This is a genomic window from Arthrobacter sp. Soil763 (genome assembly GCF_001428365.1).
Classification (GTDB): domain Bacteria; phylum Actinomycetota; class Actinomycetes; order Actinomycetales; family Micrococcaceae; genus Arthrobacter.
In genome coordinates, this window is the sequence record NZ_LMSH01000004.1 from 344,839 (window position 1) to 399,950 (window position 55,112).

At 68.4% G+C, this 55,112-nt stretch carries 59 protein-coding genes and 3 pseudogenes (2 of these 62 only partly in view); 49 read left to right on the forward strand and 13 right to left on the reverse strand.

Features of this window, described 5'->3' with window-relative positions; all coding sequences use genetic code 11:
• The 4 genes from infB to ASG71_RS14590 all read left to right on the forward strand — a co-directional run.
• Positions 1–1,292 carry the end of a translation initiation factor IF-2 gene (gene infB, locus ASG71_RS14575; RefSeq protein ID WP_056740552.1) on the forward strand. Its footprint begins 1,549 nt before the window's first position, so 1,292 of the gene's 2,841 nt are visible here — the last part of the coding sequence; its start codon lies beyond the left edge, outside the window; its stop codon occupies positions 1,290–1,292.
• A 244-nt stretch (positions 1,293–1,536) separates the two neighbouring features.
• Complete coding sequence (rbfA, locus tag ASG71_RS14580; RefSeq protein ID WP_056740554.1) at positions 1,537–2,061, forward strand: 30S ribosome-binding factor RbfA; 525 nt, start codon at positions 1,537–1,539, stop codon at positions 2,059–2,061.
• A 167-nt stretch (positions 2,062–2,228) separates the two neighbouring features.
• Positions 2,229–2,678 (forward strand): thioredoxin, encoded by a 450-nt coding sequence (gene trxA, locus ASG71_RS14585; protein WP_056740556.1) that lies wholly within the window; start codon positions 2,229–2,231, stop codon positions 2,676–2,678.
• Positions 2,675–3,022 (forward strand): CU044_2847 family protein, encoded by a 348-nt coding sequence (locus ASG71_RS14590; RefSeq protein WP_056740563.1) that lies wholly within the window; start codon positions 2,675–2,677, stop codon positions 3,020–3,022. Before trxA ends, ASG71_RS14590 begins: the two co-directional genes overlap by 4 nt.
• 6 nt (positions 3,023–3,028) lie before the next feature.
• Here ASG71_RS14590 and ASG71_RS14595 read toward each other — a convergent pair whose 3' ends face one another.
• Together ASG71_RS14595 and ASG71_RS14600 are read right to left on the reverse strand one after the other, a co-directional pair.
• Complete coding sequence (locus ASG71_RS14595) at positions 3,029–3,220, reverse strand: hypothetical protein (protein WP_056740564.1); 192 nt, start codon at positions 3,218–3,220, stop codon at positions 3,029–3,031.
• 78 nt (positions 3,221–3,298) lie between these two features.
• Positions 3,299–4,492: a pyridoxal phosphate-dependent aminotransferase gene (locus ASG71_RS14600; RefSeq protein WP_200948004.1), complete on the reverse strand. Its 1,194-nt coding sequence runs from the start codon at positions 4,490–4,492 to the stop codon at positions 3,299–3,301.
• A gap of 79 nt (positions 4,493–4,571) precedes the next feature.
• On the opposite strand from ASG71_RS14600, the gene truB reads away from it, so the two are divergent.
• From truB to ASG71_RS16470, 4 genes are all read left to right on the forward strand, one after another.
• Entirely contained in the window at positions 4,572–5,516 is a 945-nt protein-coding gene (truB, locus tag ASG71_RS14605; protein WP_200948005.1) for a tRNA pseudouridine(55) synthase TruB, read from the forward strand.
• Between the two features lies 1 nt (position 5,517).
• The gene (locus ASG71_RS14610; protein ID WP_056740567.1) at positions 5,518–5,871 is read left to right on the forward strand and encodes a hypothetical protein; all 354 of its coding nucleotides are present in this window, start codon (positions 5,518–5,520) and stop codon (positions 5,869–5,871) included.
• Between the two features lie 22 nt (positions 5,872–5,893).
• Complete coding sequence (locus ASG71_RS14615) at positions 5,894–6,364, forward strand: hypothetical protein (RefSeq protein WP_056740798.1); 471 nt, start codon at positions 5,894–5,896, stop codon at positions 6,362–6,364.
• Between the two features lie 251 nt (positions 6,365–6,615).
• Positions 6,616–7,065, forward strand: a complete 450-nt coding sequence (locus tag ASG71_RS16470; protein WP_162254055.1) for a MarR family winged helix-turn-helix transcriptional regulator — start codon at positions 6,616–6,618, stop codon at positions 7,063–7,065.
• Between the two features lie 172 nt (positions 7,066–7,237).
• On the opposite strand, the gene ASG71_RS14625 is transcribed toward ASG71_RS16470, so the two are convergent.
• On the reverse strand, positions 7,238–7,777 hold the full coding sequence (locus tag ASG71_RS14625) for an NUDIX domain-containing protein (RefSeq protein ID WP_082575204.1): 540 nt from the start codon (positions 7,775–7,777) through the stop codon (positions 7,238–7,240).
• Between the two features lie 101 nt (positions 7,778–7,878).
• On the opposite strand from ASG71_RS14625, the pseudogene ASG71_RS17015 reads away from it, so the two are divergent.
• The 5 genes and pseudogenes from ASG71_RS17015 to ASG71_RS17030 all read left to right on the forward strand — a co-directional run.
• Positions 7,879–8,127: pseudogene (locus ASG71_RS17015) on the forward strand (HNH endonuclease); the annotation flags it as partial.
• A 181-nt stretch (positions 8,128–8,308) separates the two neighbouring features.
• Positions 8,309–8,671: pseudogene (locus ASG71_RS17020) on the forward strand (DUF222 domain-containing protein); the annotation flags it as partial.
• Between the two features lie 251 nt (positions 8,672–8,922).
• Positions 8,923–9,372 carry a DUF222 domain-containing protein gene (locus ASG71_RS17025; RefSeq protein WP_235564136.1) on the forward strand — a complete coding sequence of 150 codons (450 nt, stop codon included), beginning with the start codon at positions 8,923–8,925 and terminating at the stop codon, positions 9,370–9,372.
• 140 nt (positions 9,373–9,512) lie between these two features.
• Positions 9,513–10,730 (forward strand): hypothetical protein, encoded by a 1,218-nt coding sequence (locus ASG71_RS14640; protein WP_056740573.1) that lies wholly within the window; start codon positions 9,513–9,515, stop codon positions 10,728–10,730.
• An 816-nt stretch (positions 10,731–11,546) separates the two neighbouring features.
• Positions 11,547–11,903: a hypothetical protein gene (locus ASG71_RS17030; protein ID WP_235564122.1), complete on the forward strand. Its 357-nt coding sequence runs from the start codon at positions 11,547–11,549 to the stop codon at positions 11,901–11,903.
• A 164-nt stretch (positions 11,904–12,067) separates the two neighbouring features.
• Here the strand turns inward: ASG71_RS17030 and ASG71_RS14650 are convergent, their stop codons facing one another.
• On the reverse strand, positions 12,068–13,477 hold the full coding sequence (locus ASG71_RS14650; RefSeq protein ID WP_082575209.1) for a recombinase family protein: 1,410 nt from the start codon (positions 13,475–13,477) through the stop codon (positions 12,068–12,070).
• 22 nt (positions 13,478–13,499) lie between these two features.
• Between ASG71_RS14650 and ASG71_RS17215 the strand changes: the two are divergent.
• A pseudogene (locus ASG71_RS17215) lies at positions 13,500–13,652 on the forward strand (HNH endonuclease); the annotation flags it as partial.
• Between the two features lie 120 nt (positions 13,653–13,772).
• Positions 13,773–14,549, forward strand: coding sequence for a class I SAM-dependent methyltransferase (locus tag ASG71_RS14655; RefSeq protein WP_056740577.1), 777 nt, complete (start codon positions 13,773–13,775; stop codon positions 14,547–14,549).
• On the opposite strand, the gene ASG71_RS14660 is transcribed toward ASG71_RS14655, so the two are convergent.
• Entirely contained in the window at positions 14,536–14,946 is a 411-nt protein-coding gene (locus ASG71_RS14660) for a hypothetical protein (RefSeq protein ID WP_056740579.1), read from the reverse strand. The genes ASG71_RS14655 and ASG71_RS14660 overlap by 14 nt on opposite strands.
• Positions 14,947–15,042: 96 nt before the next feature.
• Positions 15,043–15,468 carry a GNAT family N-acetyltransferase gene (locus tag ASG71_RS14665; RefSeq protein WP_056740580.1) on the reverse strand — a complete coding sequence of 142 codons (426 nt, stop codon included), beginning with the start codon at positions 15,466–15,468 and terminating at the stop codon, positions 15,043–15,045.
• 262 nt (positions 15,469–15,730) lie between these two features.
• Here ASG71_RS14665 and ASG71_RS16840 point away from each other — a divergent pair, with 262 nt between their 5' ends.
• Positions 15,731–16,063, forward strand: coding sequence for a hypothetical protein (locus ASG71_RS16840; protein WP_200948006.1), 333 nt, complete (start codon positions 15,731–15,733; stop codon positions 16,061–16,063).
• Positions 16,064–16,138: 75 nt separating this feature from the next.
• Here the strand turns inward: ASG71_RS16840 and ASG71_RS14675 are convergent, their stop codons facing one another.
• Complete coding sequence (locus ASG71_RS14675; RefSeq protein WP_056740582.1) at positions 16,139–16,942, reverse strand: DUF937 domain-containing protein; 804 nt, start codon at positions 16,940–16,942, stop codon at positions 16,139–16,141.
• A 236-nt stretch (positions 16,943–17,178) separates the two neighbouring features.
• Here ASG71_RS14675 and ASG71_RS14680 point away from each other — a divergent pair, with 236 nt between their 5' ends.
• The 6 genes from ASG71_RS14680 (at position 17,179) to ASG71_RS14705 (ending at position 24,773) form a co-directional block, all read left to right on the forward strand.
• Complete coding sequence (locus tag ASG71_RS14680; RefSeq protein WP_056740584.1) at positions 17,179–18,195, forward strand: bifunctional riboflavin kinase/FAD synthetase; 1,017 nt, start codon at positions 17,179–17,181, stop codon at positions 18,193–18,195.
• Positions 18,196–18,236: 41 nt separating this feature from the next.
• Positions 18,237–19,091 carry a tryptophan 2,3-dioxygenase gene (gene kynA, locus ASG71_RS14685; protein WP_056740586.1) on the forward strand — a complete coding sequence of 285 codons (855 nt, stop codon included), beginning with the start codon at positions 18,237–18,239 and terminating at the stop codon, positions 19,089–19,091.
• An 8-nt stretch (positions 19,092–19,099) separates the two neighbouring features.
• Positions 19,100–20,353: a kynureninase gene (gene kynU / locus ASG71_RS14690; RefSeq protein ID WP_056740804.1), complete on the forward strand. Its 1,254-nt coding sequence runs from the start codon at positions 19,100–19,102 to the stop codon at positions 20,351–20,353.
• A gap of 196 nt (positions 20,354–20,549) precedes the next feature.
• On the forward strand, positions 20,550–20,819 hold the full coding sequence (rpsO, locus tag ASG71_RS14695) for a 30S ribosomal protein S15 (protein WP_056740588.1): 270 nt from the start codon (positions 20,550–20,552) through the stop codon (positions 20,817–20,819).
• 245 nt (positions 20,820–21,064) lie between these two features.
• Positions 21,065–23,308, forward strand: a complete 2,244-nt coding sequence (locus tag ASG71_RS14700) for a polyribonucleotide nucleotidyltransferase (RefSeq protein ID WP_056740590.1) — start codon at positions 21,065–21,067, stop codon at positions 23,306–23,308.
• A gap of 121 nt (positions 23,309–23,429) precedes the next feature.
• Entirely contained in the window at positions 23,430–24,773 is a 1,344-nt protein-coding gene (locus ASG71_RS14705) for a M16 family metallopeptidase (protein WP_056740592.1), read from the forward strand.
• A gap of 47 nt (positions 24,774–24,820) precedes the next feature.
• On the opposite strand, the gene ASG71_RS14710 is transcribed toward ASG71_RS14705, so the two are convergent.
• Positions 24,821–25,306, reverse strand: a complete 486-nt coding sequence (locus ASG71_RS14710; RefSeq protein ID WP_056740593.1) for a hypothetical protein — start codon at positions 25,304–25,306, stop codon at positions 24,821–24,823.
• A gap of 291 nt (positions 25,307–25,597) precedes the next feature.
• On the opposite strand from ASG71_RS14710, the gene ASG71_RS14715 reads away from it, so the two are divergent.
• The 8 genes from ASG71_RS14715 to ASG71_RS14750 are packed head-to-tail and all read left to right on the forward strand — an operon-like array spanning position 25,598 to position 33,691.
• Positions 25,598–26,797, forward strand: coding sequence for a substrate-binding domain-containing protein (locus ASG71_RS14715; RefSeq protein WP_056740594.1), 1,200 nt, complete (start codon positions 25,598–25,600; stop codon positions 26,795–26,797).
• A gap of 60 nt (positions 26,798–26,857) precedes the next feature.
• On the forward strand, positions 26,858–27,622 hold the full coding sequence (locus tag ASG71_RS14720; RefSeq protein ID WP_056740595.1) for an ABC transporter ATP-binding protein: 765 nt from the start codon (positions 26,858–26,860) through the stop codon (positions 27,620–27,622).
• On the forward strand, positions 27,619–28,404 hold the full coding sequence (locus ASG71_RS14725) for an ABC transporter ATP-binding protein (protein WP_056740596.1): 786 nt from the start codon (positions 27,619–27,621) through the stop codon (positions 28,402–28,404). The genes ASG71_RS14720 and ASG71_RS14725 overlap by 4 nt, the downstream gene beginning before the upstream one ends.
• A complete protein-coding gene (locus ASG71_RS14730) occupies positions 28,401–29,276 on the forward strand; it encodes a branched-chain amino acid ABC transporter permease (RefSeq protein ID WP_056740597.1) in 876 nt (291 codons plus the stop codon). The genes ASG71_RS14725 and ASG71_RS14730 overlap by 4 nt, the downstream gene beginning before the upstream one ends.
• Complete coding sequence (locus tag ASG71_RS14735) at positions 29,273–30,499, forward strand: branched-chain amino acid ABC transporter permease (RefSeq protein WP_082575211.1); 1,227 nt, start codon at positions 29,273–29,275, stop codon at positions 30,497–30,499. The genes ASG71_RS14730 and ASG71_RS14735 overlap by 4 nt, the downstream gene beginning before the upstream one ends.
• Entirely contained in the window at positions 30,496–32,115 is a 1,620-nt protein-coding gene (locus ASG71_RS14740; protein ID WP_082575223.1) for a class I adenylate-forming enzyme family protein, read from the forward strand. The genes ASG71_RS14735 and ASG71_RS14740 overlap by 4 nt, the downstream gene beginning before the upstream one ends.
• Positions 32,112–32,789: a TetR/AcrR family transcriptional regulator gene (locus tag ASG71_RS14745; RefSeq protein WP_056740599.1), complete on the forward strand. Its 678-nt coding sequence runs from the start codon at positions 32,112–32,114 to the stop codon at positions 32,787–32,789. The genes ASG71_RS14740 and ASG71_RS14745 overlap by 4 nt, the downstream gene beginning before the upstream one ends.
• Entirely contained in the window at positions 32,786–33,691 is a 906-nt protein-coding gene (locus ASG71_RS14750) for an alpha/beta hydrolase (RefSeq protein WP_056740601.1), read from the forward strand. Before ASG71_RS14745 ends, ASG71_RS14750 begins: the two co-directional genes overlap by 4 nt.
• Before the next feature lie 19 nt (positions 33,692–33,710).
• Here the strand turns inward: ASG71_RS14750 and ASG71_RS14755 are convergent, their stop codons facing one another.
• The 3 genes from ASG71_RS14755 to moaA all read right to left on the reverse strand — a co-directional run bounded on the left by ASG71_RS14755 (position 33,711) and on the right by moaA (position 35,699).
• Positions 33,711–34,160, reverse strand: a complete 450-nt coding sequence (locus ASG71_RS14755; protein ID WP_056740603.1) for a universal stress protein — start codon at positions 34,158–34,160, stop codon at positions 33,711–33,713.
• Between the two features lie 134 nt (positions 34,161–34,294).
• The gene (locus ASG71_RS14760; RefSeq protein ID WP_056740605.1) at positions 34,295–34,561 is read right to left on the reverse strand and encodes a MoaD/ThiS family protein; all 267 of its coding nucleotides are present in this window, start codon (positions 34,559–34,561) and stop codon (positions 34,295–34,297) included.
• Between the two features lie 7 nt (positions 34,562–34,568).
• Positions 34,569–35,699 carry a GTP 3',8-cyclase MoaA gene (moaA, locus tag ASG71_RS14765; RefSeq protein ID WP_200948007.1) on the reverse strand — a complete coding sequence of 377 codons (1,131 nt, stop codon included), beginning with the start codon at positions 35,697–35,699 and terminating at the stop codon, positions 34,569–34,571.
• 120 nt (positions 35,700–35,819) lie between these two features.
• Between moaA and glp the strand changes: the two genes are divergently transcribed.
• From glp to ASG71_RS14795, 6 genes are read left to right on the forward strand one after another with little or no spacing between them, the layout of a single operon-like run.
• The gene (glp, locus tag ASG71_RS14770) at positions 35,820–37,037 is read left to right on the forward strand and encodes a gephyrin-like molybdotransferase Glp (protein WP_056740609.1); all 1,218 of its coding nucleotides are present in this window, start codon (positions 35,820–35,822) and stop codon (positions 37,035–37,037) included.
• Complete coding sequence (moaC, locus tag ASG71_RS14775) at positions 37,025–37,549, forward strand: cyclic pyranopterin monophosphate synthase MoaC (RefSeq protein WP_056740611.1); 525 nt, start codon at positions 37,025–37,027, stop codon at positions 37,547–37,549. The genes glp and moaC overlap by 13 nt, the downstream gene beginning before the upstream one ends.
• Positions 37,550–37,554: 5 nt before the next feature.
• Positions 37,555–38,067, forward strand: coding sequence for a MogA/MoaB family molybdenum cofactor biosynthesis protein (locus ASG71_RS14780; RefSeq protein WP_056740809.1), 513 nt, complete (start codon positions 37,555–37,557; stop codon positions 38,065–38,067).
• Positions 38,057–38,536, forward strand: a complete 480-nt coding sequence (locus ASG71_RS14785; RefSeq protein WP_056740612.1) for a molybdenum cofactor biosynthesis protein MoaE — start codon at positions 38,057–38,059, stop codon at positions 38,534–38,536. Before ASG71_RS14780 ends, ASG71_RS14785 begins: the two co-directional genes overlap by 11 nt.
• Positions 38,537–38,588: 52 nt before the next feature.
• Positions 38,589–39,347 (forward strand): 4-hydroxy-tetrahydrodipicolinate reductase, encoded by a 759-nt coding sequence (gene dapB, locus ASG71_RS14790; RefSeq protein WP_056740613.1) that lies wholly within the window; start codon positions 38,589–38,591, stop codon positions 39,345–39,347.
• Positions 39,347–39,829: a hypothetical protein gene (locus tag ASG71_RS14795; RefSeq protein ID WP_056740617.1), complete on the forward strand. Its 483-nt coding sequence runs from the start codon at positions 39,347–39,349 to the stop codon at positions 39,827–39,829. Before dapB ends, ASG71_RS14795 begins: the two co-directional genes overlap by 1 nt.
• On the opposite strand, the gene ASG71_RS14800 is transcribed toward ASG71_RS14795, so the two are convergent.
• Positions 39,826–41,052: a heparan-alpha-glucosaminide N-acetyltransferase domain-containing protein gene (locus tag ASG71_RS14800; protein WP_056740811.1), complete on the reverse strand. Its 1,227-nt coding sequence runs from the start codon at positions 41,050–41,052 to the stop codon at positions 39,826–39,828. The two genes, ASG71_RS14795 and ASG71_RS14800, sit on opposite strands and share 4 nt — an antisense overlap.
• 95 nt (positions 41,053–41,147) lie before the next feature.
• Here ASG71_RS14800 and ASG71_RS14805 point away from each other — a divergent pair, with 95 nt between their 5' ends.
• From ASG71_RS14805 to ASG71_RS14835, 7 genes are all read left to right on the forward strand, one after another.
• Complete coding sequence (locus ASG71_RS14805) at positions 41,148–41,564, forward strand: hypothetical protein (protein ID WP_235564124.1); 417 nt, start codon at positions 41,148–41,150, stop codon at positions 41,562–41,564.
• Positions 41,565–41,628: 64 nt separating this feature from the next.
• Positions 41,629–42,537 (forward strand): 4-hydroxy-tetrahydrodipicolinate synthase, encoded by a 909-nt coding sequence (dapA, locus tag ASG71_RS14810; protein WP_056740619.1) that lies wholly within the window; start codon positions 41,629–41,631, stop codon positions 42,535–42,537.
• A 57-nt stretch (positions 42,538–42,594) separates the two neighbouring features.
• The gene (locus tag ASG71_RS14815) at positions 42,595–44,286 is read left to right on the forward strand and encodes a ribonuclease J (protein WP_056740620.1); all 1,692 of its coding nucleotides are present in this window, start codon (positions 42,595–42,597) and stop codon (positions 44,284–44,286) included.
• 151 nt (positions 44,287–44,437) lie between these two features.
• Positions 44,438–47,350, forward strand: a complete 2,913-nt coding sequence (locus tag ASG71_RS14820) for an FtsK/SpoIIIE family DNA translocase (RefSeq protein WP_056740622.1) — start codon at positions 44,438–44,440, stop codon at positions 47,348–47,350.
• Between the two features lie 9 nt (positions 47,351–47,359).
• Positions 47,360–47,998 (forward strand): CDP-diacylglycerol--glycerol-3-phosphate 3-phosphatidyltransferase, encoded by a 639-nt coding sequence (gene pgsA / locus ASG71_RS14825; protein WP_056740624.1) that lies wholly within the window; start codon positions 47,360–47,362, stop codon positions 47,996–47,998.
• Positions 47,995–48,525, forward strand: a complete 531-nt coding sequence (locus ASG71_RS14830; protein ID WP_082575224.1) for a CinA family protein — start codon at positions 47,995–47,997, stop codon at positions 48,523–48,525. The genes pgsA and ASG71_RS14830 overlap by 4 nt, the downstream gene beginning before the upstream one ends.
• Before the next feature lie 139 nt (positions 48,526–48,664).
• Positions 48,665–49,117, forward strand: a complete 453-nt coding sequence (locus tag ASG71_RS14835; RefSeq protein ID WP_056740626.1) for a helix-turn-helix domain-containing protein — start codon at positions 48,665–48,667, stop codon at positions 49,115–49,117.
• A 127-nt stretch (positions 49,118–49,244) separates the two neighbouring features.
• Here ASG71_RS14835 and ASG71_RS14840 read toward each other — a convergent pair whose 3' ends face one another.
• Positions 49,245–49,766 carry a MarR family winged helix-turn-helix transcriptional regulator gene (locus ASG71_RS14840; protein WP_056740628.1) on the reverse strand — a complete coding sequence of 174 codons (522 nt, stop codon included), beginning with the start codon at positions 49,764–49,766 and terminating at the stop codon, positions 49,245–49,247.
• Between the two features lie 41 nt (positions 49,767–49,807).
• On the opposite strand from ASG71_RS14840, the gene ASG71_RS14845 reads away from it, so the two are divergent.
• The 6 genes from ASG71_RS14845 to dapF form a co-directional block, all read left to right on the forward strand.
• On the forward strand, positions 49,808–50,026 hold the full coding sequence (locus ASG71_RS14845) for a DUF3046 domain-containing protein (RefSeq protein WP_056740635.1): 219 nt from the start codon (positions 49,808–49,810) through the stop codon (positions 50,024–50,026).
• Positions 50,027–50,264: 238 nt separating this feature from the next.
• Positions 50,265–51,314, forward strand: a complete 1,050-nt coding sequence (recA, locus tag ASG71_RS14850; RefSeq protein ID WP_056740637.1) for a recombinase RecA — start codon at positions 50,265–50,267, stop codon at positions 51,312–51,314.
• The gene (locus ASG71_RS14855) at positions 51,301–51,843 is read left to right on the forward strand and encodes a regulatory protein RecX (RefSeq protein WP_056740639.1); all 543 of its coding nucleotides are present in this window, start codon (positions 51,301–51,303) and stop codon (positions 51,841–51,843) included. Before recA ends, ASG71_RS14855 begins: the two co-directional genes overlap by 14 nt.
• A gap of 76 nt (positions 51,844–51,919) precedes the next feature.
• The gene (miaB, locus tag ASG71_RS14860) at positions 51,920–53,452 is read left to right on the forward strand and encodes a tRNA (N6-isopentenyl adenosine(37)-C2)-methylthiotransferase MiaB (RefSeq protein WP_082575225.1); all 1,533 of its coding nucleotides are present in this window, start codon (positions 51,920–51,922) and stop codon (positions 53,450–53,452) included.
• A 4-nt stretch (positions 53,453–53,456) separates the two neighbouring features.
• Positions 53,457–54,371: a tRNA (adenosine(37)-N6)-dimethylallyltransferase MiaA gene (gene miaA / locus ASG71_RS14865; RefSeq protein ID WP_056740642.1), complete on the forward strand. Its 915-nt coding sequence runs from the start codon at positions 53,457–53,459 to the stop codon at positions 54,369–54,371.
• A gap of 72 nt (positions 54,372–54,443) precedes the next feature.
• Positions 54,444–55,112: the 5' portion of a diaminopimelate epimerase gene (gene dapF / locus ASG71_RS14870; protein WP_056740644.1), read on the forward strand. Its footprint extends 288 nt past the window's final position; the window shows 669 of its 957 coding nt (coding positions 1–669); it begins with the start codon at positions 54,444–54,446; its stop codon lies beyond the right edge, outside the window.

The following is a 55,112-nucleotide window of genomic DNA, read 5'->3' on the forward strand; positions in this document are numbered from 1 at the left end:
ACATCGCCATCCTGGTGGTCGCAGCGGACGACGGCGTCATGCCGCAGACCGTTGAAGCGCTCAACCACGCCCAGGCGGCCGGTGTGCCGATCGTCGTGGCCGTGAACAAGATCGACAAGGAAGGCGCCAACCCGGACAAGGTCCGCGGCCAGCTGACCGAGTACGGCCTGGTTCCGGAAGAGTACGGTGGCGACACCATGTTCGTGGAGGTCTCTGCCCGCCAGAACCTCAACATCGACGAGCTGCTCGAAGCCGTCCTGCTCACCGCGGACGCCGCCCTCGACATGCGCGCCAACCCGAACAAGGACGCCCGAGGCATCGCGATCGAAGCCAACCTGGACAAGGGGCGCGGTGCTGTTGCCACCGTCCTGGTCCAGTCCGGTACCCTGCACGTCGGCGACACCATCGTGGCAGGCACGGCCCACGGCCGCGTCCGTGCGATGTTCGACGACGACGGCAGCGCCCTGACCGAGGCCGGCCCGTCCCGCCCCGTCCAGGTGCTGGGTCTGTCCAACGTCCCGCGCGCCGGTGACACCTTCTTCGTGACCGCTGACGAGCGCACCGCCCGCCAGATCGCCGAGAAGCGTGAAGCCGCCGACCGCAACGCCGCCCTGGCCAAGCGCCGCAAGCGCATCAGCCTGGAAGACTTCGACCAGGCCGTCGCCGAAGGCAAGATCGACACCCTCAACCTCATCCTCAAGGGTGACGTGTCCGGTGCCGTCGAAGCCCTCGAAGACGCGCTGCTCAAGATCGACGTCGGCGAAGGTGTCCAGCTCCGCGTTATCCACCGCGGTGTCGGTGCGATCACGCAGAACGACGTCAACCTGGCAACGGTCGACTCCGCCGTCATCATCGGCTTCAACGTCAAGCCCGCCGAGCGGGTTGCCGAACTGGCAGATCGCGAAGGCGTGGACATGCGCTTCTACTCCGTCATCTACGCAGCCATCGATGACATCGAGGCAGCCCTCAAGGGCATGCTCAAGCCGGAGTACGAAGAGGTTCAGCTGGGCACGGCCGAGGTCCGCGAGGTGTTCCGTTCTTCCAAGTTCGGCAACATCGCAGGCTCGATCGTCCGCTCCGGCATCATCCGGCGCAACGCGAAGGCCCGCATCAGCCGCGACGGCAAGATCATCGGCGACAACCTCACCGTTGAGACGCTCAAGCGCTTCAAGGACGACGCCACCGAGGTCCGCACGGACTTCGAGTGTGGTATCGGTCTGGGCTCGTACAACGACATCACCGAAGGTGACATCATCGAGACCTTCGAGATGCGCGAGAAGCCGCGCGTCTAAGGTGTCTTAGCGTTACTGGTGCGGGGCCGTTGGATTTTTTCCGGCGGCCCCGCCCCTTCGCCGGGCGGTTTACGATCTCCGATCGCAAACCGCCCGGCTTCGGCAGGCCCGATGCCACTCCCAGGCCGCCGGAAAGAATCCAACGGGAGTCCGTCGTAGGCTTGACCTAGGCGCGTGGCACCAAACCCCAGGTGTATGTGGACCGCTACCGCGTCGTCGTACATCCAAATTTTTAGGAGTGGAAATGGCTGATCCCGCACGGGCTGCCAAGTTGGCGCAGCGGATCAAGGTTGTGGTTGCTGAGGCTTTGGGCCGGAGGGTGAAGGATCCCCGGCTGGAGGGCGTGACCGTGACGGACGCGCGTGTGACCAATGACCTGCAGCACGCCACGGTGTATTACACCGTCTTCGGCGACGAGGTGGCCCAGGCCGATGCGGCCAAGGGGCTGGAGAAGGCCAAGGGCGTGCTCCGCCAGGAGGTGGGCCGCAACATCACCGTCCGGCTGACGCCGACGCTGGAATTCGTCGCCGACCAGATTCCCGTGGTGGCCTCCAACCTTGAGGAGCTGCTGCGCGAGGCCAAGAAGCGCGACGCCGAGGTGGCCGCCCTCGCGGCCGGCGCCAAACACGCCGGGGACGCCGATCCCTACAAGAGCGACATCCCCGACGATGTCGAACTCGACGAGGAAGACTTCGACGAGGACGACTTCGACGAGGAAAACAAGGACCTGCGTCCGGACTACGACGTCGACGAGGACCGCAACAAGTAGGCCGTCACACCTTTCGCAATGGCCGGACCCGGCAACGGGCCCGGCCATTGGCGCGCCAGGACCCGGGCCCGGCCCTGGCGCGGGGACTTTGGACCCTAGGCCCGTCCGCGCCGCGGAGCGTCCCATGGAGTCATGACTGCGGGCAAACACAACGACGGCGGCCGGCCGTGACCGCCGCCCTGGTCAAGTGCCCGCACTGCGGCGCCACCAACCGCACACCGGCCGCGGCCACCGGGCACCCGCGGTGCGGCAAATGCCGCCGTGACCTGCCCTGGATCGTCGAGGCCGGCGACGCCGACTTCGCCGCCGTAGCAGAACAATCCCCGGTGCCCGCCCTGGTCGATTTCTGGGCCGCGTGGTGCGGGCCATGCCGGATGGTCAGTCCCGTGCTGGACAAGCTGGCGCAGGAACGGGCGGGGAGGGTCAAGCTGGTCAAGGTCGACGTGGACCGGTCCCCGCAGTTGTCCCGGCGCTTCGACGTGCAGGCCATTCCCACCATGCTGGTCATCGCGGACGGCCGGGTCGTGGCCCGCCAGGCCGGGGCGCCGCCGGCGTCGGCGCTGCGCAACTGGCTCGACGGTGCGCTGGCCTCGCCGCGCGAAGGGAGCCCGCAATGACCGAGATTCTGCGCTACGAAGTTGGCTCCGGCACCGTGCTGGTCGAAGTCGACGAGGGCAGCTTCGGCGTCGAACGGCCCGCCCGCAATGAACTCGGCGTCCTCGACGCCGGGCGGCGGCTGGAGGACGCGCTGGCGGCCGTGCGGCCGGCCGCGAAGGCAGCCGCCGAGGTGATGCGGGAACTCGCCCCCGAACACCTGGAACTGCAGTTCGGAGTGAAGCTGGCCGGGGAGGCCGGGGCGATCATCGCCAGGAACTGCGCCGAAGGGCACTTCATCGTCCGGATGTCCTTCACCGCGGCTCCGGCACTGCCGCAGTCGCCGGAGGAGGAAATCAGGCTCTGAGCCCGGTCAGCGCCGCCGGCCCAGCATTCCGAGCAACGGGGACCCCATGCCGAGCAGGAAGCCAAAGTCGTACCAGTTCCCGGCCCGGGCCATGTTGTAGAAGGGGAATTCCTTCCACGCGCCGAACACGTGCGCGATCAGCACGATCCACGCCGTGATTCCGTTCCAGATGCCCCACAGCAGGTCCTGCCACCACACAGGATTCTCCTTCCCTACGCGGCCGGCTCCCCGCTGCCGGCCCGCTATCGGCCGGCACGGCCGCCGCCTTTGGTCAGGCTACTGCCCGGCGGATGCCGGCGGTAGGGGCTCTGCGCCCGGGGCGCGGGCAGGAAGCCGGCCCAGTCCTTCGACAAGTTCGGCCTGGCTGCCGCAGAGGGCAATCCGGATCCACCCTTCGCCGACCGACCCGAAGGCAGTGCCCGGCGCGAAGGAAACCCCGGCGTCGGCGAGGAAGCGGCGCACCCAGGCCCGCACGTCGCCGCCGCTGACGTGGGAGACGTCCGCCCACAGGTAGAACGCCCCCTGCGCGGTCAGGAAGGGAATGCCCTTGGCCTCCAGCACGGCAGACGCGGCGTCGCGGTTGGCGCGGTAGTGGGCACGGGCATGGCCGACGTAGTCCTGCGGGCCGGTCAGGGCCGCGAGCGCGGCGTACTGCGAGGGGGAGGCGACACAGGACACGATCGCTTCCATGACGTTGTTCATCTGCTGCTCGAGCCCGGGCGGGCAGATCAGCGCACCGATCCGCAGCCCGGTCAACCCGTAGGTCTTGGACAGGGTCAGCGACGTGAAGACCCGCGCCTCACCGGGGACGTCGCTGTCGAAGCGGGCCGGACTGACGTGCGGGACGTCGTAGGTGAACGCCTCATAGCACTCGTCCGAGATGATCCACAGGTCATGCCGCCGGGCCAGCTCGACCAGTCCGCGGGTCAGTTCCTCGCCCAGCACGGCCCCCAGCGGGTTGGACGGGGAGTTAAGCACCAACACCTTGGTCTTCGGCGTGATGAGCTCCTCGATGTCCTCGATCCGGGGCTGGAAGTCGTGCTCCGGGTAGAGCGGGTACCGGACAGGGACGGCGTGCAGCAGGCTGGAGGTCATCGCGAACGTCGGGTAGCCCGGGTTGGGAATGAGGATCTCGTCGCCGGGCGAGAGCAGCAGCGTCATGGCGAAGTGCAGCCCCTGCTGGGCGCCGTCGACGACGTACACCCGGTCCGCGCCCACCGGCGTCGCGTTGTGCTCCCGGAAGCGCGCAGCGAAGGCCTCGCGCAGCGCCGGAATGCCGGCGTTGGGGGTGTAGTTGGTTTCGTCCCGGTCAAGGCAGGCCATCCCGGCGTCAAGGATGTGGCGGGGGAGCGGGAAACCCGGCTCGCCGATGCTCAGCACGATGGCGCCCGGAGTGTGCCAGGCGGCCTCGGTGATCTGGCGGATCTGGTTGATGGGGACGTCGCGGACGTGGGCGGCAAGCTCGGGCATGTCTGCCATCCTAGCCGCCGTCGTTCCTGTGCCCGGGGGAGCGCCGGGTGGCCTGCGCGGCGCGCATATACTGGGAGGCGTGCTTTCTGGACTGGTGATAGTGGACAAGCCGCAAGGCTGGACCAGCCACGATGTGGTTGGGCGGATGCGGCGGATCGCCGGTACGCGGAAGGTGGGGCATGCCGGAACGCTGGACCCCATGGCAACCGGCGTGCTGGTCCTGGGCATCAATAAGGCGACCCGGCTGCTGACCTACATCGTGGGGACCTCCAAGACCTACACCGCCACGATCCGCCTCGGCGAGTCGACCGTCACCGACGACGCCGAGGGCGAGGTCACCGCCACCCGCAGCGCCGCCGCGGTCACCGAGGACAGCGTCCGCGCCGGGATCGCCGCGCTCACCGGGGAAATCCAGCAGGTGCCCAGCAGCGTCAGCGCCATCAAGGTCAACGGGGAACGTGCCTACGCCCGGGTCCGCTCGGGCGAAGACGTCAAACTGGCCGCCCGGCCGGTGACCATCCACCGCTTCGACCTCCATGACCTCCGCCGCAGCAACGACGGCGCGGCCCTGGACCTGGACGTGACGGTCGAGTGCTCCTCCGGCACCTACATCCGGGCACTGGCCCGCGACCTGGGCGAGGCCCTCGGTGTCGGCGGGCACCTCACCGCCCTGCGCCGGACGCAGGTGGGCCCGTACACCCTGGACCAGGCGCGCACCCTTGAGGAACTAGCCGAGGAACTCCAGATCCTCGAAATGTCGCAGGCGGCCCGCGCCCTGATGCCCAACCGCGAACTCACCGCCGAGGAAACGACGGAGCTGTCCTTCGGCCGCCGGATCACCGCCGGCCCCGGGGCCGGCACGCCGGACGCCGCGACGCCGGAAAAGCCCGCGGCCGCCTTCGCGCCCGACGGTTCCCTCGTGGCGCTGCTGGCCGATGCCGGCAGCTACGCCAAGCCCGTCCTGGTCTTCGCCCCCGACAACGAAAAACCTGCCGCCCCCGCGGCCGGGAAACCGGCGGGCTGACGTGGACGCGTATTTCTACATCATCCTGGTCGTCGGGCTCGTCTCCACTTTTCTGTGCGTGGGGGCCGGGATCCTGAAGAAGGCCCCGAATGACGCGACCATCCTGTCCGTCGCCGCCGTCGAACTGTCCCTTCTGGTGTACCTGGTCGGGTCGATCATCCGGGTCGCCTCGGGGGAGCAGATGGCGGGGGAGCCCTGGGAGTTCTGGGGCTACCTGGTCACCGCGCTGATGCTGCCGCTGGGTGCGGTGTACTGGGCCATCCTGGAACGCACCCGCTGGAGCAACTTCGTGCTGGCCGCCGTCGGCGTCACCGCCCTGGTGATGGCCGCCCGGATGAACCAGATCTGGTACTGACGTGGAAGAGGCAAAGAAGGACATGACCCCTGCACCGCAGGAAACCGGCGGCGCCGGCGCAAACTCCGGCAGCTCTCCGGAGGCCCCGGCGAAGGACACCCGCAACACCGGGCCCGGACGGCTGCTGATCGCCGTCTATGCGGTCTTTGCGCTCTCGGCGACCGCCCGGGCCGGCTACCAGATCCTCACCAAGTTCTCCGAGGCGCCGCTGGCCTACCTGCTGTCCGCGTTCGCCGCCGTGGTGTACATCGTGGCGACCGTTTCGTTGGCGAAGGCCGGGCGGACCTGGTTCACGGTCTCAGTCACCGCCGTGCTGGTCGAACTGGTCGGCGTGCTCGTCGTGGGAGCCTTGAGCCTGTTCGACGCCGTCAACTTCCCGCACGAAACGGTCTGGTCCCTCTTCGGCCGCGGCTACGGCTTCATCCCGCTGCTGCTGCCGATCCTTGGCTTGGTCTGGCTGTACCGCCGCCGGCCGGCGCCCCGCAGCGCCTGAGCATTCCCTGACCATCGGCCGGCGTCAAACGCGGGCCTCACGGGGCATGTCCGGATCACAATAGTAAGCAGACTTGCCAAATGCATACTAAGCCTGCTTATTATAGTTTCCGGATGCGGTCAAGACATGGCCGTACTCCCGACGTTTGTCCAACGGATCGAGGGAGGCATCATGAGCACTATGAACGCCGTTCCCCGAGCAACATGGGAACCGAAGAGAGCGGACCAGGGACGTCGTCCCGGGTGCCGCGGATGACCCAACGCCCGGAATCCCAAAAAAGCGCCGACACCCGGAAATGGCGCACCGACCAACTCTTGTCGATGGCCGCCCGCGTGGTCGAGCGCCGCAAAGACCAGGCCCTGGCCGCGTTGGGGCTCACGCACGCAGCCGTCATCGCGCTCCGCGGCCTGGCGGACGGGGCGATGAACCAGGAACAGCTCGCCCGCCGGATCGGGGTGCAAAGCCAGTCCCTCGGCAAGGTCCTGGGACGACTGGAAGAATCCGGTCTGGTCACACGCACCAAGGATGTCAATGACCGGCGACAGTTCTCCGTGTCCCTGACGCCCGCCGGCAGCGCCGCGCTGGCCACCGCTTACGAGATCGAACGCGACGCACTTCCCGAGGACCTCGAAGGCTGGTCGAGCCTGCACAATGATTTAACCCGGATCCTGGCGGCCTTTGAGGTTCCCGGCCGGTCCTAGGGTTTACCGATCCCGGCCCTCCGGCCGGATGTGGTTGACGACGGCGGGCGCCGCGGCACTGTGCCGCGGCCCTCCTGCCGTCGTCGTCGGTTCTTATGCCGCTCGCGGTGGCTGCCGTTCCGCTATCCGGCGCCGGTGTATCCTCATTGCCGCCCCACCCCGCGCGTACAGCTCACGCGCTGCCGCCCCCGCCGGCGGGGCTGTCCTGGAGCCTGCGCTGCAGGCCCGGCCACGCGGCGGCAAACCCCGGATGCAACTGCTTCAGGGCGACGTCACCGAGGCCGACCCATTCGAGTTCCAGGCTTTCAGGGTCGCTGATCACGGGCTCGAACGGCTCGATCGCCTGCGCGGCCACGGTGGTATAGGTCCAGTAACCGATGTCGAAGACCGAGGTGAACAGGACCCGCACGGAGTCCGGCGGCACAGCGGCTTCCTCCCTGGCTTCCCGGAGTGCGCCGGCGATGGCATCCTCGCCCTCGTGCAGGGCTCCGCCCGGCAGGCCCCAGGTCCCGCCGTGGTCGCTCCAGGTTGCCCGGTGCTGCAGGAGGACGCCTTTGGCGGGATCGTGCACCAGCAGTCCCGCGGAGCCGAAGCGGCCCCAGAAGCGGCCCCGGTCGCCCTCCACCCAAGCATCGCCCGGGTCGCGGGGTCCGAGCGGGCGGCGCGGTTCGATGGGTGATCCTGACGGCTGCCGATCCTCTGAACTCTCCATTCCGTCAGTCTGCCATGACCGCCGGCGGCGGCCTGGTTGTCCTAGTCCCGCGGGCGCCCGGTGGCACTAAAAATGTCGGTGGTCGCTGGTGGAATGGGTTCATGGGAATCGGTGCAGCTCTCATTGCGCATCCGGCCGGCGGGCCGGGTGGTGAGGGGCGCGGCGCCGACTTCGCGGAACGTGCTCTGACCGGCGACGTGCCGGGTGGCGGTGTCTTGGTCGGGGTGCTGGCGTTGTTGCGGGGCGCGTGCGCGACGGCGGTGGCGGACACGGCGCTGCTGGACTTCGGGCAGGCCGCGGACTACGCCGGCCGGGTCGAGGAGATCTCCCGCGCCGCCGAGTACCTGCAGNCTATGTCAGCGTGCTTGAAGCCGTCTGAGTCCGAGCCCGCCGAACTGGTTGCGGGGTGCGTGCGCGACGGCGGTGGCGGACACGGCGCTGCTGGACTTCGGGCAGGCCGCGGACTACGCCGGCCGGGTCGAGGAGATCTCCCGCGCCGCCGAGTACCTGCAGCTGGTCGCCGCGGGTGCGGTGAACCGTGCCCGGCTCGAGGCCCCGGACGCGGTCCCGGCCGTCGACGGGTACCGCAAAACCGGGGACTTCCTCCGCGACCGGCTGCAGATCAGCGCCGGCGAAGCCCGCCGCCGCCTCACCCTCGCCGGGGCCACCCTGCCCCGCATAGGCATGACCGGCCAACCCCTGCCCCCGGTCCATGCGGAACTCGCCGAAGCCCTCGCCGCCGGTGCTGTCCCGTCCCGCTCCGCGACCCTGATCACCTTGGCCCTGGACCGGGTCCGGCCCCTGACCGACGAGGACACCCGGAAACGGATGGAACACGCCCTCACCGCCGCCGCGGTCGAACACGACCCGGACTTCCTGGCCCGGGTCACCCGCCGCTGGGTCGACGCGATCGACCAGGACGGGACCGAACCCTCCGAAGAAGCCCTCCGGCACCTCCAGGGCGCTTTCATCCGCGCACCCCGCCACGGCCTGCACCACCTGGAAATCTTCGCCACCACCGACCAATACGAACACCTCATCACCGTCATGAACACCGCCACCAACCCCCGCACCCCCGTGCAGGCGCCAACCCTGGCGGCGCTACGGATGTTGGGGAGGAGCAGGAGTGGCCGCCCGCGGACCCGCTGGACCGGCGCACCCGCGCCCAGAAACTCCTCGACGGACTCGTCGGCGGCTGCAAAGTCGCCCTCGCCGCCGGCGGGCTGCCCGCCACCGGCGGACACCGCCCCCAAATCCTCGCCACCATCGACTACCGCGACCTCCTGACACGCCTCCACGCCACCGCCACCCAAGGCGGGTTCGCCCAGCCCGGGACCGGGCCACTCAGGTTCACCGGCACCGGGACCCTGGCCTTCACCGGACCCGTCACCGCCGCGACCATCCGCAAAATCGCCTGCGACGCCGACATCATCCCGATCCTGCTCGGCACCGAAGGCCGAATCCTCGACATCGGCCGCACCAGCCGGATCTTCCCGCCCCACATCCGCAAAGCCATCACCGCCCGCGACCAAGGCTGCACCTTCCCCGGCTGCACCATCGGCACCACCAGCACCGACAACGGCACAAATTGTTAATATGACCCCTAGCAGCACTCCGGGCCTCAGCGGCCCCGTTCAGAACCTCGGCATAAGTTATGCGTCGGTTTGTCTCTGTCAGCTATTCCTTCGGGAGATAGTGCTATGTGAGACCATTGCTGTTGAAGAAATGGGGGATCATGGAGCAGATACTCACAGAACGCACGGAAGTCGAAGAGGTAGCCGGCTCGGACAAACACTACGTGGCACGGTTTGGAAGTTTCATCCTGCGCCTTGGTCCTGAGGACACCTCCCCGGAGGATGTGCATGCGGCTCTCGTGTCGGCCTTAGGCGCGGACAACAGGGTGACGGTTGTTGATAAAGGCTCGGCGAACCATGAATGGACTAGCCAGAGCACGTTTTACCCCAGCACGCCCAAGACCCAGCCGGACGAACTGCTGAGCGGCGCCTCCCATTTTCATACAATGCGGTTCTCCGATGCCATCATGTTCGAAGTTCATGTGCCGGGGAAAAATCAGCCGGTAATTCACGGTGAGGTCCCGGAGATCGACTCATACTTCGTCGCTTGGGATGGATGCACCGCCGTAGTGATGTGGGAACCGGAGTCTCGTGATGGCCTGACTTCGCCAGCCACGGGGCAAGTGGCTGTCGAGATTCTGCGCCGCGCCTGCGTGACTTCCGGACAGTCCCTTTACGTCCAGGCTTGCAGCCCGGCGTGCCAGCACTTGTTTGCACACCGCGAGTTTAAGGTGGACTTCTGGTCCGGTGAGGACTTTGACACCGGTTTCAGCGTCGAAGACGTTAGGGATATCAGTCTTACTGTGAAGGGCCCCTTCGAAGGCGGGTTAGACGTAGTCGAGGCCGTTCACGATGAGATCAAGATGCCCGCTGCGGAATTCGCTGAACTCAAGAACACTGCTCGCCGAATTCTGGACATCGAGAGTTCGGCGCGTTCCATGTCCTTCGAATTGATCGGCCACGACTATGAAACTCTGAAGCGATCTCAAGAAGGCCTGTATCGACGGTTGCGGTACTTCCTCGGTGATGCTTGGATGGCTGTCCGCGGGAAAGGCCGAGTCAGGCGAGCCAATCTTTTGATTGCCTCTCTGTGGTTGGCTATGGCGAACATGGAGACCCTGCAACAGGTTTTCAGAGATATCGACCGCGGTTATCAAGAATCGATATCACGTTGGGCCGTGCCAGAATTGTTCGCTACGGATCTGAAGTCCGAGGAAGCGGAAGTCGCTTCGTTGGACCCACACTTCGCCCGCGCAGCAATCGAGCATAAGACCAAGCGAATGGACAATCGTGTCGTCGTTTGGGCCACCATTGCGGGCGCTGGAATGGGCGCAGCGGTAACCGCGGTCGTGGGAGGCCTTTCGGCAGCGCCAAAGTAAGTCGGGATGCGCGCAGGCCGCCGTAGGCGGCCCTTGACTTGAAATAGCAACATAACTCGGAGTCTCCTTTCTTAGCTCAGTGCCTCCGTAGTCGGCCTGTTTGGGGTAGTGACAGGGGTGTAATTCGCGTGCTATTAATGAGTCACACCGTGAAGGGCACGTAGCCGATCCAGGGCCTGGTGGACATTTATTTTTCTGAGGGACAGCCTTCCTGGTGGGCTGGAGCAGCGCAGGTAGGCCAGCGCCCCTATCGAGTTTTATTGCTCAGAGGTACTAATCAGCGAGGCCCTTCCGGAGCGAGACCGGAGGCTGAAGCCCGCTGCACACCTTGAACTCCTTATCTTCTTGGCGGACTTCGGCGATTCCTTGCCGGTTTCGTTCCCTGGAGTCCACGTGCCTACTACGCCTCACAATTCCTCCCTTCACCGTCTCAGCGATCCTGACGCCGGCTGGTTCTTCACGCTCTATCCCGACGCCGGGGAGGGCGGGGGCGGCTTCCGATCCTCCTACAAGCCCAAGCATGCCTTCGTCGCTAAGGGGTCCGCCTCTGACCCGGAGCGTTCCGCAGCGGAGGCTGGCCGGCGTGCTGGTTCCCGGCTTCGCCGCTATTGCGCTGCCAATCGCCTTAACCGGCTTGGGACATTGACTTATGCCGGGGACGGGTGCCATGACCCGAAAGAGCTGCGCAGCCACGTCGGTGCCTTCTTCCGTGATCTCCGCTCGGGTTTGGGGGGTTCCCCGTTGCCGTACGTGTGGGTTCCGGAGTGGCACAAGACCGGTCACGGACTTCACGTGCACTTCGCTGTGGGTCGCTATGTGCAGCGGCGTCTGATCAAGGATGCCTGGGGCCGGGGTTTCGTCCATATCAAGCTCATTGGCGATATGCCGGTGGGGTCCGGGCCGTTGTCGGATGCCCGCAAGGCCGCCGGCTACCTATCCAAGTACGTCTCGAAGTCCTTCACCGATCCAGCAGCGCGGGTCTTTGGCCTCCACCGCTACGACGTCGCCGAAGGTTTCCAGCCGGCCCGACTGTCGCTGAGCGGGGATTCCCCTTCGGACGTTCTGGGCCAGGCGTCCGAGTATTTGGGCGGCCCTCCGGTGACACAGTGGTCCTCGGCCTCTGTTGAGGACTGGTCCGGGGCTCCCGCGATCTGGGCGCAGTGGGGCGCGTGATGATTGACCGGCAGAAGCTGACTGCGTGGGTCGAGGCTACCTGCGCTGCGCAGGGTGTCCCTGTCCGGGTGACCGATCCCGGTGTTATCGCCCGTATCGGCGTGCTTTTGGGGGCCGCGCCCGGAACGGACGGACGCGGCAGCGGCCGGAGTACCGCCGTGGCCTCAAAGCCGCCAGACGGGCTGAATCCGGGCCGGGTCCAGCGAGCGTGACCCCGGTGTGCCGGGAAGGATAGTTGCGTAGTCCAGCACCGCTTTGATGATCGCTGATTGCCGGTCAAGGTTCAGAGTGTCCCAACTCTCCCGGAGTTGCTCACCGTGTCCGATGAGTCCATCCAGGCTGCTTGACCCTGAGAGCTGGGCAAGCTGCCGGCTCACATTTCGGATGCGGGCCTCGATGGGTTCACGGGCCGCTTTCCACTCGCCGACGGATATTTCCTTGGCAGCCCACATCTGTGAGAGCACCTTCATCTGCTCCTCGTCCGCCTCCAGCTCGGCGGCAAGGGCGCTTTGCTGCTCGTCAGCAGCCCTCCGCCCGGCCAGGGCATCGGCCATCCCGGGAGTGTCCAGACGCAGCAGGACAGCAGCAGACAAGAACTCTTCCAGCGGCGGGGCCACGACGGTGATACCGCCGCAGCCGCCGTGGTCCGGACCGGAGGAGCACACGTAGCGGCGCGTATCAACGCGGACTGCTGAGAAGAGCTTGTTACCGCACTTCCCGCAGCGCAGCAGTCCCGACAGCACGTAACGGCGCGGTGCTCGGGTATTGGTGCGCCTCTTCGCGGCGAACTGGGCCAGGATGCGCTCCCGCTGATCCTTCGTGATGATCGGGTCCCACACGGCTTCCGCCACCACGACTCCCTTGTGCTCCCTGAGTCCGGCGATCCTCGCCGATTTGAGCATGGCGTTCAGCGTCATCGTTTTCCACTGCCCACCCGTGCTGGTGGGCACATTCTGCTCGTTCAGCCACGCGCAAATGGACCGCGAGGACTCTCCGGCCAGGAATCGGGCCACGATCTGCCGCAGAATCTCCGCCTCGGACTCCACGACCGTCCTCCGGTCCTGCTCGTAACCGAACGGGCGCTGATAACCGCCGTTCGGCATCCCCTGCTCGGCCAACTGCTGAGCTTTCCGCTTCAACCGCTCGGACTTCCGGGCTGACTCCTTCGACGCGATAGCAGCCAGGATGCGGGCCATAAACAACCCGTCGTCATTGCCAAGGTCAATGTCCGTAGTCACCGACTTCACCTGGGTCACGCCGGCTCGTTCACAAAGACGGGTGAACTCCTCGAGCTCCATCGGCTGCCGGGTAAGGCGGTCCAGGTTATAGACGATCACAGCATCGCGGTAACCGGCGGCCAGATCAGCCAGCATCCGCTGATACTCCGGCCGGGGCTTCGATGCACTGGACCGGTAGGCGCTCACGTCGTTATCGACGTACTCCTCGCCCACGGTCCAGCCGTTCTCAGCGGCCAGCCCGCGGCAGTCTTCCAACTGACGGGTAACCCCCAGGGCCTCACCCGTCTGATCAGACGAGATGCGGGCGTAGATTGCTGCTGAGCGCGGCGTCTTCATGGGGTCAGACTAACAAGCAGTCAGCAACGGAACCCTCCTCTGCTCCCACCACCATCACGTGATCCACAAAGAACAATGGACCATCCACGTCCGCGCCGGCATCCCCTGGTACACCCCGCCACCCCACCTCGACCCCCAACAAAAACCACGCCAAAACCACTACTTCCGATCGTGAACCACCTGTGCCTTGAGGGTCCGTAGAGACGGGCACCATGTGCCGGCCCCGCCCGAGCTTGGGCCCAGCGGACCGCCTCGATCGCTAGGGGAACCGCACAGTTGATGCAATAGTGGCGGGATGATCAACCAGCAGCAGCTCTGGGACGACGAAGCGGCGGGGAAGTACGACACCCCCGGAGAGGGAATGTTCTCGCCCGAGGTGCTTGGCCCCACAGTCGAAGTCCTGTCGGAACTCGCGGGCGGCGGGCCGGCCGTTGAGTTTGCCATCGACACGGGCCGGGTCGCCATTCCCCTCTCACAGGCCGGGGTGCACGTCAGCGGCCTCGAGCTGTCCCATGCGATGATCTCCCGCTTGCGGGAGAAGGACGGCGCGGAGGCGATCCCCGTCGTGCAGGGTGACATGACTGAGGCGGTTGCGGGCGACAGCTTCTCCCTCGCTTTCCTCGTGTTCAACACCATCGCGAACCTCCTGACTCAGGAGGACCAGGTGCGCTGCTTTCAGAATGCTGCCAATCATCTGGCCCCCGGCGGGCGCTTCGTCATCGAGCTTTGGGTGCCGCAACTGCGTTCGTCGCCGCCGGGCCACCAAGGAACCGTTGAAGTGAGCCGACCGGGGTACCTGCTGGTCGACACTTTTGACGTGCTCAATCAGCACGTCATCTCGCACCACGTCGGGTTTGGTCCAGAACTCTCCGACGGAAGGGAGGCACGAATTGGGGGGACGCCACACCGCTACATCTGGCCCAGCGAGCTCGACCTTATGGCGAAACTGGCCGGCTTTGAGCTGGAATCCAGATGGGCGGACTGGGATGGCAGCGACTTCACCGGAGAATCCCGCAGCCACGTGTCGGTTTACCGGCTGGCTGCAGCTGAATCGCGTCTTAAGGAATTTTGAAGGGGAGGGGAGTGCCCGCCGGGAACGGCGCCGTGCCCTGGCCCGGCGTCATCGTGAACCATTCGCCGTTCTGCTCGGTCAGGAAAAGTAGTTGCCGGGCACTTGTGTCGAGCGGGTCGCCGTCCGGATAGGACTGACCGCAAGTCGCGGGCATTGAGGCCACGCGTACCGGGCCCGCACCGATTCCGCCCTTGATCACCTGCTCAACTTCCACCGTGTGGACGTTCGCCTGGTATCCGTAGATCCGGAACTCGCCGTCCCGCTTCAGCGGATTGCCGACCAAGACCGCACCGGCGTGGTCGAAGCGCTGTTGCATCGTCTCGAACTGCACCCAATCGACGCAGACGTCTGTGCGGCCTACCGGGATAAGCCAGCAACCGCAAAGCAGCAAAAGCAACAGCGCTCCGTTCACCGCTGCCCCCGCTACTCTCCGCATGCTCAGACCTTAGTTGCCAGGGGGAACAAGGTCCATGGAGAACAGCCTGCCGGCGCTTCAGCGGAACAGGACGAAAACGCGGAGCGGCCCGGGACTGAAGTCGGCACCCTCCGTGAAACCCAGAGCTTCATAAAATGCGCGCTGGCCGGGCTCGTTGTCGGTGATGAGAACGGTCTGACGGACGTGTCCATACCGCCGCTGGACCTCTTCCAGCAGGGCGCGCCCCACGCCGGAGCCCTGAAACGTCGGATCCACAAGGATGTCCTGCAGGTAGCAGATGGTCGCGTCATCCGAGACCGCACGGGCCAGGCCCACAAGGGTCCCGCTGGCATCGCGCGCGGCAACCACGAACGATGAGTTCCGGATGGCCCGCACCAGCACTTCCGGATCCCGGGTGTATGCGGCCCATCCCACCGATTCGTAGAGCGCCAACGCCTCGGCGTCGGACACGTCCGGGCTGGCGGAGACGGAAAACTGAGGCATCGGACCAGTGTGGCATGCTGAACTTCGTGCAGACCCCGGAACCGACAGCTGCTCCGTCACGAGTCCTCTTCTATGGCGTTACCGGAAGCGGAAAGTCCTCCGCTGCCCATGCCTACGCGGCACGAACGGGGCTCCCGGAGTTCTCGGCCGACGACGACATCGGCTGGCTCCCGGGGTGGCGGCAGCCCGACACCGCCATACAGCGGGAGCTCGCAGCGCACATCGCCGGCCAGGATCAGTGGGTCCTCGACAGTGCCTTGGCGTGTGGCGTGACCTCGTGGTGCCGCGCGCGGAATTGATCGTGGGCCTCGACTACCCACGGTGGCTCTCACTGTTCCGATTGATCCGGCGCTCACTTCGCCGCGTCATCGCCCGGGAAGAGGTCTGCAACGGCAACAAGGAAACGCTCGGCCGCCTCCTTGCCACCGACTCGATCATCGGATGGCATTTCCGATCGTTTACACGCAAGCGACGGGTCATGCGCGATCTGCAAAAGGCTCCCGGCGCCTCGAAGGTCCTCATCTTCCGCCACCCCCGCGAACTCGAGGAATGGCTTCAGGGGCTCCCTGAAGCAGACCCGCGCCGCGCCGGGTAGTGCGCAGCCGGACCTGTTAACGGTGAACGGCCTCCGGTGTTACCAGTTACCCGCCGGAGGCCGCCGCCGCTGAAACTACTTCTTCCCGAACAACCCGCCCAGCAGCCCGCCGAGGCCGCCCTCATCCTTGCGCGGTTCCTCGTTCTGTCCCGGGCCCTGCTGGTCCTGCCCGGGCAGGTCGATGTCGATCAGCTCGCCCGGCTGCGGGGCGCCAGCGGACGTGCCGGCGTCCTGGGTCTGCGGAACCGGCTGCAGCCCCGGTCCCGCGTCATTCCGGGCTGCGGCCTCGTCCGGGGCCACGGCCTCGTTGGCGGTGCGTTGCTGCCCGCCGAACATGCCTCCGAGGATGTCGCCCAGGCCGCCGCCTGCAGCCCCGCCGGCCCCGGCGCCGCCGAGGATCCCGCCCAGGATTCCGCCCAGGTCGATGCCACCGGCTCCCGGCTGTCCGCCGGCCTGGCCCGCCCGGCCGCGTCCGCCGAGTACCTTGTTGGCCAGGTAGGACATGACGATCGGCGCCAGGATCGGGAGCAGCCTACGGACCAGGTCACCGCCCACTCCGCCAAGCTGCGCCGTACCCGCCAGCTGGCTGGCCACCTGGTCCTGCCGGCCGCCGAAAACGTGGTTGACGATTTTTTCGCCGTCGGCGGTGTCCACCTGCGCCACGTCCACACCGCCGTCGACCAGCCCGTCGCGGTGCTGGCCAAGCGCCGACTCCAGCGAAGCGGCGCCCTCGGGGGCCTGGGCGTTGTTGTGCAGACCGGCGAGCAGGGTGGGGACCGCTGCCTCCACCGCGGACTGGGCGGTCTGCCGGTCGGTGCCGAGCATGCCGGCGATCTGATCGACGGGGATTTGCCCGAGGATGTCTTGAAGCTCAGTCATGGCGTTCTCCTTCTGCCGCGGGACAGGCCTGCGGCGACGGGTGGTGGCGGCGGCAGCGTTGCCGCCGTCGAACTGCTGCCCTTGCATCGTAGCCCGGCGTCAAGGGGGCAGAAAGGCATTCACCGGGGCCCCGCGAAGCGTCCGGCGCCGGGGACGTTTACGGGTAACCTAGGAGAGTTCCGGAGCCGCCCCGACGCTGCCGGAAAAGCACAGGCAGGAAGCAAAAGGCGAGGTTGATGGTCCACATTTGGAACGATCCGTCCGAAGTCCCGGCGGACTTCGGCCCTTCCGTGGTCACGTTCGGGAACTTCGATGGTGTGCACCGCGGCCACCAGCAGGTGCTCTCGCAGCTCATCCGCACCGCCCGCCTGAATCATGCCCGTGCCGTCGCCATCACCTTTGACCCGCACCCGGCGCAGGTCCACCGGCCCGAGTCCGCACCCGAACTGATCATGGGCCTCGAGGACAAGCTCGTGGCCCTGGGTGAAGTGGGCCTGGACGCGGTCCTGGTCATGAAGTATTCGCTCGAACTGGCCAGCCTGACGCCGGAGGAGTTCGTTTCCTCGGTGCTTGTCGGCGCCCTCAAAGCCAGCCACGTTGTGATCGGCCACGACGCGCGCTTCGGCCGCGGCAACTCGGGGGACCTGGACACCATGAAGGAACTGGGGGAGAAGCTCGGCTTCGAGGTCCAGGTCATCAGTGAGTTCGGTTCGGAAGGTTACCCGCTGCACCGCGGCGCTGAAGGTGCGCACGACGGCGGTGCGCACGACGGCGTGGAGGACCGGCGCTGCTCCTCGACCTGGGTCCGGGAAGCCCTGCGCGAGGGCGACGTCGCCACCGCAGCGGCGGTCCTGGGACGGCCGCACCGCATGCGCGGCGAGGTGGTCCACGGCGCGGCCCGCGGCCGCGACCTCGGCTTTCCCACCGCCAACCTCTCCCCGGACGCCACCGGCTTCATCCCGGCGGACGGCATCTACGCCGGCTGGCTCGTCGACCAAGCGGGCACCCGCTGGCCGGCCGCAATCTCCGTCGGGTCCAACCCCACGTTCGACGGCGTCAGCCGTCAGGTCGAAGCCCACGTGATCGACCGGCCCGAAGAAGCCGTCGAAGACTTCGATCTCTACGGCCAGACAGTGGTGGTGGAATTTGTGGCCCGCCTGCGCGGGATGGTCGCGTACCGTGGCCCGGAGGCTCTGGTGGAACAGATGCGCCTGGACGTCGTGCAGGCCCACGACCTCCTGACCGGCAGCTGACCCGCCCGCACGACCGCAGACCACGCCGAGGAAGGCAAGACGTGACACTCGAGAAGAACACCCGGGAACTGGACAAGGACATCGTCCGGGACTTCAGCTCCCGGATGAGCTACGCCTCGTACCTGCAGCTGCCCACGCTGCTCAGCGCCCAGCAGCCGGTGAGCGAGCCGGAGCACCATGACGAACTGCTGTTCATCATCCAGCACCAGACCACGGAGCTGTGGCTGAAGCTGGTCCTGCATGAACTGCGCAGCGCCGCCGCCTGGCTCCGCGCCGATGACCTCGGCTCGGCCCTGAAAGCGATCGCCCGGGTCAAGCACATCCAGAAGACCCTCACCGAGCAGTGGTCCGTCCTGGCCACCCTGACCCCCACCGAGTACTCGCAGTTCCGCGGCTTCCTCGGCAACTCGTCCGGGTTCCAGTCCAGCCAGTACCGGGCGGTGGAATTCCTGCTCGGCAACAAGAACCGCAAGATGCTGCCGGTGTTCGAATCCGATCCCGAAGCCCACGGCATGCTGCAGGAGCTGCTGGAGGCGCCCAGTATCTACGACGACTTCCTCGCCTACCTCAAGCGCCAGGGCTTCGACGTGCCGGCCGCGGTCCTGAACCGGGACGTCAGCCAGGCCCACGAGTTCACCCCCGAACTGGTCCCGGTGTTCAAGCACATCTACGAGAACGCCGCCGACAACTGGGGTGCCTATGAGGCCTGCGAGGAGCTCGTGGACCTCGAAGACAACTTCCAGCTCTGGCGCTTCCGCCACCTGCGCACCGTGCAGCGGACCATCGGCATGAAGTCCGGAACCGGAGGATCCAGCGGTGCCGCCTTCCTGCAGAAGGCCCTTGACCTGACCTTCTTCCCCGAGCTCTTTGCGGTACGCACGGAGATCGGCCAGTGAGCGCCGCCATGCCCGCGCCCGGCCCCGCCGGCGACAACACAGCCCTGTGGCAGCGCGCCCTTGACCTTGACGCCGCGGACCCGCTGGCGGGCTACCGCGACCACTTCATCGGCGCGGAGTCCGAACTGTGCTACCTGGACGGCAACTCGCTCGGCCGGCCGCTCAAGCGCACGGCAGATGACATTGCCAGCTTCATCAAGGACAGCTGGGGCGGCCGCCTGATCCGCGGCTGGGACGAGGAATGGCTCGAACTGCCGCAGAGCATCGGGGACCAGCTCGGCCGGGCCGTGCTGGGCGCCGCTCCCGGGCAGACCATCATTGCCGACTCCACCACGGTGGTGCTCTACAAGCTGATCCGTGCCGCCCTGGCTGCGGTCGGAGACCGGGCCCGGACCGAGATTGTGCTGGACACGGAAAATTTCCCCACCGACCGGTACCTCGTCGAGGGTATCGCCCGCGAGGAGGGGCTCACCCTGCGGTGGATCGAGCCCGACCCGGCCGCCGGGGTAACCGTGGACCAGGTGCGCGCCGCCACCGGCCCGGCGACCGCCGTCGTGGTCCTGAGCCAGATCGCCTACCGCTCCGGCTTCCTGGCGGACCTTCCCGGCATCACCGCTGCCGTGCACGACGCCGGCGCCCTGGTGGTGTGGGACCTGTGCCATTCGGCCGGTTCGGTGGAGATCGGCCTCGACGCCGCTGACGTGGACTTCGCGGCCGGCTGCACCTACAAGTACCTCAACGGGGGACCGGGGTCACCCGCCTTCGGCTACGTCAACGCCCGGCACCTCCCCGGCCTGCAGCAGCCGATCTGGGGCTGGATGGGGCGCAAAGACGCCTTCGAAATGGGCCCGGGATACCAGGCCGCCGCCGGAATCCGGGGCTTCCTCAGCGGCACCCCGGCGGTCTTCGGGATGCTCGCGATGCGCGGCACCCTGGACCTGCTCGAAGAAACCGGCATGGCCGCGGTCCGGGAGAAATCGCGCCAACTGACCGCGTTCGCCGTCGAACTCCACGACGCCTGGCTGGAACCGGCCGGCGTGCGGCTGTCCACCCCGCGGGACCCGGAACGGCGCGGCAGCCACATCACCGTGGACCACCCGTCCTTCCGCGGCATGACCGCCGCGCTCTGGGAGCAGGACGTGATCCCGGACTTCCGCGCCCCGCAGGGCATCCGGATCGGACTCTCCCCGCTGAGCACCTCGTTCGCCGAGGTCTACCGCGGGGTCGCGGCAATCCGGGAGCTGCTGGCCTCGGAACAGTAGCGGCGCCCGGCCGCCGGGGCGGATGGTTTAGACAACTTCGACGGCGTGCCAGTAAACTAGGCGTTGGTTCCGGCTGCAGTCCGTGGCGGCTGGTTCCTGCTGTGTCGGCAGACCTTCCTTCGGGAGGCGATTCGGCGCGGCACCCCCGGCAGTGAATTACTGATTCGGGCCTCACGGCACAACTCTAGGAGTTATTGTGGCACTTGACGCCGCTGTAAAGCAGTCCATCATGAAGGAATACGCAACGTCCGAGGGCGACACCGGTTCGCCGGAGGTCCAGGTTGCGGTTCTGACCCAGCGGATCAAGGATCTGACTGAGCACATGAAGGAGCACAAGCACGATTACCACACCCAGCGCGGTCTGCTGGCCATGGTTGGTCGTCGCAAGCGCATGCTCACCTACCTCAAGAACACTGACATCAACCGCTACCGTGCGCTCATCGAGCGCCTCGGCCTGCGCCGCTAGTCAGCTCTAAGGGGCGGCCCTTTCCATCGGAAGGGGCCGCCTTCTTCAAACAAAACTCAACAGGAGGATCAACCGCATCACGCATTCGCGGTCCTCGGTAGTGACCTCCGGGAGCGGCTTCAATGAACTGAAGCCCCAGCCCGTGGGTCTCGATCGATGACCGGGTGCAGTGCAGTCCAGTAGACAGATGCTGGGCTGGGTTGATGCGGCTGGACTCCGTAAACCAAGAAACGGAGGTGACTCTCTTGGAGGGTCCCGAAATCCAGTTCTCAGAAGCCGTCATTGACAATGGCCGCTTCGGCAAGCGGGTTATCCGCTTTGAAACCGGCCGTCTTGCCAAGCAGGCAGCCGGCGCAGCCATGGTCTACATCGATGAAGAGACCGCGCTGCTGTCCGCAACCACCGCCGGCAAGCACCCGCGCGAAGGTTTCGACTTCTTCCCGCTGACCGTCGACGTCGAAGAGCGCATGTACGCCGCGGGCCGTATCCCGGGCTCGTTCTTCCGCCGCGAAGGCCGTCCCTCGACGGAAGCCATCCTGGCCTGCCGTCTGATGGACCGCCCGCTGCGTCCCGCGTTCGTCAAGGGCCTGCGCAACGAGGTCCAGATCGTCGTCACCGTGCTCTCCATCAACCCGGATGAGCTCTACGACGTCGTCGCGATCAACGCCTCCTCGATGTCCACCCAGCTTTCCGGCCTGCCCTTCTCCGGCCCGATCGGCGGCGTCCGCGTTGCCCTCGTCGCCGACGAGAACGGCACCCAGTGGGTGGCCTTCCCGAAGCACTCCCAGCTGGAGAACGCCGTCTTCAACATGGTCGTTGCCGGCCGCATCGCGGGCGACGACGTCGCCATCATGATGGTTGAAGCCGAAGCCACCGACAACTCCTGGAACCTCATCAAGGAGCAGGGCGCCACCGCCCCGACCGAAGAGGTCGTCTCCGAGGGCCTCGAGGCTGCCAAGCCGTTCATCAAGGCCCTCTGCGAGGCCCAGGCCGACCTGGCAGCCCGTGCTGCCAAGCCGACCGTCGAGTTCCCGGTCTTCCTGGACTACGAAGACGACGTCTACGCCGCCGTCGAGTCCGCTGCCGCCGAGAAGCTTGCCGCCGTCTTCCAGATCGCTGACAAGCAGGAACGCGACAACGCCTCCGACGCGCTCAAGGACGAGGTCATCTCCTCCCTGGCCGGCCAGTTCGAAGGCCGCGAGAAGGAACTCTCCGCAGCCTTCCGCTCGGTGACCAAGCACGTCGTGCGCCAGCGCATCCTCAAGGACCAGATCCGCATCGACGGCCGCGGCCTGACGGACATCCGCCAGCTCACCGCCGAGGTCGAGGTCCTGCCCCGCGTCCACGGTTCGGCCATCTTCGAGCGCGGCGAGACCCAGATCATGGGTGTCACCACGCTGAACATGCTCAAGATGGAACAGCAGATCGACTCGTTGTCGCCGGTGACGCGCAAGCGCTACATGCACAACTACAACTTCCCGCCGTACTCCACCGGTGAGACCGGCCGCGTCGGGTCCCCGAAGCGCCGCGAAATCGGCCACGGCGCCCTGGCCGAGCGCGCCATCATGCCGGTGCTGCCCAGCCGCGAAGAGTTCCCCTACGCGATCCGCCAGGTCTCCGAGGCCCTCGGCTCCAACGGTTCGACGTCGATGGGCTCCGTCTGCGCCTCCACGCTGTCGCTGCTCAACGCCGGTGTGCCGCTGAAGGCCGCCGTTGCCGGTATCGCCATGGGCCTGGTCTCCGACCAGGTCGACGGCCAGACCCGCTACGCCGCCCTGACCGATATCCTCGGCGCCGAAGATGCCTTCGGTGACATGGACTTCAAGGTCGCCGGTACCTCCGAGTTCGTCACGGCCATCCAGCTGGACACCAAGCTCGACGGCATCCCGGCCTCCGTGCTGGCCGCCGCCCTGAAGCAGGCCCGCGAAGCACGCCTGCACATCCTGGACGTGCTGAACTCCGCGATCGACACCCCGGACGAGCTCTCCGAGTTCGCGCCGCGCGTCATCGCGGTCAAGATCCCGGTAGACAAGATCGGCGAGGTCATCGGCCCGAAGGGCAAGATGATCAACCAGATCCAGGAAGACACCGGGGCTGACATCTCGATCGAGGACGACGGCACCGTCTACATCGGCGCCACCAACGGCCCGTCCGCCGACGCCGCCCGGTCCGCGATCAACGCCATCGCTAACCCGCAGGTCCCGGAAATCGGTGAGCGCTACCTGGGCACGGTCGTCAAGACCACGACCTTCGGCGCCTTCGTTTCCCTGACCCCGGGCAAGGACGGTCTGCTGCACATCTCCGAGCTGCGCAAGATCGCCGGCGGCAAGCGCGTGGACAACGTCGAGGACGTCGTCTCCGTCGGCCAGAAGATCCAGGTGGAAATCACCAAGATCGATGACCGCGGCAAGCTCTCCCTCTCGCCCGTCGTGGCGGATGAGGCAGGGGATGCCGGCAACGCTGGGGTCTCCGAGGAGTCCGCAGAGTAGTCTTTCCTGACTCGCGCAGCGGGGCCGGTGGATTCGTCCACCGGCCCCGCTGCCGTTAAAGGCAGGTAGGATTGCAGGCAGATTTGGCGCGTTTTCCGCAACGGTTTCCTGAAAGGCCTTGATGACTGTCGTCCCCCTGCCGCTCGAGCAGAACCAGCACGCTGACACCCTCGTCCACGGAGCCGACGGCGGCTCGGAAGTGCGGCGCTCGGTGCTGCCCGGCGGGGTCCGGGTGCTGACCGAAGCGATGCCGGGTCAGCGGTCGGCCACGATCGGGTTCTGGGTCGGCGTCGGCTCGCGCGACGAAGCCCCCGGGCAGCACGGCTCCACGCATTTCCTGGAGCACCTGCTGTTCAAGGGCACCAAGCGGCGCACCGCCCTGGAAATTGCCTCGGCGTTCGACGAGGTCGGCGGGGAATCCAACGCCGCCACCGCCAAGGAGAGCACCTGCTACTTCGCCCGGGTGCTGGACACGGACCTGCCGATGGCCATCGACGTCATCGCGGACATGATCACCGGTGCTGTGCTGGATCCGCAGGAGATGGAGCAGGAACGCGACGTCATCCTCGAGGAAATCGCGATGGACAGCGACGACCCCACCGACGTCGCGCACGAGCACTTCGTCGCCGCGGTCCTCGGCACGCACCCGCTGGGCCGGCCGATCGGCGGCACGCCCGACGCGATCCGCGCCGTCGCCCGTGACTCGGTCTGGGACCACTACCGCCGCTACTACCGACCGGACGAGCTGGTCATCACCGCCGCCGGGGGACTGGACCACGACGTCGTCTGCGGACTCGTCGTGGACGCCCTGCACTCCGCCGGTTGGGAACTCGAGCACGACGCCGCCCCGGTGCAGCGCCGCTCCACCGAGCGCGCCTCGATCACCGGAACCGCGGGCCTGCACGTGGTCAAGCGCCCGGTGGAACAGGCCAACATCATCATGGGCTGCCCCTCCCTGGTCGCCACCGACGACCGCCGGTTCGTGATGAGCGTGCTCAACGCCGTCCTCGGCGGCGGGATGTCCTCCCGGCTCTTCCAGGAGGTCCGCGAGAAGCGCGGCCTGGTCTACTCGACGTACTCCTTCGCCTCCTCCTACGCCGACGCCGGCTACTTCGGCATGTACGCCGGCTGCACGCCGTCGAAGGTCCGCCAGGTCGTGGACCTGCTCGGCGCCGAACTGGACAAGCTGGCCGAGGGCGGCATCACCGAGGAGGAGTTGCGCAAGGCCGTCGGCCAGCTCAGCGGCGGAATTGTCCTGGCCCTCGAAGACACCGGCTCGCGGATGTCCCGGCTGGGCCGCGCGGAACTGGTGTCCGGCGAGTACCAGGACATCGACGAAACCCTCCGGCAGATCAAGGCCGTCACCGCCGCCGAGGTCCAGGAACTGGCCCGCGAACTCGCCGCCGCCCCGCGCACCGTGACCGTCGTTGGACCGTTCGAGGAAACCGAGACGTTCGGCCTCTAACGACGCTCCCTCACCTCCGGCGCGGATACGGCGGATCCTTTCTCAGATCAGACGGCGACGGGCGCAGGCTCGGGGACACGTCGGCACACTGTGGTCATGAACGGGCTGAACTCACGCGCCTTTCCCAGCCGCAACCCGGCAGAGTGGATCAGCTTGCCGCCCTCCACCCGCAGCGTGTGGCGGGCTGTACCGCGGTCGCTCCGCCGATCGATGGTCAGGGTGCCATCGTGCCAGCTGGCGCGGGCCGGCGGTTCCGGAGGCAGGCCCATGCTGTTGACGTGGTACCAAAGCGTGTCCGGGTGGGCTGTGTCCGCAGTAAAAACGCCGATGCCTTCGGTTTTAACGCCGTCGGAATCCGTATGGCGATAACTCATCGTCACTGCCAGGCCGGCTGCGGCGCGGGCGAAGACCACTTCGGCCCCGGCGGTCCGGGCCGGACCCCATGCCGTGGCTTCCCACTGGGTGGTGCCGCTCCACTGCCCCAGAAAGGATTCCAGCGCCTCGAGTGCGCTGCCTGGCAGCGGTCGGTCCATGCTTCCTCCGCGTCGGTTTCCCTCAGACTGGCCCCGCCACCATCATCACGCCCTGTCCGGCGGCTGTAAAGGATGTCGACCCCGACCGGATCCGGGGGAGGGGCAGCCATGCCGTGCTCGAACGTTGCCAGTTCGTTATCGGGCGGGCGTTGAATCCCGTTGACACCGTGTGAGCTGCACCATAGATTTGCCGTAATCTGAATCACCTTTCAGGTTCAGTTCACTCCCTTGTCAGACCTCCTGCCGGATCTCCCTGCCCTGATTCCGCGGATTCTCAACGAAAGGCATCCCGTGAAGGATACAAAGAAGTTCCTGATGGTCGCCGTGATGGCGACCGGGCTCGCCCTCAGCGCCTGCGCCCCCACCGGCTCGGCCGCGCCGGCGGGTTCCGGCGGTGCCGGCAACGCCGCCGAACCCGTCAACGTAGGCATCATCTATTCAAAGACCGGACCCCTTGCGGCGTACGGCGCCACCTACTACGAGGGCCTGCAGGCCGGCATCGACTACGCGACCGGCGGCACCGGCGAGATCAACGGCGCCAAGATCAACCTGACCTACGCGGACGACGCCGGCGATCCGGACAAAGCAGTTACCGCGGCCAAGGACATGATCGGCAAGGGCTACAAGATCATTGGCGGCACGGCGTCGTCAGGTATCGCCGTGAAGCTCGCGGAGCAGGCCCAGCAGAACAAGATCCTCTACATCTCCGGGGCTGCGGCCACCGACGCGATCCAGGGCGTGAACAAGTACACCTTCCGTTCCGGCCGCCAGAGCCTGCAGGACGTCGCCACCGCGGGCACTTTCATCGACACCAAGGGTAAGAAGGTCGTCGTCTTCGCGCAGGACAACGCCTTCGGCCAGGGCAACGTCGCCGCCGTCAAGGCTGTCCTGGGAGCCAAGGGCGCGACCGTGGACTCCGTCCTGGTCCCGGAAAACCAGGAACTGACCCCGTTTGCGCGTCAGCTCCTCGACACCAAGCCGGATATGGTCTTCGTGGCCTGGGCCGGGGCAACCACCGGCAGCATGTGGCAAGCGCTCAGCCAGCAGGGAGTGTTTGACGCCGCCCCCGTCGTGACCGGTCTGGGCGACGCGTCCAGCTTCGGCGCCTACGGCCCTGCGAGCTCCAAGATCAGCTTCCTCAGCCACTACTTCCCGGGTGCCTCGGGGACCGAGGTGGAAAAGAAGATGATCGCCACCGTCGAGAAGGCCGGCCACAAGCCGGACCTGTTCACCCCGGACGGCTTCGTCCTTGGCCAGCTGATCGCCCAGGCAATCAAGGAAGGCGGCGGGACGGACCCTGATGCAATGGTCAAGGCACTTGAAGGCTTCAGCTTCGACGGCCCCAAGGGCAAGCAGACCGTCCGCGCATCAGACCACGCCCTGATCCAGGACATGTATCAGGCCAAGCTCGCCAAGAAGGGTGATACCTGGATCCCCGAGCTGGTCAAGGCGATCCCGGGCGAGACGGTCGCTCCGCCGGAAAAGAAGTAGCCCAGCGGCATTGAGCTTCGGCTCACCCCGCCCGCCAGCGAGCTAGAACGAAGGAACCGTATGACAACCCCAGCCCTGCCCGCCCTCGAGGTGGATGGCCTTGGTCTGCAGATCGGCGGTGCACGCATCCTCCAGGATGTGAGCTTCGCCGTCGGCGCCGGCGAAATGATCGGCGTCATCGGCCCCAACGGGGCCGGCAAGACCACCTTGTTCAACCTGATTTCCGGCGTGACGCGGCCCACCGCGGGCAGCATCACGCTGAACGGCAGGGAGATCACGGCCGCGCCCATCCACCGCCGGGCGAAGGCAGGGCTGGGACGGACCTTCCAGACCTCCAACCTGTTTCCCCGGCTCAGCGTGCTGGAGAACGTCCGACTCGCCGCCCAAGCGAAACTGGGTGGCAGCTTCAGCGTTCTGCGCTTTCCGTCAATCTCGGACGAAGCCACCCGGATCGCACGGGACACGATCGCGGAGGTCGGCCTCACCGGAAAACTCACGACGGCTGCGGGCGACCTTTCGCACGGCGAGAAGCGCAAGGTGGAGATCGCCGTGCTGCTGGCCACCGACCCGGCAATTGTCCTGCTCGACGAGCCGATGGCCGGGGTGGCGTCGGGGGACGTCCCGTCCCTCACCGCGATCATCCGGGGAATGCACCGGGACCGCGGCTGCACCGTGATGATGGTCGAGCACCACATGGACGTTGTGCTGGGCCTGGTCGACCGGGTTGCCGTGATGCACCATGGCAGCCTGCTGGCCCTGGACAGCCCGGCCGCCGTTATGGCCGATCCCACCGTGCAAAGCGCCTACCTCGGAGAACCCGTATGAGCACCGCAGCCGAACGCAGCGCCACTGAAGCCCCGCCCATCCTGCGGGTCGAGGGCCTCAACGCCAGGATAGCCGGGCAACAGGTGGTGGAAGATGTGTCCTTCACCGTGCCCGCGACCGGAATCACCGCCCTGCTGGGCCGCAACGGCGTCGGGAAGACCAGCACCATCAAGGCCATCATCGGCCTGATCGACCGCGCGGGAGTCGTCGAACTGGCCGGCGAACGGATCGAGAAGGAAGCCACCTTTAAGATCATCCAGCGTGGGGTTGGCTACGTCCCGGAGGACCGTGAGGTCTTCTCCGAGCTGACGGTCGCGGAGAATCTCCGGCTTGCCGAACGCGACGCCGCCCCGCGCAGGCAACTGGTGGAGGAGCTTTTCCCGGACCTGTTGGCGCGCTCCGGGCAGATGGCCGGAACGCTGTCCGGCGGCCAGCAGCAGATGGTCTCGCTGGCTCGGGCACTGTTGAACACCAACAAGATCCTGCTGGTCGACGAGCCCACCAAGGGCCTCGCGCCAAAGATCGTCGGTGAGGTGGCGGAAACGCTGGCCGAAGCGGCCAGAACCGTCCCCATTCTGCTGGTCGAGCAGAACCTGCACGTCGTCCGCCAGCTTGCAGAAGGCGTCGTCGTACTCTCCGGCGGGCGCGTGGTGCACACCGGCCGTGCCCTCGATTTCCTCGATGACGCCAGACTGATCCAACGGCACTTGGGTGTCTCCAGCGACACCGCTTCCCACGGAGAGACCGCCGCGGAACCAGCCCAGAAAGGCGCAGCCCTGTGAGCACCCTCGTCCTGCTACTGTTCACCGGCCTCGGCCTGGGTGCACTCTACTTCCTCGTGGCCGCCGGGCTGTCCTTGATCTACGGGCTGATGGGGGTGCTGAATTTTGCTCACGGCGCCTTCCTGACCCTCGGTGCCTTCACAGGCTGGGAGATGGCCCGCCGCGCCGGCTCTGACAACTGGGGGGTCTTCCTGCTCTCCCTCGTCATCGGGGCGGCCGCCGGCGCAGCCTTTGCCGCGTTCACCGAGTTCGTCCTGATCCGCCGGCTCTACCAGCGCCACATCGAACAGGTGCTCGTCACGCTGGGCCTGTCCCTCGCCGCCGTCGCACTGTTCGACGGCACCTGGGGAACCGACCCGGTATACATCCAGGGCCCGGCGTGGTTCAAGGACACCACCGACATCCTCGGCGCCCGGGTTCCCAACGACCGCTTCGTCTGTATAGTCGCCGCCCTGTTGGTGCTGCTGGCGCTGGTGTTCTTCCTCAAGAAGACCCGCTACGGCATGATCATCCGAGCCGGCGTGGAAAACCGGTCCATGGTCACCGCCCTCGGCATCGACGTCCGCAAGGCCTTCACCCTCGTCTTCACCATCGGCGGGGCGGCGGCCGGACTCGGCGGCGTCCTCGCCTCGCACTACTTCGGCTACGTCTCACCGATGCTCGGCGGCTCGCTGCTGATCTTCGCCTTCATCGTCACGGTGATCGGCGGGCTCGGCTCGCTGACCGGAGCGGCCATCGCCGCCGTCGCCGTCGCCGTCCTGCAGCAGTTCGCGAACTTCTACCTCGGCGGCACCGGCGACTTCGTCGTCGTGCTCGCCCTGGCGCTCGTCCTGCTGTTCCGTCCCACCGGCCTGCTTGGGAGAACCGCATGAGCACCGAAACCGACACCTCGAGCACCGGGGGCTCCGCACAGCCTGCGGCCGACGGCGGCGCAGCCCGCCGGAGCCGGAAGGCCGACGTCGTGGGAGGACCCGGTGCCGGACCCGGCGGAGCGCGCCCCGGCGCGGGGGCCCGAAGGCTGGTGGCGTGGGCCTCGGGCGCGGCCGGTGTACTGCTCCTGGTCCTGCTTCCGCTGCTGAACATTTCGCTGCCGGGCGTGCTGCCGGGACCCAGCTACACCCCGGGATCCCTGCAGCTGCTGGCCATGTCCATGCTGATGGCGGCCGCGGCCCTGACCTACCACCTGCTCCTCGGTGTTGCCGGGCTGCTGTCCTTCGGGCACGCGCTCTACTTCGGAGCCGGCGTCTACGGGCTCGCGATCATTCTGCAGAACTTTGACATCCCGTTGCTTCCGGCGATGGGACTGACCCTGCTGGTTGTGATCGTGCTGGCACACGTGGTCGGCAGCATCAGCCTGCGGGTCAGCGGCATCCCCTTCGCCATGGTCACGCTGGCGTTCGCCCAGGCCGGGTCGGTCATCGTCGGCCGCAACCCCGACGGCAGGACCGGCGGCGACGAGGGTATGACGCTGCGCACCGACAACCTGCCAGACTTCCTGGTCGGCGTCGTCAACACCCGCAACCTGTACTGGCTGGCGCTGGCCGTGCTGGTGGCCGTCTTCGTCATCGTCACCTGGGTGCAGTCCTCCCGTGCCGGGCACACCGCGGCCGCCGTGCGCGAAAACGAACTGCGCGTCCGGGTCCTGGGCCTGCAGCCCTACCTCGTCAAGCTGCTGATCTTCGTTCTCTCCGCGATCCTGGTGTCCGTGATCGGCATGGTCTTCCTGCTGCTGCAGAGTGGCGCCGTGCCGCGGGCCATCTCCTCGGACCTCACCATCATGCTGTTGGTGATGGTGGTTCTGGGCGGCGTGGGCTCGCGTTGGGGTGCTGTGGTCGGCGGCGTGTTCTACACCATCCTCGACCAGCGGCTTACGACACTGGCCAACTCCGAGGCCGTAAAGTCACTCCCGGACATCCTGCGGGTACCGTTGTCAGAACCGTTGTTCATCCTCGGCACGCTCTTCATCCTGGTGGTGCTCTTCCTGCCCGGCGGCCTCGCTGGTACCGCCGAGCGGCTGGCGCAGCGCCGCCGGGGCACCAGTGCCGGCAGCGGCGGTACCGAGACTCCCCAAGACATCCTGGAGGACGCCGCATGAGCCACCCGACCGGTCCGAACCGCGCCGACGGCCTGCACACCTTGGGCCGCTGGACCACGGACCGCAGCCTGTCCACCCCGCACAGGGTCGCCATTGACGACCGGGGCTGCACACTGCTGTACAGCGAGCTGGAACGCCGCGCCTCCGCCCTGGCCGACGGGTTCCGTGCCGCCGGCTACCGGATCGGGGACCGGATCGCCAGCCTGACCGGTAACAGCTCGGACCACGTCGTGGCCTTCTTCGCCTGTGCCAAGGCGGGGCTGGTCCTGGTCCCGCTGTCCTGGCGGCTCTCGCCCAAGGAGCTCGCGGCCCAGCTTGAGGTCGCCGAGCCCCAGCTGCTGCTGGTTGAAGGCGACCTCGACGCCCTTGCCGCCGCAGCGTGCGCCTTACTGCCGCGCCGGCCGCGGACCGTTGCCCTGGGCCCCGGCGGCGTCGAAAAGTCGGTACCGCCGCCCACGCACGTGCGCCCGGCGGCCCCCGTTGACGCCGGCACGCCACGCCGGGAAGTGCGCGACGACGATGCCCTGCTGATGATTTTCACCTCCGGCACCGAGGGCGCCAGCAAGGCCGCCGTCCTGACCCACGCCAACTGCTTCTGGAACAACCTCTCGCTCTCGCGGACCCTGGACATGGGCAGCAACGACGTGGTGCTGGCCGTGCTGCCGCAGTTCCACGTGGGCGGCTGGAACATCCAGCCGCTGCTGGCCTGGTGGGTCGGCGCCACCGTGGTGCTGGAACGCGGATTCGATCCGGGGCGCGTCCTGCAGCTCATCGCGGAGCGCGGCGTGACCATGCTGATGGGGGTGCCGACCCAGTACCTCATGCTCGCCGAACACCCGGACTTTGCCCACGCCGAACTCGGCAGCCTGCGCCACGCGGTGGTGGGCGGGGCCCCAATGCCGGCGCCGCTGCTGCGGATCTGGCACCGCCGCGGAGTGGCCCTGAGCCAGGGGTACGGACTGACCGAGGCCTCGCCCAACGTCCTGTGCCTGCCGAACGAGGACGCCGAACGCATGGTTGGCTACTCCGGCAAGCCCTACCCGCACGTCGCCGTCGCGGTGGCGGACCCCGCCACCGGTGAAATCCTCGACGGCGCCGCGACCGGAGAGCTGCTGGTCGGCGGCCCGGGAGTGTTTGCCGGCTACTTCCGGGACCCCGCCGCCACGGCCGCCGTCCTCACCGACGGCTGGCTGCGCACCGGCGACCTCGTGGAGCGCGACGCCGACGGGTACATCAAGGTGGTGGACCGGCTAAAGGACATCTATATCTCCGGCGGCGAGAACGTGGCACCGGCCGAGGTCGAGGCCGCCTTGCTGACCCATCCCGCGGTGGCGCAGGCCGCCGTCGTCGGGGTGGAGGACGCGCGCTGGGGTGAAACCGGCATGGCCTTCGTCGTGGTCCGCCCCGGCATGGCCACGGACGAACAGGAGCTCCTGGAACACTGCGGCTCCCAGCTGGCCCGCTTCAAGGTGCCGGCCCGGGTCAAGATGGTCTCCGCGCTGCCCCGCACGGCGCTGAACAAGGTACTCCGCGCCAAGCTCCGGCAGGAGCTGGCCGGCCGCCCCGAGGCCGGGAACGCCCGGGCGGCCGCGTCCGCGGCAGGCGGCCGGCGATGAGCGCCGCGCCGCGCACCGCCCGTGGAACCCGCACCCGGGCCAAGCTGCTCGAGGCCGCGGAGTCGGTCTTCGCCTCGGTGGGCTACCACGAGGCCTCGATCGTCAAGATCACCGAGGCAGCCGGCGTTGGCCTCGGGACCTTCTACCTGTACTTCGACGGCAAACAGGCCATCTTCGACGAAGTGGTCGAGGACCTGAACCGGCGGGTCCGGCACGCCATGACCGACGCCGCCCGCGCCGCCGGCACCCGGCTCGAAGCCGAACGCGCCGGCTTTAGGGCCTTCTTCCGCTTCACCGCCGAGCACCCCGCCTTGTACCGCATCATCAGGCAGGCCGAGTTCGTCTCTCCCGGCGCCCTGCGGCTGCACTACACCCGTGTTGTCAACGGCTACATTGAAGGCCTGAAGGCGGCCCAGCTCAGCGGCGAGGTCCGGGAAATGGACCCCACCGTGGCCGCCTGGGCGCTGATGGGCATCGGCGAACTGATCGGCATGCGCTGGGTGCTCTGGGACGAGGAAGGCGCCGAACCCGCCGCCGGAGCCCGCCCCGACGTGCCGGAAGAAGTCTTCGAGGAAATGATGCAGTTCATCGAACGGGCGCTTGCGCCCGACCCCGGATCCGCAACGGACCCCGCCGCTAACCCCACCCCGCCCCAGGAAGGGACACAGCCATGACGCAGACCACGAACCAGGACACCTACCGCACCGTCGACGTGGCGGTCCGCGGCGGCACGCTGCACACCGCGCTCTGGGGCCCGGAGGATCCGGACGCCCCCACGATCCTCGCGGTGCACGGCGTGACCGCCTCGCACAAGGCCTGGGCGTACGTGGCGGCCGCGCTTCCCGACGTGCGGATCATCGCCCCCGACCTGCGCGGCCGCGGCCGCAGCAACTCACTGCCCGGCCCCTACGGGATGCCCTCGCACGCCGAAGACCTCGCCGCAGTACTCGCCGAACTGGCTCCCGGCCCGGTCGTCGTCGTGGGGCATTCCATGGGCGGCTTCGCCTCGCTCGTGCTCGCCAACCGGTTCCCGGAGCGCGTCCGCTCGCTGGTGCTGGTCGACGGCGGACTGCCGCTGCAGGTCCCCGAAGGTCTCTCGGACGAAGAAATCATTTCCTCGGTGCTCGGACCTGCCGCGCAGCGCCTGAACGCCACTTTCCCCAGCCGGGAGGTTTACCGGTCCTTCTGGCGGCAGCACCCCGCCTTCAGCGCAGACTGGGGTCCGCTCGTGGACGCCTATGTGGACTATGACCTGACCGGCGAGGAGCCGGAGCTTCGGCCCGCAACGCGGTACGAGGCGATGGCCGAGGACACCGCGGACCTGCACCGGGGCGCCTCCCTGTTGAAGGCCCTGGACGAACTCGCCGTTGATGCCGTGGTCCTGCGGGCGCCGCGGGGCCTGCTCAATGAACCGGCCGCCCTCTATGCACCCGGCTACCTGGAAGGCTGGGCGGAGAAGCTGCCCAGCCTGCGGGTCGGCGAGGTGCCGGATGTCAACCACTACACGATTGTCATGGGCGAAGCCGGCGCCGCGGTCGTGGCGGACAGCGTGCGCGAGGCCCTGGCCGGAAGCTGAGGCCCGGGGCCGTCCCCGCCTAAACCGGCGCCGGGCGGGCGGGCGGTTCCCTGAACACCAGGACGGGACAGTGCGCGTGGTGGACCGCCTGGCTGGAGACCGAACCGAGGAGGAGGCCCGCGAAACCGCCGTGTCCCCGGGAGCCCACGGCCACAAGGTCGGCGCCCCGGGAGGCTTCGACCAGGACCGCGCCCGGGTTGCCCTGGACCACGCGGCCTTCGACGGGCACGGTGGCGCCGCGGACTCGGTCGAGTTCCTCATCCAGGATCACTTGGGCGTCCGTCCGGAAGATCTCGTAATCCCAGCTCTGGCCGAGCGCGTCGGAGACGTAGGGGTAGTGCCATGCCGTCAGCGCCAGGATGCTGCCGTGCCGGAGCCGGGCTTCCTCCACGGCCCAGTCCATCGCCGCCCGCGACTGCGCGGACCCGTCCACGCCGACGACGATCGTGAAGGGTGCATTTGCGGCCATGGCAATCCTTACGTCGGCGGACGCCCCCGGAGCGGGACAGCTCCCCATGGTGCTACGCCGGGACCCGGCACCGCGAGTGCCATTGGACCCGTCGGCCGCGGAGCCCGCGGGGGAGCGCGCTTCGGTGAAGGAGCCTAGCCGCCGGCGAACGGCGGCAGTACGTCGACGACGTCGTCGGGGCCCAGCGCCGCCGAGGTGTTGCGGACCGCCACCTCATTGAGCAGGAAGCTGGAGCGGGCCAGGATCCGTTCCAGCGGCGGGGTGCCGGCCGGCGGCTCGGGGCGCTCGACGGCGAGGACCGCCTCGATCAGCTCGGCCAGCGTCGCGCCGCCGGCCAGGTCGAATTTTTCCTCGTCCCGGCCGGCGGCGGCGCGCGCGGCGGCGAAGTAACGTACGTGCACGGGTGGGTCAGCCTCCGATGGCGCTCATGCTGCGGTCCGGCTGGACGAAGTCCGGTGCGTCCAGTCCGACGTGGTCCATGCCGTGGGCCTTGGGCTTGAGCCACATCGCATCCTGCCAGCGTTCGGCGAGCTGCCCGTCGGTGGCGCCGCTGCGCAGCAGGCCCAGCAGGTCCGTCTCCTCGCGGGAGAACAGGCAGCTCATGATCTTGCCCTCGGCCGTGATCCGGGTGCGCCGGCAGTCGGCGCAGAACGGCTCGGTCACCGAGGCGATGATCCCCACGGTCCCGAGCACCGGGCCGGCGGCCTGGTCCGTGCCGGGCACCCGGGCGCGGACCTCGAAGCGTTCGGCCGGGGCGCCGTCGCGCTCCCGGGGATCGGCGCTGAGCACGTAGTCAGCGGACAGCAGCTCCCGGATCTCGGCGGCCGTGATCATGTTTCGGCGCGTCCAGCCGTGGTCGGCGTCCAAGGGCATCTGTTCGATGAACCGCAGTTCATACCCGCGCTCCAGCGCCCATGCCAGCAGGGCCGGCGACTCGGCGTCGTTGATCCCGCGCATCAGCACCGCGTTGAGCTTCACGGGTCCCAGCCCGGCGGCCCAGGCGGCGTCGACGCCGGCCAGCACACGGTCCAGGAACGGCCTCCGGGTCAGCTTGGTGAAGGTCTCCTCGTGCAGGGAGTCCAGCGAGACGTTGATCCGGGTGAGCCCGGCGGCCTTCAGCCCGGCAGCTTTCTTGTCCAGGCCCACGGCGTTGGTGGTCATCGAGATGGGCAGGTCGGGGTGCTCCGAGCGAAGGGCGGAAATGATGTCCAGCAGGTCGGCCCGGACCAGCGGTTCCCCGCCGGTCAGGCGCAGTTCGCGCACACCCAGCAGGCTGACGCCGACGCGGACGATCCGGACAATTTCCTCCGCCGTCATGACGGCCTGCTTGGCCAGCCACTCAAGGCCCTCGGCCGGCATGCAGTAGGTGCAGCGCAGATTGCATTTGTCCGTCAGGGACAGCCGCATGTCCGTGGCGGTGCGGCCGTACCTGTCAACGAGTCCGGCGGGCATTCCGGCCGGCCGCCCGGCGGGCGCCGGAAGGTCCGTGCCGGAGCCGCCGGCGGAGCGGGGCTGGGGCATGCCAAGCTGAACACTCATAAAGTCAGGCTACGCCACTGCGGGCCGGGCATCACGCCCCCCGCCGCGGGAGATTCGGCGCCCGCCGCCCGGTTACAGTAAACCTGACGCCCCGCCCGCCGAGCCGAAGGCCAGGAACCCATGCACCACACCGCACACAGGACCGTGACCGTCGAAGCGCACCGGGCCAAGGTGCGTGCGCTGCTGGCCCCGCTGGCGGACCGGGTCGAGACGGTGCCGCTCCGGGACGCCCTGGGCCGCGGTCTGGCCGCCGACGTCGTCGCCCCGCTTGACCTTCCGCCGTTCGCCAACTCGCAGATGGACGGCTTCGCGGTCCGCAGCGCGGACCTTCCCGACGGCGGCGCCGAACTGCGCGTCGCTGCTCCCGTCCCGGCCGGGGCCGAACCCGCACCCCTCGTCCCCGGCAGCGCCGCGCCGATCATGACGGGTGCGATGATCCCGGCCGGCGCCGACGCCGTCGTCCCCATTGAGCAGGCGCTCCCGGACTCCTTCCCGGCCCCGGGCGCGGCCGCGACCGTCCGGCTGCCCGGCACGCCGGCCGGAAACTACGTCCGCGACGCCGGCAGCGACATCGCCGCGGGAGCGACGGCCCTTGCTGCCGGCACCTTCCTGGGCCCCGGCCAGCTCGGCCTGCTCGCCGCCCTGGGCCTCACCGAGGTCCCCGTGCACGCCGCGCCACGGGTGCTGCTCGTGACCACCGGGGATGAGGTCGTGGAGCCCGGCAGCCCGCTGGAGCCCGGCAGGATCTACGACGCCAACGGCACCCTGCTCGAAGCGTCCCTGCGCCAGGCCGGCGTGGCCGTCACCCGCACCGGCATCTCCGCCGACAACCCGGACGAGCTGGCGCAGCTGCTGCACCGGCACGCACCGGAAGTGGACCTGGTGATCACCACCGGGGGAGTCAGCAAGGGCGCCTACGAGGTGGTGCGGCAGGCGCTGGCGGACCACGACGTCGAATTCGGGCCGGTCGCGATGCAGCCGGGCGGACCGCAGGGGCTGGGCAGCTTCGAGGGGGTGCCGGTCCTGGCCTTCCCCGGGAACCCGGTCAGCTGCCTGGTCTCCTTTGAGATGTTCCTCCGGCCCGTACTTTCCGGGCTCCTCGGGGCGCCGGCGCCCCGGCCCGTGGTGCGGGGCCGCCTTGCCGAGGCCCTGAGTTCACCGGAGGCCAAGCACCAGGTCCGGCGCGGCAGCCTCGGCCCGGACGGCACCGTCAGCCTGGTCGGCGGCGCGGGCTCCCACCTGGTGCATGCGCTCGCCCGCTCGAACGTCCTGGTCCAGGTCCCGGCGGGAACGGCGGCGCTCGCCGGGGGCGATGAGGTGGAAGTATGGATACTGTGAGCGAAACAGAGAACCCCACCCCGAAGGGTCCAGCCTCCCCGGACCAGGCTGTCCTGACCCATCTCCGCCAGGACGGCACCGCCCAGATGGTCGACGTGTCCAACAAGGCCGAGACCACGCGGGAGGCCACCGCCACCGCCACGGTCAACAGCACCGCCGAGGTGCTGGCCCTGCTCGGCGCCGGAGAGCTGCCCAAGGGCGACGCGCTCGCGGTCGCCCGCGTCGCCGGCATCCTGGCCGCCAAGAAGACCCCGGACCTGATTCCGCTCTGCCACCCGCTGCCGCTGACCAAGGTCACCGTCGATTTTGAGCTCGACGCCGAGTCCGTCACCGTGTTCGCCACGGTCAAGACCCGCGGGGTGACCGGCGTGGAGATGGAAGCGCTCACCGCGGTGTCCGTCGCGGCCCTGAGCGTGTACGACATGATCAAGGCCGTGGACAAGCACGCGGTCCTGACCGACATCAAGGTGCTGGCCAAGAGCGGCGGCAAGAGCGGGGACTGGACCCTGTGACCGGCATGAACCAGCCCGACCCGCACCGCCACGGCGAAGCCACCGGCCGCAAGGCGGGCATCGTGATCGCGTCCACCCGCGCCGCCGCCGGCATCTACGAGGACCTCACCGGCCCGGTCATCGCCGACTGGCTGACCGAGCACGGCTTCGAGCCCTTCCCCGCGATGGTCGTGCCCGACGGCGAGCCCGTCGGGGCCGCCCTGCGCGCGCTGCTGACCCAGCACCCCGCCGTCATCATCACCAGCGGCGGCACCGGCCTGAGCCCGACCGACGCGACGCCGGAACAGACCCTGCCGCTGCTGGACCGGGAAATCCCCGGCATCATGGAGGGCCTGCGCAGCGCGGGCACCGCCAAGACCCCGATGGCCATGCTCAGCCGCGGCCACGCCGGGGCCGCCGGCAGCACCTTTATCGTCAACCTCCCGGGGTCACCGAAGGGCGTCATGGACGGCCTCAGCGTCCTGGACCCGATCCTGGGCCACCTCTGCGACCAGCTGGAAGGCAGCCATGGACACTGAACCGGGCACCGAATCCGCCTTTGAAATCGTCCACGCCGTGCTCAGCGCCGAACCCATCTCGGTGGACCTGGCCATCGCCGCGGTCGAATCCGACACGGCCGGCGCCGTCGTCAGCTTCAGCGGCGTGGTCCGCAACCACGACGGCGGCCAACCGGTCCAGCGGCTCAGCTACAGCGCGCACCCCACCGCGCACCAGGTGATGACCGACGTCGTCGCTCAGCTCGTCGCCGAGCAGGCCCCCGCCGGTGCGGGAGCACCGTCCCAGCCGGTGAAGATCTGGGCCGCACACCGGACCGGGATGCTGGAGATCGGCGATCCCGCCCTGGTCTGCGCCGTCTCGGCCGCCCACCGCGGACAGGCCTTCGCGGTCTGCGCCGAGCTCGTGGACCGGATCAAGGCGCAGGTTCCGATCTGGAAGGAACAGTTCTTCACCGACGGCACCGTCGAGTGGGTCGGGGCGGGGGAGTAACGCCGCCGTCCCGGTTCAGGCCGGGGCCCCGCCCGGCGGTAGGGTTGATGCCATGACCGAACAACTCGCCGTCGCCGTCCTGGGCGCCACCGGGCGCATGGGTGCCGAGGCCGTCAAGGCCGTGGAAGCCGCCGCAGACCTCACCCTCGTCGCCGCCCTCGGCCGGAACGATTCCCTCGACACCCTGGTGGACTCCGGAGCCCGGATCGTGGTGGACCTGACGGTGCCCGAGAGCACCGAGGCGAACGTCCGGTTCGCCGTCGAGCACGGCATGCACGCCGTCGTCGGCACCACCGGCTGGGACGCCGAACGGCTGGAGCGGCTGCAGGCCCTGCTCGCCGGACGGCCCGGCACCGGCGTCCTGATCGCCCCCAACTTCGCCCTCGGCTCGGTCCTGGCCTCCGCCTTCGCCGCCAAGGCCGCCCGCTACTTCGAGTCGGTCGAAATCATCGAGCTGCACCACCCGGACAAGGTGGACGCCCCCTCCGGCACCGCCGTGCGCACCGCCCAGCTGATCGCCGCCGAGCGCGCCGACGCCGGCGTCGCGGCCAGCCCGGACGCCACCACGAGCGAACGTCCCGGCGCGCGGGGCTGCGAGGTCGACGGCGTCCGGGTCCACAGCGTCCGGCTGCGGGGCCTCGTAGCCCATCAGGAAGTCCTCCTCGGCGGCGCCGGGGAGCAGCTGACCTTCCGCCACGACTCCTTCGACCGGGCCTCCTTCATGCCCGGTGTGTTGCTGGGGGTGCGCAACGTCGCGGGCCACCCGGGGCTGACCGTGGGCCTGGACGGCTACCTGGACCTGGGCCTCTGATGGCGGACGTCCTGGCGGTCCTGAAGGCCAACCGCACCAAGATCTGGGTCGGTGCGGTGACGCTTCTGCTGGTCTTTTACCTGGTGGTGTCCCTGCAGCGCTCGGTGCTGCTGTTGGGGGATCCGAATCCGGTGGCGAAGGCCCTTGGACTGGCATACCTGGTGCTGCCGGTGGTCGGGGCGTGGGCTCTGGTGCGGGAGCTGCTCTTCGGCGCCCGGACCGAGGAACTGGCGAAGATCCTGGGGGCCGAGGGCGGCCTGCCGGAGGACACCCTGCCGCGCACCCCGGCCGGCCGGATCATCCGCGAGGCCGCGGACCGGGAATTCGTGAAGTACCAGGCCGAGGCCGAGGCCGCGCCGGAGGACTGGCGCTCGTGGTTCCGGCTCAGCTGCGCGTACGACGCCGCCGGTGACCGCAAGCGCGCCCGTGCCGCCATGCGGGACGCCGTCCGGCTGTCCCGCGCAGGCTCCCGCGGGGCCTAACGACCGGGCCGGCCGCGGCCGAGCTGGTTCGCCCCGTGTCCCAGCCACTCCAGCGGCCCGCGCCACGACAGCCGGGCGAAGACGCCGCCCAGGGCCAGCGCGGCGAGCGCCTGGGCCCAATACACGCCCTCCGAGGTCCGGCCGGCCGGCAGCGGGCTGCCGTGCAGGGACGCCATGATCCACACGTGCACGGTGTACAGGCTCAACGTCATCGCGCCCGCGCCGCGCAGCGGCAGCAGCAGGTCCAGCTGCAGCCAGTCGGCGAGCCGGCCCAGCAGCAGGCACAGGCCCACGACGGCGGCAGCGACCCCCGAGGTGTGCAGCAGGTCAAGGGTGGTCCCCGAATGCGGCGCGCTGGAGGCCAGCCACCAGGGTGAACCGGACTGCTCCACGCCCGCAAGGTTCACCTGCAGCAGTCCGGCCAGCGGGTAATCGCTGCCGAGCTGCGCCTGCAGGGCCGCCCGGCCGCCCCAGTCCTCCATGAACACGGTGCCGAGCAGTTTGGCGGCCACGGCCACGGCGGTGCCGGCCGCCAGCAGCAGGAACGGCATGATCCCCGATGCCAGCGCCAGGCGGCCGATCCCCAGGCCGACCAACAGGTAGGCCAGCCATTGCAGCACCGGGTAGTAGCCGGTGAGGAAGACGTCGCCGAGCAGCCGGGCCGGGGTGGCCAGGTCCTCCCAGCCAGGGTTGTGGCCGAGCCGGAGCGGCGGGTCGGCCGCCAGCAGCCAGGGCCGAAGCAGATAGGCCAGGACCGGCGAGGCGAGGATCCAGGCCGCGGCCAGGGCCCACAGGCGCTTGACGCCCAGGCCCAGGAACGGCAGCACACAGAGGAACAGCACCGCGTAATGGACCAGGATCACGGCGATGTTGACCTCCAGCCCGCCCAGGGAAAGCCCGACGGCGGCGACCACCAGCGCCCGGAGCGCCACGCCGCGGCGGGCCGCCCACAGCGGCCGGCCCTCCAGCGGGCGCTCCCTTCCCGTTGAGAGGGCCAGGCCGATTCCCGCGAGGACCGCGAACAGGGCGGCGGCGCGGCCGGAGAATGCCAGTCCGACCCAGGTCGGGGTCAGCTGCGCGTCGGCCTCGAAGGTGGGGAGCACATGGGTGGCCATCATGCCCAGCAGCGCGAGGCCGCGCGCGGCGTCGATACCGGTCAGCCGCGGGGCCGCCGCCGTGGTCCTGGCGGTCCTGGAAGTGGTAGCCGTGCCGCGGGAAGTCATCATCTGATCGTCTCACGGTCCCGGGCCGGCAGCGGGCGCCCCCGAGCCCGTGCGGCAGCCTTGTATTCGAATATATGTTCGAATATTATGGCGTTATGAACCACGTATCAGGGGCCAGTCCCGCCGGGCCCAACGCTTCAGGCCCCAACGACTCAGGGCCCAATGCCTCCGGCGTCCTCAAGGCCATGAGCCCGGGAGTCGTCGACTTTCTTTTCCGGCAACTGGTTGCCGGGGAGCCGCCGGAAGACGCCAACTGGCACCGCGAGGGAACCGTCCTGGCCGAGCAGGCCCCCGGGGCCGAGTTGGCGCGGCGGCTCGCGGAAACGGACCTTGAAGCGCTGACCCCGACAGAACTGTTCGACTACGTCCGCGCTGCGCAGCGCCTGGCGGGTTGGGCGGAGGCTCTGCGGGTGGAGGCCGTGGGCCGTTACTGCGCCGCGCCTGCCTCGAGTCCTGCCCCGCGTCCGGCGCCGCTTCCCGGGCCCGGAATGGCCGGTGCGGAGGAGGGCTGACTTTGACGCGCATCACGCCGCCGCCATTGTCCTAACCGGCGGGGGACAGGGTAACGTTTTTCCCATGGCTGACTCTGACATTCGCTCTTACACGTTCGGAACCCTTGTGACCGCCATGGTCACTCCGTTCACCAACGACGGTGAGGTCGACTACAAGCAGTCCGCAGAGCTGGCCGCGAAGCTCGTTGACGATGGCAATGATGCCCTCGTCATTTCCGGCACTACCGGCGAAACCTCCACGCTGGAGGATGACGAAAAGGAAAAACTGTTCCGCGTCATCGTAGAGGCGGTCGGGGACCGGGCCAAGGTAATCGCCGGCACCGGTACCAACCACACCTCGCACTCGATCGAGATGGCTAAGCGGGCCGCCAAGGCGGGCGCCCACGGCCAGCTCATCGTCACCCCGTACTACAACAAGCCGAGCCAGGCCGGCATCCAGGCGCACATCGAAGCCGTAAGCGACGCCGCGGACCTGCCGGTCATGGTGTACGACATCCCCGGCCGCGCCGGTGTGCCGATCCTGCCGGAAACCATGATCCGGCTCGCCGAGCACCCCCGCATCGTCGCCCTCAAGGACGCCAAGGCCGACTTCGCGGCCGTTACCCGGGTGATGGCCAATACCGACCTGGACGTCTACTCCGGCGACGACGGGCTGACCCTGCCGTGGATGGCGGCCGGTGCCGTTGGGCTCGTCAGCGTCTCGGCCCACGTAGCCACCCGGCAGTACCGTGCGATGATTGATGCCGCACTTGCGGGCGATTTCGCCACCGCCCGCACCATACATTTCGAACTGGACCCCGTGGTCCGTGCAGTGATGACCCACATCCAGGGTGCCGTCGCTGCGAAACAGGTTCTTAAGTGGCAGGGTGTCCTGCCCAACTCGGTTGTCCGTTTGCCCCTCGTGGAGCCGGGCGAAGCCGAGATCGAAACAATCCGCGAGGACTTGGCGGAAGCAGGACTCGTCTTCTCCTGATCCGGCCCAGCCAGATTGCCGAGGACGTTGCCTGTTCCGCCTGGAAAGTAGCGAACTATGACCCAAACTGCCCTGCCCGGCCTTGTGACGCCGCCGAAGCTGCCCAGGAACACCCTGCGTATCGTGCCGCTCGGCGGCCTCGGCGAGATCGGCCGCAACATGACCGTCTTCGAAATCGACGGCAAGCTGCTCGTCGTCGACTGCGGTGTCCTCTTCCCGGAGGAGACCCAGCCCGGCGTCGACCTGATCCTGCCCGATTTCTCCTACATCGAGAACCGGCTCGACGACATCGTCGCGGTGATCCTCACCCACGGCCACGAGGACCACATCGGCGCCGTGCCCTACCTGCTGCGCCTGCGCAACGACATCCCGGTGGTCGGCTCCCAGCTGACCCTGGCGCTGATTGAAGCCAAGCTCCAGGAGCACCGGATCAAGCCGGCGACCATGATCGTCAGCGAGGGCCAGGTCCAGAAGTTCGGCCCGTTCGAATGCGAATTCGTCGCCGTCAACCACTCCATCCCGGACGCCCTCGCCGTCTTCCTGCGCACCGCCGGCGGCACCGTCCTGCACACCGGCGACTTCAAGATGGACCAACTGCCCCTCGACGGCCGGATCACCGACCTGCGGCACTTCGCCAAGCTCGGCGAGGAGGGCGTGGACCTGTTCATGTCCGACTCCACCAACGCGGACGTTCCCGGCTTCACCACCGCGGAAAAGGAAATCGGCCCCACCCTGGACCGGCTCTTCGGCCAGGCCTCCAAGCGGATCATCGTGGCCTCCTTCTCCTCGCACGTCCACCGTGTGCAGCAGGTCCTCGACGCCGCCGCCAACCACAACCGCAAGGTGGCCTTCGTCGGCCGCTCCATGGTGCGCAACATGGCCATCGCGGCGAAGCTCGGCTACCTTGAGGTCCCCGCCGGCATCCTCGTGGACATCAAGAACATCGACAACCTGCCGGACAACCGCGTGGTCCTCATGTCCACCGGCTCCCAGGGTGAACCGATGGCGGCGCTGTCCCGGATGGCCAACGGGGACCACCGCGTCGTCGTCGGCCAGGGCGACACCGTCATCCTCGCCTCCAGCTTGATCCCGGGCAACGAGAACGCCGTCTTCCGCATCATCAACGGCCTCCTCAAGCTCGGTGCCGACGTCATCCACAAGGGCAACGCCAAGGTCCACGTCTCCGGCCACGCCGCGGCGGGCGAGCTGCAGTACTGCTACAACATCCTCGAGCCGCTGAACGCGATGCCGGTCCACGGCGAGACCCGCCACCTGATCGCCAACGGCAGGATCGCCCTCGAATCCGGTGTCCCGGAGGAAAGTATCCTGCTGGCCGACAACGGCACCGTGATCGACCTCCGCGAGCACCAGGCCGACATCGTCGGCCAGGTCGAGGTGGGCTTCGTCTACGTGGACGGCTCCAGCGTCGGTGAAGTCACTGAAGCGGACCTCAAGGACCGCCAGACCCTGGGCGATGAGGGCTTCATCTCGATCATCACGGTCATCCACCGGGCCACCGGCAAGGTCGTCTCCGGCCCGGAGATCCACGCCCGCGGTGTCGCGGAGGACGACTCCGTCTTCGACGAGATCATCCCCAAGATCAACGCCGCCCTTGAGGAAGCCGTGCAGAACCACGCGGACCACACCACGCACCAGCTGCAGCAGGTCGTCCGTCGCGTCATCGGCACCTGGGTCAACCGCAAGCTGCGCCGCAAGCCGATGATCATCCCGGTGGTCCTGGAGGCGTAGTCCCGGCAGCACCGCACCACACCGTCGGCCTCCCCGGCCGGCCCCCGCCACCGTGCGGCGGCCCGCGGGGGAGGCCGACGGCGTTCCAACATGGTCCCGCCCGGCCCGGAAATCCGGGGAAACCGGGCGCCGGTCGGGTACCGTAGCGGGTATGGCGACTCGCACTTCCTCCGCGCCTAGGGGTAACTCCAGCGGCAGTTCACGCGGCACCTCCAGCGGCAAATCCGGCAGTTCCCAGGCCCGGGGTTCCGGCGCGGCCGCATCCAAATCCAGCCGCACGCAGGGGACCGCCCGGACCCGCCAGCTTGCCGCCGTCGAACCGCGCCAGCCTTGGCTCGTGCGGGTCGTGGCCGGTGCTTGGCTGGGCGTGGGCCACGTGGTCGGCGCCGGCATCCGGCGCATCGGCTCCGACGTCAGCGACCTCGACCCGGCGGAACGCCGCGACGGCGCAGCCCTCTTCAACCTCGCCCTCGGCGTCTTCATCGCCACGTTCGCGTGGTGGGGCTTCCAGGGCTGGTTCCCGGACCTGGTCTACAGCATCGTCAACGGCACCTTCGGCTGGATGTCGCTGCTGCTGCCGCTGATGCTCTTCGTCTGCGCGTTCCGGCTGTTCCGCCAGCCGGTCGACGGCCGCGGCAACAACCGGATCGGGATCGGCTTCCTCATCATGGCCTTCGCCGGCTCCGGCCTGGCCCACATCATCGGCGGCCAGCCCACGGTGGCCGACGGTTTCGACGGTCTCCGCCGGGCCGGCGGCATGCTCGGCTACCTCGCCGCCGCGCCGCTGGCGACCATCCACCCCGCCGTCCCGGTGGCCTTCTACTCCCTGCTCGCCTTCACCTCGCTGCTGATCGTCACCGCCACCCCCTTCGGCGCGATCCCTTCCCGGCTGCGCAGCGGTTACGAGCACCTGATGGGCATCGACCTGCAGGAGCAGGGGGAGTACGACACCCACGACCGCAGCTACCTTTACGAAAACGACGCCCCCGCACCCAAGAAGAAGCGCAAACGCCTCTTCGGCAAGGACGACGACGCCGATTCCCGGCTGGAAGGCTACGTCGGCGACGAGGCGTTCGAACACGCCGTCGTCGACGACGAGGACGAACCCGCCGCCGCAGCCGGCAAGGGAGCCCGGAAGGGACCCGACGTCGCGCCCGGCGTGCGGCGGCCCACCCAGGCCGAAATCGCGGTCGAAAAGATCAAGGCCGCCCAGGGCCTGGGCGCGGCGGCCGGGACCGGGGCAGACAACGCCACGGAAGCGATCCCGCTGGTCACGCCCGGCATGGCCGCCGCCGGCTCCGCGGCCGCGGCCGCCCCGAAGGTCCCGTCGAACCCCGTCGCGCCGGCACCGTTGCCCACCCCGATCCCGCAGCGCACCGAACAGCTCTCGCTCGCCGGCGATGTCACCTACACCCTGCCGGCGTCGGACTTCCTGACCCCCGGGTCCATCCCCAAGGAGCGCACCGAGGCCAACGACGCCGTCGTCGCCGCGCTGACCGACACCCTGACCCAGTTCAACGTGGACGCCACCGTCACCGGTTTCAGCCGCGGCCCCACGGTGACCCGCTACGAGATCGAACTCTCGCCCGGCACCAAGGTGGAACGCGTCACCGCCCTGTCCAAGAACATCTCCTACGCCGTGGCGAGCTCGGACGTGCGGATCCTGAGCCCGATTCCGGGCAAGTCCGCGATCGGCATCGAGATCCCCAACACCGACCGCGAGACGGTTTCCCTCGGCGACGTGCTGCGCAGCCAGAACGCCCGCCGCACCGACCACCCCATGGTGATGGGCGTCGGCAAGGACGTCGAAGGCGGCTACGTCGTGGCGAACCTCGCCAAGATGCCGCACCTGCTCGTGGCCGGTGCCACCGGCGCCGGCAAGTCCTCCTTCGTGAACTCCATGATCACCTCGATCCTGATGCGCGCCACCCCGGACGAGGTCCGCATGGTCATGGTGGACCCCAAGCGCGTGGAACTGACCGCCTACGAGGGCGTCCCGCACCTGATCACCCCGATCATCACCAACCCGAAAAAGGCCGCCGAGGCCCTGCAGTGGGTGGTCCGCGAGATGGACGCCCGCTACGACGACCTCGCCAACTACGGCTTCAAGCACATCGACGATTTCAACAAGGCCGTCCGGGCCGGCAAGGTCCACCCGCCGGTGGACTCCAAGCGCGTCATCCGCCCGTACCCGTACCTGCTGGTGATCGTGGACGAACTCGCCGACCTCATGATGGTGGCCCCGCGCGACGTCGAAGATTCCATCGTGCGCATCACCCAGCTGGCCCGCGCGGCCGGCATCCACCTGGTCCTGGCCACCCAGCGGCCCTCGGTCGACGTCGTCACCGGCCTGATCAAGGCCAACGTCCCGTCCCGGATGGCCTTCGCCACCTCCTCCGTCACCGACTCCCGCGTGGTCCTGGACCAGCCCGGGGCGGAGAAGCTGATCGGCCAGGGCGACGCGCTCTTCCTGCCGATGGGCGCCTCCAAGGCCATGCGTGTCCAGGGCGCCTGGGTCACCGAATCGGAAATCCACAAGGTGGTCGAGCACGTCAAGGGCCAGCTGAAGGCCGTCTACCGGGACGACGTTGCACCCGAGGCGGAGAAGAAGCAGATCGACGACGACATCGGGGATGACCTGGAGGTCCTGCTGCAGGCCACCGAGCTGGTGGTCACCACGCAGTTCGGCTCCACCTCGATGCTGCAGCGCAAACTGCGCGTCGGCTTCGCCAAGGCCGGCCGGCTCATGGACCTGCTGGAGTCCAGGGGAGTGGTGGGCCCCTCGGAGGGATCCAAGGCCCGCGATGTGCTGGTCAAGCCGGACGACCTCGCGGCCGTGCTGGCGGCCATGAAGGGCCAGGAAGCCCCGGCCGCGCCGGACTCGCAGACCGCCGCGCTGAGCGACAACGCGAACGCCAACATCGCCCAGGGCGGCTACGCCGAAGACCTGGTCGCCGCGGACCTGGACAACCGCACCCAGAGCGTCGACTATTACGACGGCGCCGACGGGTCAGGCGAGGACGACGAGGGTTCCGAGGACGCCTGGTCCCTCACCGGACGGTAGCCTAGGAGGGTGACGAGCGCCGAAACCAACGCCGGGTCCGCCCCGCGGATCTGGAACCTGCCGAACATCCTCACGATGCTGCGGATCGCGCTGGTCCCCTTCTTCGTGTGGTTCCTCATCCTTGACGCCCCCGGGCTGCAGGCAGGCAGCGGCGTCTGGCGCTGGGCCGCCGTCGTCGCCTTCGCGGTGGCCATCTACACGGACAAACTCGACGGCGACATCGCCCGCAGCCGCGGCCTGGTCACCGACTTCGGCAAGATCGCGGACCCCATTGCGGACAAACTCCTGATCGGTTCCGCCCTGGTCATGCTGTCCCTGCTGGGCGAGCTGCCCTGGTGGGTCACGGCCCTGATCCTGGTCCGCGAATGGGGTGTGACGGCGCTGCGCTTCTTCGTCATCCGCTACGGCGTCATCCCGGCCTCCCGCGGCGGAAAGCTCAAGACCGTGGTGCAGACCGTCGCGATCTTCCTGTACGTCATGCCGCTGGCGGCCATCGCCCCCTGGCTCGGCTTCGTGGCCTTCGCCGTCATGATGGCGGCCCTGGCGATCACCGTCTGGACCGGCGCCGAATATACCGTGGAGGCCCTGAAACTGCGGGCCAGCGGGATCCGGGCCCGGAAGCAGCAATTGAACGAGGGTGCGCCGTGAACCAGCAGCAGCCCGACGCCCGGCCGGGCGCCCACCCCAACCTGCACCGCCTCGCCGCGCAGGCGGTCGGCGAAGCGGTCGCGCGGGGCCTGACGGTCGCCACCGCCGAGTCCCTGACCGCGGGGATGGTCGGCGCCGTGCTGGCGGACACCCCCGGCGCCTCCGCGATGCTGCAGGGCGGCGTCATCTCCTATGCCAACTCCGTCAAGTCGGACCTCCTCGGCGTCCCGCGCGAGCTCCTCGACGCCGTCGGTTCGGTCGACGGGGAGGTCGCCGCCGCAATGGCGGCGGGCGCACGCACCGCCTGCGGGGCCGACGTCGGCGTCGCGACCACCGGAGTGGCGGGACCGGAGCCGCACGACGGCAAGGACGTGGGCACCGTGTTCATCGGCCTCGCCACCGCGGACGGCGCCACCTCCTACGCCTACCGGTTCGACGGCGGCCGCCAGGAGATTCGGGCGGCGGCCTGCGGCGCCGCCCTCGAACGCCTGCTCACCGCCCTGTCCCCGGCAAGCTACCGCGGGTAAAGTTGCCGGGAACAAAAGTCCCGCACGAATAGTTGTTACATTGTGTCGCCCCGGAAGAAGGGTGGCGCCTAGGATGAAAGCATTACAGCGTTCGCGGCCCGACCGCGGACCAGACCAACGAGGGAGCAAGGCGATACAGATGGTAAAGCAGCCCGTATCCGTAAACGGCGTTGTCCGCTGGAAGGATGTGGGCCTCGCCGATCAGGCACAGAGCGAACAGAAGGAGCGCAAGATGGTTGTACTTCGTCACGAAATCGGTGATGTCCTGCGCGATGTCCGCCAGCGCCAAGGCCGTACCCTCCGCGAAGTCTCGCACAGTGCCCGGGTCTCCCTGGGCTACCTGAGTGAAGTGGAGCGCGGCCAGAAGGAAGCCTCCTCGGAGCTGCTGTCCTCGATCTGCTCGGCCCTCGACGTCCCGCTGTCCAGCATGCTGCGCGAAGTCAGCGACCGCGTCGCCGTGGCCGAAGGTGTTGCCGTCCCGGACACCGTGCCGCAGGAATTCGCACAGCGCTACGGCCGTGACCTGGACCGTGAGCTCAACACCGAGCTGAACGACGAGCTGGCCACCGGCCTGCTCTCCGGGGCCCGCTAGGCCCCGAACCCCACAAACGACAGAAGGTCCCCGGCGGTGTGCCGGGGACCTTCTTTGTTAGTGCGTCGGCGTTACTGCCCTTGGCGTTACTGCATCGGCGGTTCCGCGCAGGCGGCCCGGGGCGGTCCTACAGGCCGTCGTCGCGCGGGAAGCCGTCACGTTCATAGCTGGCATTGAGCTTGGCCATGTAGCCGGCGAAGGCTTCCAGCTCGGTGGCCGGCCACTCCGCCAACCGCTCGCGGAAGACCTCACGCCGGGCGTCCTGGACCAGGTGCATCTTCTCCTCGCCCTGCGGCGTCAGGCTGATCGCCTGCGCGCGGCCGTCCAGCGGATCGGCCTGCTTGGAGACCAGCCCCAGGCCCTCGAGGAAGGCGACCTGCCGGCTGACCGAGGGCTTGCCGACGCCGATGCAGGAGGCGAGTTCGGTCAACCGGATCGGCCCCTTGGCCCGGAGCACCGACAGCAGGCCGTAGGCGGCCGGTTCCATCTCGGGGTGGACCTGCCGGCTGAGCTGCTGGGACATTGAGCGCGCCCGCCGCCACAGCAGGCTGAGTTGGCGTTCGACGTCGGCGACCGCCTGCTCCGCGGAGTCCCCGCCGGTCCCGGAAGTACGCGCCGGATCGGGGTCGGTGCCGTGTGGGTTGCTCATAGCAACCATTCTAGGGTCCGGGCCCGTGAGAGACTTTACCGGTGAGGATCAGCGACTTCTGGCGGCTTATGGATGACGAGTTCGGCGCGGGGTACTCCCGTGTCCTGAGCAGTTCCCTCGTGCTGGCCGGCGTCGGCGGCAGGACCGCGGACCAGGCCCTCAGCGCGGGCGTGCCGCCCAAGCAGGTCTGGCTGGCCCTGTGCGACGTACAGGACGTCCCGGCCGAGCGGCGGCTGGGCCGGGACGTCAAACCGCGCTGACGGACCCGCCCGTTGCCGGGCAGGGACCGCCCCGGCTGCGGCAGGCCCGGCGGCGGCGCGGACACGCCGCCCGATTGTTCGAATATCTGTTCGGGTCCGGCTATGCTTTTTTCAGAGCGTTTTTCCACATACGCGACGACGGCCGCTACTTTGTCGGTGGCTGCCACTAGCGTCAGTGATGACATAGCAACGGCCCAGACGGCCGCTCTCCAGCGAGAAAGTATCAGAGGTGTGAACCATGGCTGCAGCCCCGGATCGCCAGAAGGCGCTCGACGCAGCGCTTGCCCAGATCGATAAGCAGTTCGGCAAGGGCTCGGTGATGCGCTTGGGCGATGAAGTCCGCGCGCCCATCGAAGTCATCCCGACCGGTTCCATCGCACTGGACGTCGCGCTCGGCATTGGCGGCCTGCCCCGCGGCCGCGTCGTGGAGATCTACGGCCCCGAATCCTCCGGTAAGACCACCGTCGCCCTGCACGCCGTCGCGAACGCCCAGCGCCAGGGCGGTATCGCCGCGTTCATCGACGCCGAGCACGCCCTCGATCCTGAATACGCCGCCAAGCTTGGCGTCGACACGGACGCGCTGCTCGTCTCCCAGCCGGACACCGGCGAGCAGGCGCTGGAAATCATGGACATGCTGGTCGGTTCGGGTTCGCTCGACGTCATCGTCATCGACTCCGTGGCCGCCCTGGTGCCGCGCGCTGAAATCGAAGGCGACATGGGCGACAGCCACGTCGGCCTGCAGGCCCGCCTCATGAGCCAGGCGCTGCGTAAGATCACCGGCCGGTTGAGCCAGACCAAGACCACCGCGATCTTCATCAACCAGCTGCGCGAAAAGATCGGCGTGTTCTTCGGCTCGCCGGAAACCACCACGGGTGGTAAGGCGCTGAAGTTCTACGCCTCGATCCGTATCGACGTGCGACGCATCCAGACGCTGAAGGAAGGCGCGGACTCGGTCGGCAACCGGACCAAGGCGAAGATCGTCAAAAACAAGATGGCCCCGCCCTTCAAGATCGCCGAGTTCGACATCATCTACGGCCAGGGCATCTCCCGCGAGGGCGGCATCATCGACATGGGCGTCGAGCACGGCCTGATCAAGAAGTCCGGCTCGTGGTTCACCTACGACGGCGACCAGCTGGGCCAGGGCATGGAAAATTCCCGCCGGTTCCTCCGCGACAACCCCGAGCTCGCCGCAGAGCTCGAGCGCCTGATCAAGGAAAAGCTCGGGGTCGGCGTGAAGGCTGCCGAGACGGAGGAATCGCCGAAGCTGAAGGCCGTTGACGGCTTCTAAGCCGCCGGCGCCGGAGCAGGATGCCGACGCGGATCCTGCTGCGGCAGCCCGGGCGATCATCCTCCGGCAGCTGACCGCCTCGCCCAAGAGCCGCCTGCAGCTGTCCCGCAAGCTGGCCGAGCGAAACATCCCGGAGGACGTCGCGGAGGCCGTGCTGGACCGCTTCGAGGCCGCCCGGCTTGTGGACGACGCCGACTTCGCCGACATGTGGGTCCGGAGCCGGTCGCAGCACCGGAAGCTGGCCCGGGGCGCGCTGCGCCGGGAACTGGCCGACAAAGGCATCGACCCGGAGACGGCTGCGGCCGCTCTCGAGCAGGTCAGCGACGAGGATGAAGCCGCGGCCGCCCGGGAACTGGTCGAGCGCAAGGTGCGGAACGCCCGCGGGCTGGAGGATCCTGCGGAACGGGACAAAGCCGTCCGCCGGCTCGCTTCCATGCTCGCGCGCAAGGGCTACCCGCCGGCGGTGGCGTTCCGGATCGTCGGCGAAGTGCTGGATGCCGCCCTCGACGAGCCGGAGGACGGCGACTGAGGGTACGCCGGCGGAGCGGCCGGGCACGCGCCCAGACACGGGCCCTGCCAGCCTCCCGACCCGGTACCCTTAACGGGTGAGTTTGACCATTTCCTCCCCAGCCGGATCACCTTCCACGTCAGCCCCCGCGGCGCGCACCTACCAGGTGCGGACCTTCGGGTGCCAGATGAACGTGCACGATTCCGAACGGATGTCCGGGCTGCTCGAGGCGGCCGGCTACGTCCGCTCCGAGGGCGAACTCGCCGACGTCGTGGTCTTCAACACCTGTGCGGTGCGGGAAAACGCCGACAACAAGCTCTACGGGAATCTTGGCATCCTGCGCCCGGTCAAGGAGGCGAACCCGGGCATGCAGATCGCCGTGGGCGGCTGCCTGGCGCAGAAGGACCGCGACGCCATCCTGAAGAAGGCCCCCTGGGTCGATGCGGTGTTCGGCACCCACAACGTCGGCGCCCTGCCGGCCCTGCTGGACCGTGCCCGCCACAACGACGAGGCGCAGCTGGAGATCCTGGAGTCGCTGGATGTCTTTCCGTCGACCCTGCCCACCAAGCGGGACTCCGTGTACGCCGGCTGGGTGTCCATTTCCGTCGGCTGCAACAACACCTGCACCTTCTGCATCGTTCCCTCCCTGCGCGGCAAGGAAAAAGACCGCCGGCCCGGCGACATCCTGGCCGAAATCCAGGCGCTCGTCGACGACGGCGCCATCGAGGTCACCCTCCTGGGGCAGAACGTGAACTCCTACGGCGTGGAGTTCGGCGACCGCCAGGCGTTCTCGAAGCTGCTGCGCGCCTGCGGCGACATCCCCGGCCTGGAACGCGTCCGCTTCACCAGCCCGCACCCCGCCGCGTTCACCGACGATGTCATCGACGCCATGGCCGAGACGCCCAACGTGATGCCGCAACTGCACATGCCCCTGCAGTCCGGCTCGGACCGGGTGCTCAAGGAGATGCGCCGGTCCTACCGCTCCGCGAAGTTCCTCGGGATCCTGGAAAAGGTGCGGGCGAAGATGCCGCACGCAGCCATCTCCACCGACATCATCGTCGGGTTCCCGGGCGAAACCGAAGAGGACTTCCAGGCCACCCTCGACGTCGTGGAGCAGTCCCGCTTCGCCACGGCGTTCACCTTCCAGTACTCCAAGCGGCCCGGAACGCCCGCCGCGGAGCTCCCGGACCAGCTGCCCAAGGCCGTGGTGCAGGAGCGCTTCGAGCGGCTCACCGCCCTGCAGGACCGGATCGCCGCCGAGGAAAACGCCCGTCAGCTCGGCCGCCGCGTCGAGGTGCTGGTCACCGCCCAGGCAGGACGCAAGGCCGGGGAAACCCACCGGCTCTCCGGCCGTGCCCAGGACCAGCGGCTGGTGCACTTCTCCGTGCCCGACGGCGCCGAGACCCCCCGCCCGGGAGACCTCGTCACCGTCACGATCACCGAAGCCGCGGCATTCCACCTGATCGCCGACCCCGCGACGGCCGGCGACTACGCCCTGCGCCGCTCCCGCGCCGGCGACGCCTGGGACCGTTCGCAGGCCGATTCCTGCGGCGCCCCGGTGCCTGCACGCCCGGGCGGAGCCGCCGGAGTGTCGCTGGGCATGCCCAGTCTTCCGGTCCGCGCCCGCTAAGGCCGTGGCACCTCCCGCCGGACCGGCCGCCCCGCCGGTCATTGCCGTCGTCGGGCCGACAGGCTCCGGCAAATCCGACCTCGCCGTCGCCCTTGCACTGGAGCTGGACGGCGAAGTGGTCAACGCCGACGCCATGCAGTTTTACCGCGGGATGGACATCGGCACCGCCAAAATCACCGACGCCGAGCGCCGGGGAGTGCCGCACCACCTGCTGGACATCCTCGACGTGACCGAGGAGGCCAGCGTCTCGGACTACCAGCAGCGCGCACGGGCCGCGATCGCCGACATCCATGCCCGCGGAAAACGGGCCATCCTGGCGGGCGGCTCGGGGCTGTACGTCCGCGCCGCCCTCGACGTCCTGGACTTCCCCGGCACCGACCCGTCAGTCCGCAGCCGCCTCGAGGCGGAGGAACGCACGGCGGGCCTGGCGCCGCTCCGGGCCAGGCTGGAACAGGTTGATCCGGTGTCCGCCGGGCGCCTGGGCGACGCCCGCCGGGTCATCCGCGCCCTGGAAGTCTTCGAACTGACGGGCCGGCCCTTCAGCTCCTTCATGCCCACCCGGACCTATTTCCAGCCGGCAGTGCAGATCGGCCTCGACGTGGACCGGGACGAACTGCGCGAACGGCTTGCCGCCCGCGTCCACGCCATGGTCGACCGGGGCCTGCTGGCGGAGGTGCGGCGGCTGGACGTCCGGGGGCTGCGCCGCGGCCGGACCGCCGCCCGCGCCCTGGGTTACGCCCAGTTCCTCAAAGTCATCGACGGCGAATCCGACGAACAACAGGCCGCGGAGGAAACCATCGTCGCCACCCGGCAATTCGCCCGCCGCCAGCTGACCTGGTTCCGGGCCGACCCGCGGATCCACTGGCTAGACTGGAAAGACCCGCAGCTGGCGGCCAAAGGCGCAGAACTCTGCCGGTAGCAGGAGCCGGTAGCAGGCGCTGTCAGAACGTGCCGGTAGGGGAGCCGCCGCGCCGCCCGGTAACCTAGGAGCATGGACGAATCCCTTGCCCCGGCCGTTGACCGACCCGACGCCGGCGGCACCGCCGCGCTGTCCGGCCTCAAGTTCGCCAAGGGCCACGGCACCGGCAACGACTTCGTCCTGATCGCCGACCCCAACGGCGCCCTCTCCGTCACCCCCGAACAGGTGGCCGCCCTGTGCGACCGGCACCGCGGCATCGGCGGCGACGGGCTGATCCGCGCCGTACCCTCGCGGATGCTCCCCGAAGGCCGGGACCTGCTCGCGCAGCACCCCGACGCCGAGTGGTTCATGGACTACCGCAACGGCGACGGGTCCCTCTCGGAAATGTGCGGCAACGGAGTCCGGGTCTTCGTGCACTTCCTCGTCAGCGAGGGCCTCGCGGACCTGCCGGCCGGCGAATCGCTGACCATCGGCACCCGCGCGGGAGTGAAGACCGTGGTCCGCACCGCTGCAGGCTACGCCGTCGACATGGGCCCGTGGGAATTCATCTTCCCCGGCGAAGCGACCGCCCGGGCCATGGACTCCCTGGTCAGCGCCGACGGCCTGGAGGTGGCCCGCCCCGCCCTGTCGGTGAGCATGGGCAACCCGCACACCGTCGTGGCGCTGGCCGAACAGGCGGAACTGGAAGCCACCGAGCTGCACCGGGCGCCGCGCGTCGACCCGCTGCCCCCGCACGGGACC

What these genes read in the sequence shown, in the direction of transcription:
- ASG71_RS14805 (WP_235564124.1), top strand. Translation starts at nt 41,148, where the DNA reads ATGAACCACGTATCAGGGGCCAGTCCCGCCGGGCCCAACGCTTCAGGC.
- ASG71_RS14740 (WP_082575223.1), top strand. Translation starts at nt 30,496, where the DNA reads ATGAGCCACCCGACCGGTCCGAACCGCGCCGACGGCCTGCACACCTTG.
- ASG71_RS14800 (WP_056740811.1), bottom strand. Translation starts at nt 41,052, where the DNA reads ATGACTTCCCGCGGCACGGCTACCACTTCCAGGACCGCCAGGACCACG.
- ASG71_RS14720 (WP_056740595.1), top strand. Translation starts at nt 26,858, where the DNA reads ATGACAACCCCAGCCCTGCCCGCCCTCGAGGTGGATGGCCTTGGTCTG.
- ASG71_RS14835 (WP_056740626.1), top strand. Translation starts at nt 48,665, where the DNA reads ATGGTAAAGCAGCCCGTATCCGTAAACGGCGTTGTCCGCTGGAAGGAT.
- ASG71_RS14675 (WP_056740582.1), bottom strand. Translation starts at nt 16,942, where the DNA reads ATGACTGAGCTTCAAGACATCCTCGGGCAAATCCCCGTCGATCAGATC.
- ASG71_RS14615 (WP_056740798.1), top strand. Translation starts at nt 5,894, where the DNA reads ATGACCCCTGCACCGCAGGAAACCGGCGGCGCCGGCGCAAACTCCGGC.
- ASG71_RS14590 (WP_056740563.1), top strand. Translation starts at nt 2,675, where the DNA reads ATGACCGAGATTCTGCGCTACGAAGTTGGCTCCGGCACCGTGCTGGTC.
- ASG71_RS14640 (WP_056740573.1), top strand. Translation starts at nt 9,513, where the DNA reads ATGGAGCAGATACTCACAGAACGCACGGAAGTCGAAGAGGTAGCCGGC.
- ASG71_RS14680 (WP_056740584.1), top strand. Translation starts at nt 17,179, where the DNA reads ATGGTCCACATTTGGAACGATCCGTCCGAAGTCCCGGCGGACTTCGGC.
- ASG71_RS14725 (WP_056740596.1), top strand. Translation starts at nt 27,619, where the DNA reads ATGAGCACCGCAGCCGAACGCAGCGCCACTGAAGCCCCGCCCATCCTG.
- ASG71_RS14625 (WP_082575204.1), bottom strand. Translation starts at nt 7,777, where the DNA reads ATGGAGAGTTCAGAGGATCGGCAGCCGTCAGGATCACCCATCGAACCG.
- ASG71_RS14735 (WP_082575211.1), top strand. Translation starts at nt 29,273, where the DNA reads ATGAGCACCGAAACCGACACCTCGAGCACCGGGGGCTCCGCACAGCCT.
- ASG71_RS14650 (WP_082575209.1), bottom strand. Translation starts at nt 13,477, where the DNA reads ATGAAGACGCCGCGCTCAGCAGCAATCTACGCCCGCATCTCGTCTGAT.
- ASG71_RS14785 (WP_056740612.1), top strand. Translation starts at nt 38,057, where the DNA reads ATGGACACTGAACCGGGCACCGAATCCGCCTTTGAAATCGTCCACGCC.
- ASG71_RS14600 (WP_200948004.1), bottom strand. Translation starts at nt 4,492, where the DNA reads ATGCCCGAGCTTGCCGCCCACGTCCGCGACGTCCCCATCAACCAGATC.
- kynU (WP_056740804.1), top strand. Translation starts at nt 19,100, where the DNA reads ATGCCCGCGCCCGGCCCCGCCGGCGACAACACAGCCCTGTGGCAGCGC.
- ASG71_RS14655 (WP_056740577.1), top strand. Translation starts at nt 13,773, where the DNA reads ATGATCAACCAGCAGCAGCTCTGGGACGACGAAGCGGCGGGGAAGTAC.
- ASG71_RS14840 (WP_056740628.1), bottom strand. Translation starts at nt 49,766, where the DNA reads ATGAGCAACCCACACGGCACCGACCCCGATCCGGCGCGTACTTCCGGG.
- ASG71_RS14705 (WP_056740592.1), top strand. Translation starts at nt 23,430, where the DNA reads ATGACTGTCGTCCCCCTGCCGCTCGAGCAGAACCAGCACGCTGACACC.
- ASG71_RS14710 (WP_056740593.1), bottom strand. Translation starts at nt 25,306, where the DNA reads ATGGACCGACCGCTGCCAGGCAGCGCACTCGAGGCGCTGGAATCCTTT.
- ASG71_RS14795 (WP_056740617.1), top strand. Translation starts at nt 39,347, where the DNA reads ATGGCGGACGTCCTGGCGGTCCTGAAGGCCAACCGCACCAAGATCTGG.
- rbfA (WP_056740554.1), top strand. Translation starts at nt 1,537, where the DNA reads ATGGCTGATCCCGCACGGGCTGCCAAGTTGGCGCAGCGGATCAAGGTT.
- glp (WP_056740609.1), top strand. Translation starts at nt 35,820, where the DNA reads ATGCACCACACCGCACACAGGACCGTGACCGTCGAAGCGCACCGGGCC.
- moaA (WP_200948007.1), bottom strand. Translation starts at nt 35,699, where the DNA reads ATGAGTGTTCAGCTTGGCATGCCCCAGCCCCGCTCCGCCGGCGGCTCC.
- ASG71_RS14815 (WP_056740620.1), top strand. Translation starts at nt 42,595, where the DNA reads ATGACCCAAACTGCCCTGCCCGGCCTTGTGACGCCGCCGAAGCTGCCC.
- ASG71_RS14820 (WP_056740622.1), top strand. Translation starts at nt 44,438, where the DNA reads ATGGCGACTCGCACTTCCTCCGCGCCTAGGGGTAACTCCAGCGGCAGT.
- ASG71_RS14665 (WP_056740580.1), bottom strand. Translation starts at nt 15,468, where the DNA reads ATGCCTCAGTTTTCCGTCTCCGCCAGCCCGGACGTGTCCGACGCCGAG.
- moaC (WP_056740611.1), top strand. Translation starts at nt 37,025, where the DNA reads ATGGATACTGTGAGCGAAACAGAGAACCCCACCCCGAAGGGTCCAGCC.
- dapA (WP_056740619.1), top strand. Translation starts at nt 41,629, where the DNA reads ATGGCTGACTCTGACATTCGCTCTTACACGTTCGGAACCCTTGTGACC.
- recA (WP_056740637.1), top strand. Translation starts at nt 50,265, where the DNA reads ATGGCTGCAGCCCCGGATCGCCAGAAGGCGCTCGACGCAGCGCTTGCC.
- ASG71_RS16470 (WP_162254055.1), top strand. Translation starts at nt 6,616, where the DNA reads ATGACCCAACGCCCGGAATCCCAAAAAAGCGCCGACACCCGGAAATGG.
- dapB (WP_056740613.1), top strand. Translation starts at nt 38,589, where the DNA reads ATGACCGAACAACTCGCCGTCGCCGTCCTGGGCGCCACCGGGCGCATG.
- ASG71_RS14745 (WP_056740599.1), top strand. Translation starts at nt 32,112, where the DNA reads ATGAGCGCCGCGCCGCGCACCGCCCGTGGAACCCGCACCCGGGCCAAG.
- ASG71_RS14780 (WP_056740809.1), top strand. Translation starts at nt 37,555, where the DNA reads ATGAACCAGCCCGACCCGCACCGCCACGGCGAAGCCACCGGCCGCAAG.
- ASG71_RS14755 (WP_056740603.1), bottom strand. Translation starts at nt 34,160, where the DNA reads ATGGCCGCAAATGCACCCTTCACGATCGTCGTCGGCGTGGACGGGTCC.
- ASG71_RS14750 (WP_056740601.1), top strand. Translation starts at nt 32,786, where the DNA reads ATGACGCAGACCACGAACCAGGACACCTACCGCACCGTCGACGTGGCG.